Below are 57,671 nucleotides of genomic sequence, written 5' to 3' on the forward strand. Positions count from 1 at the left end.
GTACTGAACACTGCCTATGGCGGGGTAAGACAGACGGGCTGTTATGTCATGTATTGTTTTTTATTACTCCGACAGAAAGGATCCCGGACGAATACCTGGTGAGAACTGATATAAATGGGATTGCAAATAAAACCTGTATTGGTATTGAAAAAGCTAAAGCAAAAGCCCAGGTATTGTTAAACAGTTATGCACTCTGTCTTATCATTCCATAGAACTATGGTAAAAAAAATAAAAACAGTTTTTCAGAATATATACCGAAAAATGCAAAGACGTAATAAACTCGCGATAAATAAGAACTACAAAATCATTTCGTTGGGTTTGGGGCAACAATCTACAACCCTTTACCTGATGAGTTCTATTGGATTCATTGAACGAGCTGATTATGCAATATTCTCCGATACCGGTTCTGAAAGTGAAGCAACCTATGAGCATTTAAAATGGTTGAAAAAATGGTCAAAACAAAACAAAGGGATTCCCATTATTTGTACGGGAAAGAAATCGCTATACAAAGATTTAATATTCGGTACAAGCACATCAGGAAATCGTTTTGCTTCTATACCCGCCTTCACTAAAGACGAGTCAGGGAATGTCGGAATACTTAAACGACAATGCACGGAAGAATACAAAACACACGAAATTTTCAGAGCCATACGAAAGCTATATAGCTTAAAGTCCCGCAAAAGAACTCCGGCTACGGAGGTATGGCTCGGTATAACGTTAGAAGAAATCGAACGAATGAAATATCCACGTACCAATTGGATGACGTTTGTATATCCATTCTTGAATATCAAATCAAGGAAAAGCGGACATGAAAAGGTACCTTATACTACCATTTTCAGAAGGTCTGACTGTGTGGCGTGGTTGAAGACAAACAACTATCCTATACCTCCCAAAAGCGCTTGCATTTTTTGTCCTTTCCAATCTGATAGCAGGTGGCGTGACATGAAGCTCAATAAACCGAAAGAGTGGAGCAAAGTAATTAAGCTGGATGCAAAAATCCGCAACAGCACTCAAAAAGGTGTTGAAAGACCAATCTACCTGCATCGAAGCGGACAGCCACTTACAGAAGTGGATTTACAGGAAAATCAACTGGATATATTCACCTCTGAATGCAGCGGTGTATGTGGAATTTAAAACCTAATAAAATGCACGCACGATTAGAATACTCAGCAGCAGAAGGAAAGTTTAACCAGGCGCAGCCGGAAGATCAAACAGATGTTGCAAAAGGATACAGAACGCTTTGCTGTTTTGTTAATGTCGAAAGAGCAAACCGGTTTACCGGTGCAATTCATATTAAATATCCTGAATTAAGTTCCGGTACCGGCCAGTCCTTCTCCTCTTTCTCTGTAATGAAAGACGAGCTGTATCAATTCTTAGCAGAAGACATAAAGTTATTGGAACAGCACATGAATACCACATTCAAAAGAAGAATACAATTATTAAATCAATTATAAACTAAAAATCTACAAATATGAAACGTCTAAACTTTTTGCAAGGGTTACTGTTACTACCGATTATAGTAGTATCTGTTCCGCTGACCATCATTGAAGAAATAGGAAAATTTATTTTTTCACTTCCACAAAAAATAAAATTCAATTATCAATTAATGATGTTCGTAGGAAATCTCTCCAAATAGAAAACACACCACATGATTGTAATACATTACCCAACAGCTTTTAAAGCCTTAGACTGCTATATTGATACCTATAATGAATGTGCGGAGAATCGAAAAGATAAACTCCGCACAGGCGCAGTAATGACGGCCAAAGAGCTAATCAGGATTTATGGAATCTCTTTACTGAAAGCAAACGGATCCAAAGAGATAGTAGCAGAAAATCTGCCTACTCTACAAACTAACAATATGCAGCTGGCAAAATTAGTCAAGTGTAGTTCCAGGACAATTCAGCGACACGTTCTTAAACTTCAGACAGCTGGCATCATCACCAGCAAAATATTTCATGGCTCTAACTCGAATTTTGAGCTGTTGATAAACCCCCAAATATTGTTAGTAAAGCGGAAATTAAATGTTGATAACGTCAAAAAGGAGTTCCAGGAAGCGATTGAGCGATCTAAGCAAATCGACCTAAAATCAACCTTTTCCGAATTTCAAAAGACAAATTGTCCTGATACATATTCTGGTAACATAAATAAAATAAATAATAATATAATAATAGGTGTTCATAACTCTGAACAAAGGAGTTCGCTCTCGCTCACGTCTAAAATTAATTCGGGCAACGTTTCGGGCAACAGATCAGGAGACACAGGGGAAATTGTTAAAGTTTCGTTTGAAAAACAAAAAAATAGTGTAGAAAAAAAATTTCAAGAAACAGGGGAAATTGTTTCGCGGGCGGACAAATCAGGTCATAGGAATATTGCGCCTGATCCTGCCCGCGACAATTCCCTACTTCTTAATGTCAGTTTGTTTTGGATGACCGCACGAAACCTGCTTTATAAAAATGTGGATTTAACGGAACACCAGGTTGAAATCGCAAAAAAATTAATTAGAAAATTATACGAACCTGCTTCAACAGAAAACCTTGACAAGATACACCAACACTACATTCAGCGCATTTCTCTTGTTGCTAAATACATTAAAAAAGATCCTGTGAACCGCTATGTAACATTGCCCTATCTCTATTTTGACACAAACAATCTCAAAGGTTTTGTCGGTACAAAAAAATGGTATCAGGACGATCAAAAAAGAAAAAGAGAAGTTGAACGTGAGCTGACGTTGAGCCGTGTAATCAGAAAATTTCACAACAACGAAAAAAAGGAAACTACAATAAAAAAACCAGCGCTTCAACTATTCCGTGAATGCGAAAACACTATCGGAAAATTCAACGATCCATCCCTAACACAACGCTTTCATGCTGCGGTTTTACAACATGGAATTTACCGGCAACTTTCCTGAAAAAATCACAAAGAATTTACAGAACGACATTAAACCTAAATTAAAAATAAAATGAAAAAGTACACGAAAACTCATGCTAACAAAAAAGCATTTGACAATCATTTAAAAAAAATTAAAGCAAGGGAAGGCCAGTATGAAATAAATGGAAATAACATCACCTATTGGTTTGGCGATACCGGAATTTACAATACACAGCAAAAGAAAATAGATTTTGCCAGCAAAAAAGGAAATCTTCTGACGTTCAAAAAACCTATTAGCTGGAAAGGGGAATCGAAAAAGCAAATAATAAATTATGGATTAGAAAAGGATAGAAAATCGGGAGCCATTAAGATCATAGGCTTCGGATATGATTCTCCCTGGTATAAAAACATGAAGGAATTAATTGATGCTATGGATTGGGAGCAAATGGCCAAGTGGCATTCATAATAAAAATAAACGCAAAAAATATTAATCATTAAAATAAATAAAATCTATGCTTGACATTTTTAATCTCGAAAAGCAGACGAATAAAAGAGTTCAAAAGTTCCTGCTTCATAAATCAACGGAAGAAAATATTGAATCGAAAAATGCAAAACTCCTTATTGCCTGCAAGGACAAAGCGGTTTTAGTTCTTCTTCTTAATCAGAATATGATTGTTAAACCACTTCAACTGAAAGACATTGCCACCTTTTTTGGAAAAGATTTTGACGAAAGTAACGAGCGTTCAATAATGGATTATTTATTCAAGCTCTCCAAAGAAAACCAAGTGGAGCTTTCCAAACTCAACGTAGTAATATGCGAAACCAAAAACGAGCTGGGTGCACATCTCTACGATGATACCAAATACAAAAAACGCATCCCAACGCTCGATCTATTAATTCATTTTAATTCTAACAAATAATGGCTTGGAAACTTGGAAGGGATTCATTCCACAAAATGATCGTGTGGTTTGCAGATAAAAATACACGTACCCGCTATTCAATAGACTGGAGGCATTCATTATCGAAACAAAGAGATCCGCAAATTGGACTTAATAGGTACTATAAGAAAATCCATGAGTGGGGTGAAAGAGCCGAAACAATTGAAATATACGTCAATATCTATGGAACAAAAAACGGAGCATTGGTAGAAAAATATTCTAAAGGAATTAAACAACTATAATTATGAAAACACTAAAAGAAATGTATTCTCGCTTAAACACGGCAAAAGATTTTAAAGAAATGTATCCACATTACGACATGGAGGATAATAAAATTCATGTGCTGTTTCTTTCTCCCTGCATGAATGAACCAGGATATTACAGGATGATATTGCCTGCGCTGGAGCTGAACCGGACAAATACCCATGCTTCAATTATAGGCCATATTCACAAATGGGATTTCAATAAAATGTTTGATGATTACGATAGCCCGGTTGATTTTCGTTTGGTGAAATGGGCTGACTATGTTGTTATCCCAGCCATGTTCACTGATGTCAGTTATATTATCAAAAATATGCGTGAAATAAATGACGATATAGAATTTGTAATGGATCTCGACACCAATTATCACGAGCTGCCGGAGTACCATCCTGATTACAAAAAGTTAAAACCGGAATTGAAAGAAATGATAGTTCGCAATTTATCCCAGGTTGATATTCTCTCTGCTCCCAACAATCAGATATTGAATTTTTATAATGACCTGGTGCAAAAGCATGAGGAGGAATTTCTATTATATTTTGAGCGCTTTCCTAATCTGTTATCCAACTTTACCTTTGAGGAAATTCCGCAGATCAACCGCAATACAACGGACAAAGTAAGAATTGGTATTATTCTCGATGCAAGCCAGGGAAACGATCTTAAAACGATTGAAAAACCTATTATTTCCCTATTGGAGAAACACAAGCAGAGTATAGAGTTTGTACTATTCGGCTGGTCCCCAAAAATAGCTGAACAGTATAATGTTTTAAAGGAGCTTAGAATAACATACGAGAAACCAGTTCCATTCTATGATTATCATTTTAAACTAAACAGCTTGGCATTTGATATTGGACTACTTCCTTTTGTAGATAACAGCTATAATACTTCAGGCAAATCGTTTAATCGGTTACTTGATTTTTCTGCCAATATGGTTCCGGTGGTCGCTCCCAATATGCTGCCCCTGAATAAAATTATAAAGGACGGAGAAAATGGTTGTATAGCTTCTTCAGAAGAAGAATGGATAAAGAAAACCGATCAATTGATAACGAACATTCAACTACGCAAGGACATTGGAAACAATGCCTTTAAAACAGTTTGGGAGAACTTCAGTTATACACCAAAAGCAATTGACCGGCTAAGGAATATATTTATATAATTAGTGGTGCAATTCATAATAAGAACCTGCATCTTTGGGTGTCAGATGACTTTAAACATCTTTTTCAACTAATTCTGCCAAATCCCTGATTGCTTTGTTTTTCAAACCTTGTCTTTATTGTGGCGGTATTATGGCGTTATTGGCGGTATTATGGCGTTATTCAATCTTTAGACAAGATAATAGAAAGCTCCTGCTCCCTTTATTCCCGAACTTTTAAGGAGTTGTTTTTCTACTAAATCGGATAAATCTCTTGATGCTGTTCTTTCAGTAGTTTCATTTAAAGTCTGATATTCTTTGTTAGTTATCCGTCCTTTCTTCTTCACAAAAAGCACCGCTTTCAATTGCCGGTCATTAAGTCCAAGTTTAATTAATTGATCTTGGTTCAAATTGTCTTTGAAAAGAGTGACTAAAAAACCTCCATCTCTCTCAGTCATTTCGGGTTCGGGTAATTCTGCGGCTTTACAGGTGTCTATAATTTTTATAGTTCCACGTCCCCATGCATCAATTAAGCCACCTTTAAAGCATACTTCAGCAATTATCGGATTTCGGGGGATAGAGGAATGTGTTTTCTTTAAAGATGCGAGTGTTAACCCATCGGGCAAAGAGCCTTCGTTCCAAATATTTATTTTATCGCTATACACACGTATTTGTATTGGTGCTCCCATATAATTACGATGCACCAAAGCATTCAAAAGCATTTCACGAATAGCAGGGACAGGATATTCTCCCTTCTCAATACGATACATTCCTTCAAACTCAATTGACCTGGTCAAAAACTTATGGTTTAGCTGGTTTAATACAGCTGGCAATAACGAATTTATATTGCCTTCTTCTGTTTCCTGAAATTTCAAATCAACATTATCATCCCCGAAGCGACCAATTTTTACGAACGTGTTAGGATAAAACTTTCCCGGATCCTTCCCGAACAAAATTATTGCAGCTCGTTTCAATTGTCCGTTTTTAGAAAGGCGTAATTTTTCCAATAATTCTTCCGTAGAAAGTCCATCATGTTCCGGCAAGCGACCAGATTTTACAGCAGCACCCAGGTATAATTTGATACTGCTCTCGTCAATATCACTTAAGGTTGCATCTGGTTCTATGATATCATCCCAGGTCTTTCCTGATTTTTTAAGAAGAAAATCATTGAGTGCTGCTCCAGTTAGTTCCTGCTTGGTGCTTCCACTTCGATAATAATATCTGCCTCTTAACGAAATAGGAACTGAATACGGATGAGTGATAATTTCGATAAAGTATTTCTGCTTTTCTTCGTGCAGGTTTATATCAACTATTATACCCATTAAGTTTCTTATTTTGTTGGGTATTTCATCCATTAGGTATTTGTAATCATCAAGCCCAACAATCTTTCCGTCATTATCTTTACCAAGGTATATAACGCCCCCCTGAGCATTAGCAAAACCGCAAACCCATTTCAGGTAATCATCGTGCCAACTTTGTTTATATTCTATATTTTGTTGTTCGGGCATTTTTATTTTTCTTGCATTTTTGCAGGGGCAAATTTAATAAATAAATAGGGCTGTATTTGAAATCCTACTTGTTTAATAGATAATTAAGTGTGAAAAACAATTATATTCCATGAAAAACACTTATAAAAAGACGTTACTCGTGAAAATCACCTATAAATTTCTCTATACTAAAATTAAAAACGTCCATACTAAAAGTTGTAGCATTTTCCAATAACCCTCATTTTCAAAAAACCTTCCAAATCATTGATAATAATGAATTTGACAAAACTCCCCTTTAAGAGTTTTGCCAAAGTTGTAGTACACTACAATTCCCAACCCACAATTCCCTTCACATAAAAAATACTTTTATCCATTCAAAAGCCCTTAAGACCTTCGTACAAATCTCTTGAAGACAAAAATACACAGGCCGTAAAGAGAAAAATTGGAGGGCCTTATAAGAGCCGCAGACAAAAGCCCTATAAGAGTTGCGTAGAAAGTCTTTAAAGAGATTTCTTCCAAGCCCCTTAAGAGCCGGGAACACAAGTCTTAAGGAGAAAAATACAAATTCCCTTAAGGCTTGCAGACAAAAGCCCTATAAGAGCTGCGTAGAAAGTCTTTAAAGAGATTTCTTCCAAGCCTCTTAAGAGCCGGGAACAAAAGTCTTAAGGAGAAAAATACAAAGTCCCTTAAGGCCCGCAGACAAAAGTCCTATAAGAGCTGAGTAGCAAGTCCTTTAAAGAGGATTCCTTTCAGCCCCTAAGAACCTTCAACGACATTGATCTATAAGAGCTGTAAACAACAGCCCTTAAGGAATTTTTTTACGATCACTAAAAGCATTTGTCAACAGGATGAGCAAAAAAAATCAGGAAACCTCCGGTGTGCCTCAAAAGGCATCCACTCGTAAATGGGCGGATGAAGTTATTGCCATTGCGGAAAATCCCGGACAAGGTGGATTGGAGATTCGCTTTAATGCCGAACCGTCCCCACAACTTCAACCCAAGCTAAGGGTACATGGATTTCGACACAGCAGGACAATGACGATGTGGTATGGAGATAAATCAACCGAGGCAAAAGAATTTGCCGAACAGGTGAAGATCACTCTGCCCACATCACCGGATGGGCCTGACCTTTTCCTTTCCCCTTCTTTCAATGCGGTTAAAACCAACATCGAGAAAAAGGAGTTCAGCTTTATTCTCATTACCCTGAAAGATGGAAATCTAAAAAACTTCATTGTTTTTGAGCCGTCCAAACCGAGAGCAGAAGTGATCGCTATGAACTTCGCCAAGCAGGAGTTCGGAGATCAGTTTCTTGCTCTCGCTGCCAAACCAAAAACACACATTCGGGAAGCACGAATGCTTTTCGATGAAGGAAAGATCATTGGAGCAAATGAGTTTGTTCCAAGGCAAAAAACAATTCATCCCGAAAGTAAAACGCCAAGAGAAAGCCCAACACAGACCGACAAAATTCCGGTGAGAGAAATCTCCCTCACAACGAAAGAAAGTAATTCACAACCGCTTTACAAAGAAGGAAAGAAGTACAGCGCATGGAGTGGAGCCGATCTGTTCGTGAAGGGATTAATTGGAAAATTCTCTGATGTGTATTATAAAGTTATTTGGCAGAATGGTGAAACTATCGAAGGATCTGTTGATTTGGAACCGGTGGATTTTTACCAGGGCAAAGAAGAAATTTTATCCAGCCACATTAAAAATTATTTCCAAAATCTTTCAAAAATACAACCGAGCGTATTGTATTCAAAGAAAGCGATTGAAAAGGCTGCAAGGATTTTAAAAGGGTACGAATTGCAACACGTTCCGCTATATGTTCAACCACTGGCGAAGAAACAACCTGAAAAGTTTGATGCGTTTGCGGTACTTAAACAATTCCATGACTGGCTGAAAAAGGATGGTAAGGGATATGAAAAGGTTGAACACGCTACCAAAGAAGATTTTGATGCATGGCTTGAAGAAGTTAAGCCGGACATGAGTGGAGAAGATCCCGAACGAGTTTGGAACCATCATTTAGCGATGGTAAAAGCCGCAAATAAACTCCACAATAAAATACATGGAGTTCCTAAGATGCAGCCCTATTCTTCCATATACAACAAGCTATTGAAGATCATCCCCAACCTAATAGAACATTTAAAGCAAGGAAAGCAAAGTGGTAAATCAGTTGTGGATCCTTCCGGTGGACGAATGGATTTGAATTATGATTTCTTAGGCAAAGACAAAAACGGTAACTATCTCATTGCGCTTGCTCACAACTTCGTGCAAAACGGAGATGTAATGGCTGATCCTGATATGCAGATCAGGATTATTCCTGACATGGAAGCTGCCGAAGCGCTCACCTTTCAACAAAGTTATGGAGATGTTTACCAAGAAGTGTACAGTGAAAAAGACGGTAAGCAGCTGGTCAATCTAAAACTGAAAAAGGATTTAAACTCCTTCCTGAATCAATGGCTTACCAACATCATTAACCAGGGACATAAGATTGATTTGTCGAAAGCGGAAAGCGATGAAGAAGAACAGCAAGAGCCACAATCACAAACTGCTTTAACCACAGAGTTCAATTTCAGAGCAACAGGCGCAACCGGGGACATTGTTTTCAATCCCTACATCATGGCCAAGTACATTATGAAAACTGATAAGGCCATACTGTACCATCAATGGGTTGGGCGCTTTGGTGCAGAATCACTAAAGGGCAGAGCATTCAGTAAAGATGAACGGCAATATCTCCGGGAACTTTTTACTGTGAATGTGCTTAACAATGAAAACAATGAGCGCCATTACAAAGAGATTTACGATCAGACGGAAGAAAAAGAATACGAAGACAAGCCCAATGCTGAATATACAAATGAAGTGGAAGAAAAAATTGAACGTGAGCGTAACGGCTGGATTCATACCCGGTCAGAAAAAGTAAGAGCAAAAGAAAAGTTCAAAACACTTGGAATAACACAACCATTTTCAGCCAAAGAAGCATTTAAAAAAAATGTTCCGGTCATAGACCTTGTTCAGCGCTTTGATGAAGTATCGCAGGAACTCCAGGAAAAGTACGAGAAACCAATTACCAAAGAGATCCGTGAGATCAACTCAGAGCTGAATAAACTTAAAGCCAGTAAATCCAAAGAATCGGGAAAGAAAAAGAAGGAACTGAAGGACAAGCTAACCGGGCTGGAGAACAAACTTAAATGGGGAGAATATTTAATCTCAGAGGAGTACACCACCTTCCAGGATGAACTCTTTGATGAAGTCGTAGCATTTGCAAAAAGCCTGGGATTTGACATGGAGAGCGAACCCACCAGCTACAATGTAACCTACCTCGATAAGGACGGAGAAGTAATTGACACCACCGAAATTGATGAGAACAGCGAGGAACTGGCAAGAAGCCTGTACAAAGAGTTTGGGCATGATCCAAAGCAGCTGGATAAGATAGACATTGAACAGCTTTTGTCCGATATGCCTGACATTAATTCTTTCAGGGATAGTGTTATGGAAGGTTTGCTGGATAACCGGATGATGGAAAATTATTTTAAGGAGCCGGTAAAAAAAATGGCAGAGGAATTTACCCGTGAGTATTTCAAGGACAAAGACACAAGCATATCTGATACTTCAAGCCAACAGCAGGATGAACCCACCGATGAAGGATATGACGGTACAATCCAATTCAACCCGGTTGTGATGGCCAGGTTAATGTATGACGACTTGTATTTGCTGTATATGTTCAATGGAAAATTTCAGCAAGAACTATTGCAGGGCAACGAGTTTTCGCAGGAAGAAATGGATACAATCCGGGTGCTTTACACTTCCAATATCCTTGAAGACACTATCAACGAACAGAAGTACAAAGAACTTTTTGGGAAGACCACAAAGAAGCAGTACAAAGTCATTCCGCACAGCAGGTATTCATCCATTTATCTTGACATCGTTCGTGAATTGCTTGGTAAAAAAGCTAATACTTTAAAATCAAACGCAGTTACTACACTTGCTGGCTCACGCAATGAAGCAAAAAGGAATGAACAGTTTGCATTAGCGGATTCCATTCAGAAGCAAGCAAATGTTCACAACAAAGAGTTGCAACAATCCATCAACGAGGGAAAAATTCCAGCTGAACTAATCAAAGAAGCAAACAAGGAAATCACCTTACGGCCAATGGGTGTGAAAAATGAGAAGCCTGTTCTATCCAAGCCACAACCCGCTAAGATAACCTCAGAGGTAAAAGGCGGAATAAAAGATATTGTAAACAAGGAAACACTCATTGCAAACATTATGATTCCTAAAGGTGTCCGGGAACCATTCATTTCAAAGAACATTACGCAAAGGAATTTTAACTCCGATAAGTTCAAAGACCTTGAAAAGTTTACTGACGATACTTTATCCAAAGCCACTCCACAACAGTTGTATGAACTCATGCAACTCACGCATCCTTCGGATCATTCCATTGATGTTTCAAGAGGCACATTGCTGGAAGTATTTGAACAGCGAGGTGAAGAACTTTTTAAAGAATTGGGGTTGCCCACCGATAAAAACTATCCCTATGTAAACGTTTACACAGGCTATAAAAGCGTTGATGCACTCTATGAGGTATTGGGGAACAATGAAGACGACTGGTGGGCAGCAGCGGAAAATTACAGGGCTATTGGTGATCCCCAAAAAGCTATTGAAATTATTGATAAGGAAATGGGCAAGCTGAAAGAAGAAAGTAAAAAAATGCTCAATGATAAAACCGGAAAAGTAAAAGGGAAAAACAAAACCATCGCTAATAACCTGGATTGGGAAATGAAACAATACAAGCAAGGCAAAGATGTGATATTGAATTTTCTTAATAACAAGAAAGCTGTCCTGAGTGAAGCACCCAACAAAGGTTTGATCGCTTCATTGGAAACAGCCTACTGGACGAAAGAAGATGAAGAAGACGAAAGCTATCCTGATAAAGTTATTATTGATGGTACAGCTTTTCATGCTTCCACTTTGCAGGAACGTTTACTGGAAGAAATAAAAAAATTGCCTTTAGAAAGGCAAGTCGAAATTGCTGACCAGGTAGCTAAAGAATTTAATACGGTTGCGCTGAATGATTATACCACCGACAACGGCTCTACGATTCGGGACGGTGGATTGAATTTGAAAATGCAGGTTATACAGGAGTATTTTTTTGATCTCTTTAAAGAAGGCTACACTCGCAAACTGCTACCAACAAAAACACTCCTTGGTTTTTTAGTGGATATCCTCATTGACAAGCAGGAAACCTTAGTGGACAAACCTGTATCAACAAAGTCCAAGAAAAATAAAGATGCTTCACAAAGTGATCCACTCACAAACGATAGCGGAGTTTATATTGAAGAAACAGCCGGAAAAAATCTTGAACAGATTGAAATACCCTTTCCAAAAGATGTAAAATTCAGAGCCTCCATTGAAATTGCAAAGACAAGTACCGGAGAGTATAAGTTTGGAATTAGTGCAGCAAAACTCTTTGGAGATGCTCAGGGAATAAGCTGGGCAGCAAGTATTGACGGACAAAGCTATTCTACAAGGAAGGAAGCCTTTACTCATGCCTTCAAATTTATTTATCTGCGGATAGAACTATTGATAGCAACACAGGATAGCATACTCAATAACGAGGAGCAAAAGAAAAAACAACTGGAGAAATCATTGAAAGTGCTTAAAGCATTTGGAGAGGAACAGGGAATTGAAATGTCAGAGAACTGGAAATTTATTGAGAAAAAAAAGAAGTCAGCAGCTTCCAGGGAAGAAAGTACAAAACCTAAAAAACTCTCCCAGTTGGAACTCAACCAGTCCATTGAAGAATACATTGATGAAAAGGATAAGAAAAAAAGTGCTTACAGCGCAATGGATAAAATTCATATCAGCCAATATACCGGTTCCGGTGGACTGATAAAGCAAGGCGCAAGCGGAAAGGGAATACTCTACGAATACTATACCCCGGACTTAGTGATTGAAAGAATGTGGGCGCTGGCCTATGATTTTGGATTCAGCACAGGCAGGGTATTAGAACCATCCGTAGGCACAGGACATTTTTTAAAGTATGCACCAAAGGATGCAGTGATCTATGGATTTGAAACAAACCATTATTCAGCCCGCATCGCACAAATACTTTACCCCAATGCACAAATATTTGAACTGCCATTTGAAACCACTTTCTTTTCGGGAAATGTTCACCTGAAGGACGATTTCAATAAAGATCACCCCTTTGACCTGGTGATCGGTAATCCACCCTACGGAGAGTTTTCGGGTAAGTATGCCGGCATGGGCGAAAAGAAATGGACCGGTGCAACGGAGTACGATCAATACTTTCTCACACGGGGTTTAGACTTGTTAAAACCGGGAGGACTATTGGTATTCATTATTCCAAGTAATTTTTTTACCAACGATTCCAAGTACGACAAGCTCAAAGAAAAAATAGTAGCCAAAGCAGATTTACTCGATGCGTACCGGCTTCCCGGAAGAACCTTCGATACAACTGACATAGGCACAGACATAGTAGTTTTTAAAAAGAAAATATAAATGATTGCAGCAACGCAAAGAAATATGATATCAAAATACCTAATGGGAAGCGGGATACTTTACAATAAAAACAAAACCGATTACAACGAATTAAACTTACAACAAATGGCAAGAAACAGTGAACGAATTGAAGAAGTACGCAAACTCATCAACGTAGAACTTGGTGAATGCAATCATGTTCTATGGCCGAAGGTGTGCGAAATGCGAGGCACAACAGAAGGCCAAAGAAGATTGGAAGATATGATTATCCGCTTGTGCGCTGAAGAAGGTATGGGCATTGGCCCAGCCATCGCTCAAACAGAACAGGAATTGGGACATGAGATTCTTTAAGGATGGCACAAGGGTATAAGATGTTTCGCTCGATAATCAGGGACATTAACCAACGAAAAAAATCACGACAAATGGAAGCAGTAACAACAAATAAAACGGAAACGCTTGACAAATTTGCCAACTTTCTTTTAGAGCATGAAACCATTGACGGTTACATGAATGACGGACAAGTCAAAGAGCAGTTCGGGCGATTGGGAAAAAAGGCATTACAGAGTCTTGCCATTTACCTTGGATTAAAAGAGTATGATATAAACTTTAATAAGTCCGGTGATGCAGGAAGCGGTGATCTTCGGTTGATGGGAATGTTTACGCCCGACAAAGGAATATATATTTCTCTAAGCAGGGACGGAATAAATAACGTATTGTATCGCTCCATTAAAAACATGAAGGACTTTACAGGAGGCAGCAATCATTATTTCCATGAAGATGATTTTCTTTTTCCTGCCAATATCAAATCCTACGTTGATAATTTGTTGAAGCTCGACAAAAGCAATGGAGAAGAAGAAAACCTTGTGGATAGAAACACAAAGTCCATTGACCTGTTAAAAGGAGATGAATGGTTTAAACAACATCCTGATAAAATACTTGGAGAACAATATCAAACAACAGACCGTTTTGGAAAAGCTGTAACCAAGGTCAGAGGAACAATTGATAACATCAAACAGGGAATAAATGTTTCGCCTGTCAATCTTCAGGTGGAAGATTCACCTGCACTCGAAACAGACATCAAAGAGCCTTTAGAGCAGCTATTATCCGACAAGGTAAAGAGTGATAACCTGGACAAGGTAATTCACCTGACCAAGAAAGATCATGCAGATAAGGCACTAAGAAAAATATCAGGTGAGGAAGAAAAAGAAGGCGACTGCGGGACTGAAACTTTTTGCTTCGATGATATTATGAAGCAATACAACAAAGGAATCAGCGATGAAGAAATAAAAGCCTGGCTTTGGTACAAACGAAAAAACAATGGATTCAATGATGAGAAAGTTATTCTGAATACAAATAACGGCTGGTCAAAATACATTATTCCACTTGCTGAAACCGCCAAATACCTTGACAAATGGCTGAAAGAAGGAGTGCTGTGTTATTATGACGGAGGCTATATGCCAAGTGTATTGTACTATGCAGAAAATATTTATACCAGGCAGTCCATGTTACTGCGTGAGAAAGATGCAATTATTAAAAATTACGGCAAGGATCAATACGAAAGACAATGGAAAGGATTGGAGCAAATCAAGCCACGCAAATTAACACTTGCTGATCCGGTAGTACAAAACCGCCTGTTCATTAAACCGGATTCATCCTTTGCAAAAGAAATTAAGATCAGCCGGCTTGTTGATGGAACCTCATTTAAAGTTTATGAAAAAGAGTTTCTGAAATATGTGGAAGGAGAAACATCACTTGTAGAAGCATTCAAGACATGGCTTCGTGCGCTTGCTAAAAATGAATTTAAAAAGTCGAACGATTGGGACATTATTACTTTTTACCTCGAAGGAAGAAACCCCGGCAGGCACTACGACAAAGAAGAAAAATTGCGTTTAAAACAAAATGCAAAAATGGAAGGCGATACTTTTTTTGTCCGCTTTCTTGCTGAAGCGATTATGCGTGATGACCAGCTGCGGATTGAACAAGCCTGGAACAGTAGTTACAATGGTTATGTGGAGATCAACTATTTCAAAGTCCCGGTTGCTTTCACCTGCTCCAGTACATTTAAGAATAAACCCTTATTCATCCGCAATGCACAGCGGGAAGGAATTGGCTTTATCAGTGTGCATGGTTCCGGCTGTATTGCTTATGATGTTGGATTGGGTAAAACCATGACCGCCATACTTGCGCTTGCACAAGCGTTAGAAAGCGGGCAATGCAAACGTCCTTTCATCATTGTTCCCAATCAGACTTATAAAAACTGGCTTACTGAAATCCGGGGTATGGTGGACAAAGGAAAAGTATTGCTTACCGGACTTTTGCCACAGTACCAGGTGAATGATCTGTACAACTTAGGATCGGAATACATAGATCAGCTGAAGAATGAAAAAGGTGAGATCGAGAAAGTACCTGAATACAGTATTTCCGTATTGACTTACGAAGGATTTAATCGTTTGGGCTTTAATGATAAAACATGGAAAAGCATTGGTACTGAACTGTACGAGATACTCAACCAGGGAACTGAACAAAAGCGTGAACAGGAACAGCTCTTTGAAAAGATTGATGAAATGATGGGCAGGGGAATCAAAGGTGGCATGGTGAACATAGAAGACCTTGGTTTCGATTATATGGTGGTAGATGAAGCCCATGCCATGAAGAAATCTTTTACGCAAGTGAAAGGTGAGATCGAGGGAGATGATGCAGAAAGAGGAAAATCAAAATATCAGATTAAGTCCGGTTCGCCTTCCGGTACAGCGTTGAGAGGCTTTATGATTAGCCAGTACATTTTGCGGACAAACAAAATGAGAAATGTTATGCTGCTTACCGCTACTCCATTCACCAACAGTCCGCTTGAAATTTATTCGATCCTGGCGCTGATCGGATATCAGCAATTGGATAAATCCGGTATTAAGAACATCAAGCAGTTTTTTGATTTGTTTATCAAAACAAGCATGGAGCTTGTTATTAATGCCAAACTCAAACCACAGCGAAAAGAAATTGTGTTGGGCTTTAACAATTTAATTGCGCTTCAGTCCCTCATCTTTAAGTTCATTACATACAAGACTGGTGAAGATGCAAACATCCAGCGCCCAAATAAAATTGTATTGCCAATGGTAAGCATGAAAGTTGGAGGTAAGATCATATCCCTGCCACCGGAAGAACAGGTCAGTACCAGTCTTCCCATGACACAAACTCAAAAAGAGTTTATGTAGGACATAGAATCCTATGTTACCGGAAATACCAGCCTGACCAACTTTTGTGTGAACCCTCACGGTTACGAGGACGGTGAAGAAGGTGAAGAAGGTTTTGCAGAGAACCTGGATGAGAAAAATTTATCCGATGATGAAGCGGAAGGAACACGCATACTTCGTGCAATGTCCTTTGCACGTCAGCTCGCATTAAGCCCTTACCTGTATGCCTGTAATCCCGAAAAGCGGCCAACCTACGAGCAGTATGTTGAAACATCACCCAAGTTGAAATACGTGATGGATTGCATTAAATCCGTTAAGCAATACCATGAAGAACGTGACGAACCGGTTTCAGGGCAGGTTATTTATATGAATGCAGGCGTACATTATTTCCCGCTGCTAAAAGATTACCTGGTACATAAGGTTGGATATAAAGAAAGCGAAGTTGGAATCATCAAAGGCGGTATCAGTGTTTCCAAAAAAGAAGGAATCAAAGAACGCTTCCTTGCAGGTGATGTTAAAATCATCATTGGCAGCGATACCATCAAAGAAGGTATCAATTTACAGGAGCGTTCTACGGTGCTTTATAATTGCTGGCTAAATTTTAATCCCACCGATCAAAAACAGTTAGAGGGTAGAATTTTCAGGTTCGGAAACATCTACGCCAACGTGCGTATTGTTGATCCGCTGATGGAAGACAGCATAGATATATTCATGTTTCAAAAGCTGGAAGAAAAAACAAGCCGGATCAATGAGATTTGGTTCAGGTCAGGAAAAACCAATGCACTTAGCCTTGAAGAATTTAATCCGGGTGAATTGAAAATGGGATTGGTAACGGATCCTCATGCGCTGGCCGGGTTAATGATGATGGAAGAAAAGGAAAGATTGCAGGACGAATTAAACGGCCTTAGAAATCAAAAGGAAGTGCTTAAAACACTTGACGAGCAAAGAGCCATTTATAATACCAATTTCCCGCACGTTAAGAAAACAGCTGATAAGTATAGCCCTTCCAAAGAAGCAGGAAAAGCACGTACAATTGAAACCTTATTTAAAATTTACAGGGATTACCTGGAAGATGAAAATTCAGGATCCTCTTATTTGGATGAGAACACTTTTGATAAAGTGAGAAAAGCGTATGCTGCGGTACAGAGGGGTATTGAACAAGTGCTGCAACCAAGAGGGCTGGACATCAATTTCAAACTGGAATCGGTAACGAAAAATCTTGACAAGGAAATTGATGTGAAGCAAAAATACATGGATGAAACCACAGGAGATAAGGGTATCAATGCCAAGGCAGAAGAAATTATTGCAGACCGTGTTAAAAAGGGCTACAAACCCAAAACAGTTGCGGAGCGTGTGAAAGAATTTGCAAGCCTGAATCCAAAGCTGTTAAGCGAACGCATGGTGTACGACGGATCTGATGCAGCCAAAGCAAAACAAGCAGAACAGAAAAAGAAAGGCCAGGCGCTTGAAGGAACAGCCGACAGGCTCACCAAGATCATTGAATTACGTGAATCATTCAAACGCATGAAAAACCGGTTGGAAAAAGTAAGGGAATTAAGAAACGCAGCATAAAAAAAACAATATGAAAACCACAAACATTGACAGCTTTATAAATCTTCTTACTGAAGCTAAAGCGAAAGGATGCACGAAAGTAAAATTGCAGCTCTATGATAATTGGGAAGACATTGTAAAGGAGCAAAAGAACCCTACGCAAAAGCCGGAGGAATACCAGGTGGATGTTAGGTTTTACAATACCGTAGAATTTGAAACAGAGATAAAGAACATGGAGGCTACCGAGAAAATTATTACCAAGGTCGAAGGCGATACATTCATTATTCGTGTTTCACTTTCAGATCGGGACAGCTTGCTGAAGAACCTGGGTATCGAAGAATTTTATAATCACTAACAAAAATAAAACACATGGCTACCTTAAAAAATAACCCATACGACCTTTTGGATAAGGAGAAAATTTCCAAGAAACTTTTAAGCGAAAAAGTTTTAAAAGGACTTTCAATTTTTGATGAAACCCTTACAGATGTGGAAGAATATCCCAACGATAAAAAACTAAAAAAGGAGGCAGAGGAAATCGGAAAGGAAATAGTTGAAATGGTGAAGGAGGATATTGCCCGGATCAAAGAGGAAACGCAGGAAGAAATAGAAGATACTGCACAAAAGGAAACCAAAAAAATTCATTCCAAAAAGGTGATGGAGAAAGCGGAAAAGGTTTTGGGTGATTTGGATATATGCCGTAAAAAAATCAGGGAAGACCGTCAGCAGAAAATAGAAAGTGGCGAGATCAAAGCGCCAAAGAAAAAAACGCTGGTCGGAAAGCTGCGCCAGGAATTAATAAAAACAGCAACGCTTATTCCTAAAAATCTCAAAGACGATAGCGATGTTATCCAGCGTACACAAAAGGCTGTGCTTAATTTCCTGAATGAATTAAAAGCTATATGGGGTTTGAATAAAATAAAGCCCATTCAGGACGAATTAAAAGAAAAATTCAAGAAGCTGGAAGAACAAGCTGTGCATGAATAGTAGTGACAATAAAAGGAAGCGCCATGAACAAAAATACCATTATCATAACCACAGTCGGATTAGTAATAGGAACTGCTGAAGCATTGCTCTATTATAATCTTGGAAAAAGTGCAGGAGGAAAATTCGCATACAAAATGCCTCCGACCAGCGAGTTCTTTAAAACCGTTGGCGTAGTGTTAGTCACTTCCATACTAACTGCGGGAATTTCAGGATTCATCGAATCACGCTTTAATGACGAAGAAAAACAAACAGCATAAACCTATAAAATCTATAACATGAAAAAATTTCCGCACCAAGAGTTCATCACTGACAATTATGATGTTATTAAATCTTTTCCCCCATCCGATTTGCTTCAAAAGCGCATTTTAGGATTTGACGAGTTGGAAGAAGATTGGAAACATACAACCGGGGAGGATGAACAAGAGCTTTTGAGTAAGCTCGAAAGTCTTTCCCATGAGTTAATGGAAGACTTGGAAGAACAGTACGAAGATCATTTGGAGAACAATGACCAGGAGGAAGAAGAACAACCGGAAATAGCAGCCGAACCCATACAGGAGGAACCTACTCCTCAACCGGAGCCAGAAATTCAAGAACCGGAACCTGAAATTCAGGAGGACAAGTCTGAACCCGAATCTGAGGCTCCTGAACCCACCGATGAAGAAATACTGGCAGGGCTGTTTGCAGAAAACAAACACCTTGTATTGCTCTCAGAATTGAAGGAAAAGGGCTTTAAAGCCGGTTTAGACAGCAAAAGGTTGTTAGTTGGTAAGTTCTGTCTGCACAGAGGGAAATATGATACTTGTTATAAAATAGTTATTAACCAGGATTAAAAAGGGGACTGTTTTTTTACATTTGTAAATTATACTATATAAGTTAAATTATATAATATAATTATAAAAATGAACGCAATAAATGCCTATAAATACTTATAAGAAACGTGAACCAAACAGCAACCGCAAACAATTACAATCAACTGCAAGACAGTATTGATAAGGTCATTGGAAAAATTGGCCTTCGCAGAACCAAATATCTATTAGACAGCTTTATTGATAATACCACTGTCACGCAAGGCGAGCGTGAAAAGATCAAAATGGTAACTCAATACCTGGTCAGCCTGACGGCAAAAGTATTTGAGTTAAAAGAGGAGCTGTTCTTCGTCAGTACTGTCCGTGAATACCGGGATGCAAGAATGTGTTGCTTTCACCTGTTACGAAAATACACGGAGGACACTTACCCTAAAATCGGTTTGAACTTTAATTGTAGCTCACGGATTGTCATGTATGGCTGTTTCGCTGTGGAAGATCGTTTAGCCATGCCCAAAGGCAATGCAAAATTTGTAGGCAACTATACCCTGCTTGAATCAAGGTTGATAGACTTTATTGGAAAAATTAATTAATCCCATCATGGAAGATACAAAGGAACTTATTGAAACTGTTTTAAAGAAGGATCCGCAGGACATTGCGTTTGAACCAATACCGGAAGAAAATGATAGCCCATTGGCGCAACCGGTGGTTAAAAAAACTCATACATCGGAAGATGTAGGTGATTCCAAGAAGGAAGGAAAGGACAGCGCAAACATAGGCGAAAATAAAGAGGAACCAAAAGTTAAGCCTAAAGAAAAGCCAACAGATGCACCCGAACAGGAAATTGATGCCGAGCCAACCGAGGAAACAAAGAAAGATGGTGAATCCGGTAAGGAAGAAGAAGGCTTTGCTATCCCATTAGAACACGCTGGCCTGATGGCAGACAGCATCATCGGTACAATTAATAATACCGTACTGGAAGTGGGTGGCGGTTACTTCGTAACAATCCGTAAGCATAAGGACTTCTATGACTTTGAAGAAGTAATCCAGGTCATAGATGAGCAGAACGTTAAGAATGTTAAACGGATGAAGCTGGATGAAGAAGACAAAGCCTTACTTCGCCCACTACTTATTCACATACTTAGAAAAAAAGCTGCGGCACTCAGTCCTGAAAAGCAACTGCTAATGGTTGCACTATCCATCATTATCAAAAAAGCAAAAGTTGTTATGGAAATCCGTGCAGAAAATGAAATGCTTGTTGATCGCATTCGTGATATTATCAGGAAAGAAGTAAGAGCCTTCAAGGAGGAACAGGAGGAAGAAGAAGAAAATGAACAAGAGGAAACCGCCTCTGAAACCAAAGCAGAAAAAGACAAAGGAGAAGTAGCTGAAGTAATTTACGAGGAAACAATACAAAACCCAAAAGCAACCAACCGTACCGGAGTGCCTGATTCTGCATTGGAGACGTTTGAATAATTATTGACCTGAAAATGAATGTCTGCAATCGTAGAAAAACCAAAACTCTTTCAGGGAATAGTCCTCGTTAATAAGCAGGACGAGCGACAACCAATGTTAATGTTGGTTTGTGGCGAAACAGGTGTTGGTAAAACATTCCGAAACATTTTAGAAATTGAAAACTACTTGCGGGATCATCCTGGAGTATATAGAAAGGGACGTAAGGTTTTAATCTTCGATGTGAACGATGATGATTACGAATGCTACACTACTGTCAGTCCCGATTTTATACGTGATTTAAGGAGTATTCGCGCCCGCAGAATACGTCCGCTTACCAAGTATGGTGAAACCATGTCCATTGAAGAAAAAAGGGATATGGTTGAACGCATGGTAAAGCAGTTCACAGACGGTCTGCTGGTATTGGAAGACTTGGACAAATACATGACAGGAGCCAAGGGCCAAACTATTGTAGGACTTCTTACCACAAACCGGCATCATGGTTTGGATATTATGATCTCCCATCAATCCATTGCTAAAATTACCACTACTGAATTTCAGAACTGTACTTGGTTACGCCTGCATAAACAAGTGGATGATGTAACCCGGTATCGTAACCGGATCCCCAATTATTTCCTGGTCCGTATTGCAACGATCATAGTCGAGGAACAATATCTCATTGGAAACATCCGCTTTTTCGTTTATGTGAATATGAGAAAATTAAAGGTGCGGGGATGTAGCGTACCGGCCTTTATCCGAGCATGTAAAAAATATCTCGATACAGAGGAAAACGGAATGATAAGACGAATGATGATGGAGCGAGATTTTTATAGCAAGCTAATTTATAAAAACCGGAATGAAGTAGTTGTTAAACTGATTGCTGAATTACTCCGCTACCACGAAGTGAATTTTCAAAGTCCTATTGCAACTGAAAAAATTGCTGAAGCAAAAGCAGCATAAGTAACCTATGTATATACCAGCCAGTATCAACGAACTTTTAGAGGAACGAATTAAATTTTGTGAAACTGTATTAAGCAGGCAAGCTGAAATACCCGATTGCAGAAACAAAAAAAATATGATTGATGAGTTTGATTCTGAATTGAAAAACTTTAAGGAAATAAAAAGACTATCAGATGCAATTCCCCTATGCACAGATTATTCAGAGGAATATAAAACCCGCAATCGTTTTTTCAAGTCAGCTTCCAAAATGATTTATAAAATGATTAACCATTGCAGGCAGCAAATGGAGGGGGTAAGCGATTTACTCACCATTCATCAAACACTTGATTTAATTGAGGGCTTGGAGAAAATCAATCTGCAAGTAAGTGATGTGTGAAGCCTCTGTTGAAACAAGAAGGCAAAGGGTTACTTCACCAGCTGATGCAATTAGAATGCGTTAGCAGGAGTATTCTTCTTTATTGTTATTTGCCTGTGTACACCATCCCAAAGGTCAATGCGTTTTTGCAGAGCCTCTATGGTAGCCCGCTCTGCTTCATTCCAAAATTGTTCGTCTGAACCGCAAAGGTTTGATATCATTTGTAATGCAAGATGACTATGATGATCTCCGTCAACCTCAATGTGCCTTTCAAGATAATATTTGAAAATTGAAATGCTGTCGGGAAAGTTTTTATGTATATCATTTACTATTGAAAGAAACATTCCGGGAATTAGGTCTTCTCGCCCAAAAGTGAAAATGGCTGATTGCAAATAATCCTTATTACTTACAATAATTTTGAAGGTAAAGTCAACAAAGTCACGAGCCTCTTTAGGTGTATTGGAAGATGTGAATGCTGTATTAAAGTCCCCGGTTTTTTTTAATTCTGCTATAAACTTTTTTATTTGGGAAGTGTCCGCCCCACATTGGTGCATAGCATCCAGGTATAATTCAAAATGGCTCTTTCTATTGCCGAAGCTGTCAAGATCAGATTCTTCGCCAACAACTATTTCATTAATAAGATGTCTTGTGTCTGCCGTACCTTTTGGAAACCAGGGAACCGAAGTGCAGGTCAGATTATTTTGCAGGGCTTTTAATAAAGACATGAAGTCCCAAACTGCAAAAACATGATATTGCATAAAAACTTTAAGATCGTCTATATCATGGATTGCTGAATAAACTTTATGATTAATAATTTGTTGCCTCAAAGGTTCAATAGTTCTTTTAATTTTCTCTATATGTTCGTTCATATTGTTGGCTGTCCTTTTTACAATCATTGTTAATCTTATTTCTTTGGATTAGTTGTTATTCCCAAAGCCTTATTAAATAATCCCTTTCCAAAATCGTCATTCACTTTACTAATGTTTTTAAATTTATAATTCATTAAATCTTCTGAAATACCAATAGGAACTAATATTTCTTTTTGTTCTTCCGGTGAAAAGCCATCAGACTTTCCATTCTCAAATATTATCGAAGCTCCTTCTCCGCCTCCCTTTCCTCGGTTATATACCTCATAGCATACTCCCTTAGTGTCTTTAGGATTGAATAGACATTCCATTTTCAGTTTTACAATTGTACCTACTAACATGGGGATTATTTGAAATAATTTACCTAATTGAATGCCAAAAGTAGAGTTTTTTTTAAGGAATACTGACTCAATAAGAGCAATTTTCTTTATGAGGTTGGCATCAGTTTTGAGAATTTTACCCTTGTAAGGAGCCAATTTATTAGAGTTCAGGCTTTAAACAGGTAATATGTGAATAAAATCAAAAAGAGATTATAACTTTGCCTATTCGATTACGTATATTTACCCCATAAGTTGATAAGAATGTCCCAGTTTGATCTCATAAAAGATATTGCAAAATTTGGTCTGGAAAATGACAAGGAGAGGCTATTGGAGGTACTTAATGAATTAATTGAATATTCAAAAAAGACAAAAAAATTAAATTTTGCTCTACAACTACAATCAATTCTCAAAGAGGCTATTCGCACTCAGCAAACCAGTGGATTAACCAAGGTGGGATCTCCTCAACATTTTATGAGGGAAGAAGACAGAGAAATAGGTGAGTTTATTCTTGAAAAAGTTACTTCCGATTACCGTTTTGAAAATTTGGTCTGCTCCGATGAAGTGGAAGAAACTTTAAAACTTTTTATTAAAGAGTATAAATCTGCGGATCTATTAAGACAATACGATTTACCTGTATCAAATAAAGTTTTGTTTCATGGCCCTTCCGGTTGTGGTAAAACTCTTGCTTCTTATGTTCTTGCAGGAGAGTTGAGTAAAATGATGATCGTAATTAATCTCGGAGCTATTGTTTCTTCTAAACTTGGTGAAACAAGTAAAAACTTAGCAAAGATTTTCAGACGAGCTTCTGCGGAAGGATGTATCATTTTTATAGACGAATTTGATACGCTTGGAAAAGTAAGAGATTATAGCCAGGATCATGGTGAAATGAAAAGAGTTGTAAATACGATTTTACAGCTGTTTGATTATTTACCACAGGATAGCATGGTGATAGCTGCGACTAATCATGCAGAAATGATTGATAATGCTTTGCTCAGAAGGTTTGATCTTAAGGTTCATTTAGATTTACCCGACAATAAACATATTCAGGAACTCATAAATAAAACGTTAAAATCCGATTTGTTTGAATTTGATAAACCTAAAGCACTTCCTCAAATAATCAAATCGTGTAAGGGACTTTCCTATTATTCAATTCAAAAAACACTTGTGACTACAATCAAAAGGAGCATTTTTGAAATGGATAAAACAACCATTGGCGTAAAAGCCAAGATTAATACTACTCTGTGGTTGCAACTTCTTAAAAAAGAAATTCAGGACGACTCTTTAAGTAAATAAGCTGGCTATTCTCCTATCTCAACATCAATATCAGGTTCAATAATGCCGATCACTTCTATTGTGTTAATGGCTGAAAGTTCATTGTAAAGACGGTTAGTATTCGTTTTCTCGTGAGGCAACTCTGTAAATGTTAATGCAAGTGAAAACTCATGTGAGTTTTTTGCAAGAATATCCGCAACGGCATTATCAATCTCATCCTTATTGGTGCAGCGTATAGCAATACTTATTTCATTGCTGACATTACCTATATCTTCAGGCTGTAAATTATAATCAATCTTCTGAACATTACTCAGAAGTCTGTTTTCAATTCCAAAAAAGTCTTCAGACCATCGTATAGCTGTCTTGATTTGATATTCCTTTCCATCCTTCATAGCCATACCGGGAATATCCGGTTTAAAAACTCCAAAGCTGATATGCAATGGGCAATAAGAAAGATGATTGTCCTTTACAGGAAGAAATTTGTAACATAAAGTTGCCGTTACATTCAACTTATGATTGGTTTTATGTTTTGTTGGATTCAGGTATTCAGGTAGTTTGATCTTAATGAGTTTAAATTCCTCTACTGTAATAGTGTCTTCTATCACAAACGTAATGCTGTTTTCATTTGAAAACAGAACACTTTCACGATTTGGAGTGCCATTACCAATAAGTTTTTTCAACAATCCTTTTTCAGTAAAATCAGGTGGGTTATTCCCACAAACAGAATCAGAGGCATTAATTAATAAGGCTTTTACAGTTTGTACTTTTAATTTTGGATATGCCGTTAAAATTTCCGCAGCGAGTGATGATACCAATGGGGTAGAAAAACTACTTCCGGCATTCCTTGTATAAAACTCTCCGGCATTAACTGAAAATACTTCCATACCAGCATTTTCATCCAACAAGTCCCCTCCGGCAAAAACCATATCCGGCTTAACAAGATTTTTGTTTTTCTGATTTCTTGAAAAATTGGTTCCGTTAATTTGCTGGTTATAATCAAAATGAAATTTCCTTGCATAAGAAGCAGGATAAATCTTTGCGGGAGTTATTCCTGATGTATCTTCTTGTGTAAAATTTTCTGCTAATGCGCCAACAGTAATATTATTAAGTGATTCAGAAGGAGTGCAAATATTCGTTGTTTCACACCTGTGGAAAGGACTGTCTGTATCAAGGCAATAGAAATAATTTGGGTAAGTATGTGAATTGTGTGCATTCTCATAAAGCTCTTTCACTCTGTCATAATCAATATTACCGCTTGAAATAAAAATTAGCAGATCATTCCTGTAACTCAACAGGTCAAGCAAATAAGCGTAGTTTGAAAATGCAGAATTATATCTTTTTGGTGAATGATTTACAGAGAGATTAAACAAACGAACTCCCTTGCTATATGCGGCTTCAATAGTGCCGATAAGATCATTATGACTAAAATTTCCTTCGGAATCTGTTAATACTTTAATAGGTACAATAAATGCCTTGCCCTGGTATTTCTCCTTTACTTCAGTAAAATATTCCACTCCAAGCGCTACCAATCCTGCCACCATTGTTCCATGCCCATGACTATCCCAATTTGCTGCGGTTCCTGTTAAGTCATAACTAAAACCAGCCATAACACCTTTTAGTGGATCAATGTTTTGAACTCCTGTATCAATGATCCCAACGAAAGGTGCATTTTTATTTGGAGTAATTTCAATTCCAAAACTTCGTATCACAGTTCCTAATCTGCCTGGTCGAACTTTACCAGCTCTCGTGCTTTGAACTGACTGTACGATATCAAAGTTGTCAGTTATTAAATCTATCTGTTCTTTTTGCAACTCATAAATTTCAAAAGCATTTCCATCTTTTTGATATGAAAATTTTAATTTATTTTCTTCTAAGTAAGCGTTTAATGCTTTAAATATTTTATCTGTTTTCAGGCTGTACGGAGGAATAAGGTTGAACGAGGAAATCCGTTCATCATAAGCATTGATTATTTTACGTGAGTTGATAAACTCAAAATGAGAAATTAATACTATAAGATTATATTCTTGTCCTTGAAAAGGCTGGTCATCCGAACTATTATAATATAATTCCAAATGCTTTTGAAAAACTTTAAATAACTCCTCGTTGTCAATTGCAAATAATACAGTTTTATTGAAATCAAAAAAGGATAATACTTGCAATCCATATTTTTTAATAAACTCCTTTTGTAAGCTGTGATTGAAAACCTTAAAAAAATGTATTCTAACCTGGTCAATATGCTCCGATACAGCAATAGTCCTCTTGTTATGCCTATTTCTTTTTTCAATATTGAAAATTCTACTATCCTCTTTTAATTTGTCCTTCTGAGGCGTGTAATTTTTTTCTTCTTCTTCCTCTGGTGGCTTTGTTTCAAAGCCACGATTCTTTTTAAACTTCTCAGAAGATGTTGCCTGATTTTTTAAAAACAGATGAGGTAATTTTTTGTTTTCCGGCATTATAAATTGATTAAGGTAATTCCTTTGGCAAAAATAGGCGTTTTTTTATTTAAAAACTTGTAGTCTTTTTCATTACTCCATCCCTTTGTTTTCACCTGTCCCGCTATTGTCCACCCTGTAATTCGTAGTCCACAGCATTTCCGCTCCTATAATCCATCATGCATTACGCTGAATTTTGACCTCGCAAGGTTTAAATACCAATTCACGCAAAAGCAATCGATTAAAATCAAAAAACCATTAAAAAATAATTCACATGGAAAACACAGCATTATCCAAGGTATCAAACACCAACTGGAAAGAAATCGGAATCACAGCAGGAATTGTCCTTGTAGTTGGCTTTGTTGCCACACTTGGAGCTATCTACGCCTCAAAAGGTATAGATAAAGTACTTGCTAAAAAGGCTTCTTCAAAGGAGAGTGATTCTACAAAGAAGGCTTAAGTGTACATAGGGCCTTGCAACGATCACAACGAAAACAAAAATCAATTATTAACAACTAACAACAAAAAGCCATGAATAAATATAACGAAGAAATTCGCAGGTATGAAAAAGAGGCCGAAGACAAGTACGATGATTTTGATGACGACAATTATGATGACGATAATTTCGACACCGGACTTGAAGGCCAGGATTCGTATGATGAAGATTCATACGAAGAAGTAGAATACATCGGAGAAGACAGCTACGATGATGATTCATACGACAGCTATGAGCAGGCTTCCATCGGAAAAATCAATCCGAATGACAGAACTCTTACCATTTCCATCACTAATACCAGCGGAGCAGATGCGGAAGCAATCGTATTCGGTGGTAACGAAGGCGCAGCCCAACCAGCAGGCGTACTTGTCGTGGTTCAGGAAAGCTCACACAACGAGGTAAGAGAAGAAAGCAAAGCCAATCCGTTCAAGATCCAAGGTATGAAAATGTCTGTGTCTGATCCGTTGCAGTTTGATAGCGTATGGAAAATCCTACGTAAATCAGCAGCCGGTTCCTTCAACTCGCATCCATACCAACCTCGTAACGCAACATCGCCTCAAAATACTAACCCTAATTTGATTGACGATAGCGCATTTGAGATGGATGTTACCGGACAGGACAGCATCCGCTTCTTCCAAAAAGCAGGTGTAAAAACCACGCTGACCTTCACCATCAAAGCTCGTGTTGATATGGGTAATGTATTGTCGGGACAAAACGTTGCGGAAATTTCCACAGCACCACGCCCAACAGGTTTACCTCAAATCGACTTGGCTAAACAAGCCCCAAAACCAGTGTTCGGTGTGAAACCAAGAATGAAAAAAATGGTTCGCAAAATCGTTCGCAGGCCAATAGGCGGTGGAAAACAAAGACCAGGTGGACCAAAAAGGCTGTTAAGAAAACGCAGATAAGCTGTATTCAGCTAAGGGTTAAACAGAAAAAGCCAAAGCGGGAAACCCTCTCAGCTTTGGCTTTTTTCACAAAAAGTAAAAACCACAAACCCATTAATTAAAAAACCATGTGCAAAGGAAAAGCGCAAAACAGGATAGACTACATCGTATTGCAAAAGCCGTTTGATGCAGCCAAGATTGTTGAGAAATATGGATATGAAGCTCCAAAAAAAGTTGAGGACTTGGTTAAATCCGTTAAGCTCCTTGTGAAGAAAAAAGGAGAACCGGTTATCAAAGAGTTGATCAGCATACACCCGGAGAAAAAACTCATACTGGAAGTATCAGGACATAAAAGCGATGAGAGTAACTATTGCGGTTGCCATAGCTCTTATTCGGGAGAAACAAAAGACCTGCTCGACAAACTTTCAGAGTTATCGGTTGACGATCTGACCAAGCTCTATGACGATACGAAGATGCAATCCAAAGATAACCCGGAGGACAAAACCATGATGGCCCAGGTAGAAACCATTTGGGATGAACTGAAACGCAGAAAAAAGCAAACACAAAAAATTGAAGGCAAACAGGAAAACAGTGTTTGGCTGAAAATATCTATTGGAGTTATTGCGGGAATAATCATTGGAAAATCTCTTAGCTAATGGTAAGGATCACAGGCAGGGACAAACCAAAGGAGCAGGAAGTAAAACTTACCGAGAAATCTAAAGCCATGCTTCAGATCATCGGGATCCTTATTGCTGATAAACCTAAAGCTGTTCGTGAGCTTTTGGAAAATTACAGCATTGAGCTGACGGAAAAACCTGATGACAAGGAACTGACTGAAAAACTATTATCCGCAGTTGGTGAATGCAACAAAGAGTTTAACAATGAGCTGGGAAGTATTATCCTGGACTGCACACTTGAAAGTGAATATGACAGCTTTGATTTTAAATCTCTTTTCAATAAGGGAGGCGATGCAGAAGCAGAAGAAGGTAGAGGATCTTCCGGTGGTGGTGGAATATTGGGAGGAATTACCAATGCGATTGGCGGGATTGCCGGATCAATCGGTGCAGGGAAAAGAGCAAGAGAAGAAGCTACCTCAAAAACACTTCAGGGAATATATGCTTACAAGGCACAACTGGCAGCAAACGAACAAAGCAAAGGCAAAAACAAAATGTATATGCTCATCGCTCTTTTTGTTTTGCTTGGATTAGCACTCGCAGCAATGGCCTTTTACGCAAAGAAACAATCGGAAGAACAACCATTACCATTAAAAGTCTAAAACCATGATACTACAAAAAAACAATTTCGGTCTTACTGGTCTTTCAAATTACGCAGGCTATGATGATGATTACGATAATCTATTTGCCAGGTTAAAAGAAAGGAGAGCCGAAAAAAAAGAAGCAAGGCAGGAAAAAAAAGCCGATAGGAAACAGCGCAAAGATGAAAGAAAAAGTGAAAGGCAGGAAAAGCGTGAACTCAACAGCGAAAAGAAAAGGCTGAAAAACGAACTGAAGCAAACACAAATTGATGAAAAGAAATCTCAACTCTCCATGCTCAATCAGGCAGGCGCAGCACCCTCACCGGGATTACCTCCTCCAGCCGGAGGAGATAACTCCATGATGATGGTTGCAGCGGTTGTGGGAGTAATATTCATTGCAGGCATCGGCTGGGTAATGATGAAAAAGAAACCATCTCCGGCAGCTGCTCCGGTTGTATATGCAAAAGCAGCTTAATCACTAACAATTAAAAATAAAAAACCATGATTATCGGAGAAACAATCAACAGCGGATACGATGGATACGAAGAAGAAAATTACGACTATCTGTTCAAACGCAAAAGCAAAGAGGAACGCCAGCAAAAGAAAACGGTGCGACAAGAAAAACGTGCCGAAAAAAAACAAGTCAAACAGGTAAAACGCCAGGAAAAAAAGGCGACCAAAGCAGCTACACCAAAAAAGCATCCCATTCTTGGAAACTTCGGATTGTTCAATAAGAACAAGAAAAAGGAAGCGGCAGCAGCAAAAACTGCGGGTTCATCCGGTGCGTCAGGTTCTTCCGGGAAGAATGAAGCGGACAGCGATTCCGGTTCTACATCAGGTGGTGAGGGAAATCAATCAGGAAGTGGATTAACAGCTTTAGCAGCCGGAGCAGCTGGCTTACTGGATAAATCCAAAGGAGGCAATGATCCCGCAAGTGAATCAGCAGGAGAAGGAAACGAAGGAGCAAAATCGGAAAGCAAAGAACTTGATGCAAATGGTAATCCTAAAAAGCAAGCAGGTATGGGAGCTATGTTCGGTTTTGTTTGCCTGGGTGTTGTTATCCTGGTTGTAGGAGTGGCGATCTACAAAGCGGACAAGAAACCTATTTCAGAACTACAACCACTAAGAGCCGCAGCATAAGTTAAACTCCGTCTTTGACGGTAAAAAATAATTGACATGGACATATTAGCAGATCCGCATGAACAGGAAGTAACGATTGATGGAGCAACCCCGCAGGGAGCATTGTTTGTTTCTGTGAAAAACACAGGAGCCAACATCGCAACTTTTAATGGAGTATCGCTACCTCCGGGAGAAGCAAAGAGCTACTCCTTTGTTGGAAAGGGCTATAAGGCATTGCCTTATGTTGTCAATGGTTCAACGCTCAAAATACTTTACATCCTATAAAACTTAAAGCAATGATTAGAGCCGAAAAAGCAAATCGCATCATGCAGCTTTATGAAAGTGATTACGACAACTTTCTTGATAAGCTAAAGGCGAAACGCAAAGCAAAAAAAGAAGCGGCAGCGAAAACAAAAGTTGAAGCAGACACCGCTGATAAAACAGTAAACGAAGCCGAGGCACATAAAAAAGTGCATCTCGGACAAAAGGCAAAAAACCTATTGGACAAGGTCGGAGGTTTTGAAGGCGCTTCAGGTACTATTCAGAACGTGATGAAATACTTTAAGAGTAGCGAGCCTTCCGACTATGAAATGAGCATGGGTGGAGAAAGTGAAGATCCCAAAGGTGAAAAAAAGATTATGGGGCTTCCACCGATAGCAGTTTATGTGGGCGGTGCTGTACTTGCGCTGGCTGTATTATACGGCTTATCCCGGATGATGAAAAAAAGTAAAGATATACCGGCACAAGTGAAAGCACCGGTACAAGCACCTGCACCTGTTCCAGTTCCTTCACCAGTGGTAGAAGTTCCAATAGCAGCACCAGTAGAAGAAGTTTTAAAAGCAGCAGCGTAAACAACATGGTTATTCCTATTCCATCACAACAGCAACAGTTTAAAGTCAAGGTAGGCGTTCGTGCCTATGAGCCTTGTGCTTTGGGCGTGAAATGCTATGATGCAACGAAGCCCAATACGGATTATATCCGCAGGCGTGTTCCCTTTACCCAGGAATTATTCAAAGGGAGGAATCCGGGGTATAAAGAATTTACACTTCCTTTTCCACTTTCACCGGATCAGCTCATGGTGGAGATGTATGATAAAGCGTATGGTGACGATCAGAATTTTCGCATTGAAAAATTTGAATTGGAAAAGATTTTACCGAGAAGTGTTTGGGCAGAACCGGAGGTACATCGTTTTATAGGTTTCGCACAGGATTTTGCTACAAAAGCAGGTTACCTGCCTACCGGAGTATATGACAGCAAAGACGGTGATTTTTTGATTCAATACCTGCCGGTAATTGCAGACGAAGAAGGAAATCCATTAGTAACACCTGCACGGACCAACCGCAAATCAGGAAGGATACAAGTAGCGCAATCAGCTTTTGCAAAATTCACCATCCCGGTAAGGATGGTGGTCTTGTTCCATGAACGCTACCATTATCAGATACCAACACGTTTGGAAAAACCTGCCGACCTACACGGTTTACGCTTATACCTGGACTTGGGATTTCCAAGAACAGAAGCGGTTTACGCTACCACTAAAATATTCAATTCCCATCCCGAATCAGTCGGACAAGGACATAGAAACAGGGTGAAAGACATTGTGAATTTCATTGATAATTATTCAGGGAGAGAAAATTTAAAAATGAACAGAGCTTAATGAAACGTACTGGCAACATAGGTATTAACGGATTGGCGCAAAGCCTCAAAAAGATTTTTGCTGAAAAGAAAAAATCTAAGGAGGACAACTTTGTTGAAAAAACCTATGAGGGAACTGACGATAATTTTTTTGAAGCAACCAATACAAATCTTCGTAAAGCACTTAATCTGGATAAGAAAAGTGAGAGCTATGAAAAGGATTTAAAAAGGTTTGGTACACGCATTAAATTAATTGATGTTGCGGATGATGCTATTCCAAACAGAAGAAATAAAGAAATTCTGCCTCTTAGAAAACCCTCTAAGGCTAAATGTTTTAAAGAGAAGTATAAAAAAGATGTAGAACGTTTCGGTACACGCCAGGGAATTATCAATGTGTCGAACGATGAATATGTAAAGAAGAAAAAGCCAGTTCCTTTTCCTACTGATTTCAGTAAGGCCGTTTACAAATCCATGATGAGCAAATGGAAAAAACGTGAGGTAACTCCCTTTTCTGTTAATCCCTATTCAGATATATTCCGTGAATTTCCTAAAGCACAGATTACCATTCAAAACAAATCCACAGAGGAAAAAGAAGTTGTATTGTGGGGAGGAAATCAAAATATCAGTACAAGCCCGCCTGCTCCCGGTGATGTTCAGGATCATACAGTAATTGCTCAAATCAGTATTCCTTCAGGAGTACATCCGCAAGGCATTGTAGTTAATCCTGCAAACCAGCTTGTTTATATTGCAAATCAACTAAGCGGTACTATCACGGTATTGGATTCCAACAACCAGGTAGTAAAAGTTATTCAGCTTGAACCAACTTTTCCCGGTTTCACATCACCGGTTGCATTGACTGTTAATACAAAAAGTACAAGCGCAAAATACGGTTTTGTGTACGTGGTTTGTTCAGTTGCAAATACACTTGCAGTTATTGATTTATCCTTGAATGTAGTCGCAACCATCCCTGTGGGTTCACGCCCGATAGCCATTGCTTTTAATCCGGTAAACACTAAAGTCTATGTAGCCAACCTTGTGAGCGATAACATGAGTGTCATTGATGCGGATGCATTAACAGAAATTGCAGGCTCTCCATTGCCAACCGGCCAGGATCCTATTGGAGTTGGAATTAATCCTGTAACAGGAGATATCTATACTGCTAATTCACTTGGTAACAGCATTACTGTTTATGACAGCAACAATATACTTGTAACGACTATTCCGGCAGTTGGTCTATATCCCGTTTCCATTACCTACAATCCGGCTAACAACAGTATGTATGCGGTTGCTACCAATAACAATTTTGTTTATCAGATTGAAACGCTTACCCATACCATCGTTGGAATAATTGAAGCAGGAAGTAAGCCATATAACAGCTTCTTTGATTCTTACAATGGATACCTATATGTTCAGAACCGCCAAGACAATACGTTTACTATTATCCGTCCGGACAACAGTAAAATTGACGGATTAAGTTTCGGTGAACAAAACATCGGTGGAGCATTCAACAGCTTTAACAATTCAATATACGTTTCCGATACCAGCAATAACACGATCAATGTTATTGGCTATTTACAGGTAAGCAGCACAATTTCCATTAACTCCGATTACCCGGAAATGCGAGAGGATTTTCAAAGCAATCCTGCTGTGATACAACACGCAAAATTTGTTGTAACAGGGCTGGAACGCTTAAACAGTTTTCGCATCAACAAGTTTACGCCAACAGGCACAGTCAAAAGCAAACCACTCTCATTTGAATTATATGCAAGTCCTCAAAGCGCATTGAATGTTGCTGAAGTAACAGAACTGGCCGGAACTGTCATAGATGGAAAAATGAACTGGAGGTTTAAGCTACCGGGACTACATACAGTGAGTGTCCTGGTATGGTATCGGCAATTTGAGGTCAGAGATCTTTTACAAAATAATTACAAATAACAATTAACCAATAAAATCAATAGCCATGAACAACAAATTAAATTACTTAGTGCTTCATTGCACAGCAACGCCTGAAGGCAGACCAGTTAGCAAAGACGATATTATTCGCTGGCATACAAACCCTGTTCAGCTTGGCGGACGTGGCTGGAACCGTCCCGGCTATTCTGACATTGTAGAACTGGATGGAGATTTAGTAAGCATCATCCCTTTCAATACAGACGACTTTGTAGATCAGTGGGAAATCAGCAATGGTGTTGTAGGACTGAACGGAAACGCCCGTCATATCGTGTACGCTGGTGGCATTGACAAAGAGAACAAATCACCTAAAGACACTCGCACCAAAGAACAGTTGGCAACTCTTGAAGTGTATGTAAAATACACCATTAAGCGCCATCCTAAAATTTTGGTATTGGGACATAACGAAGCTCCCAACGCACATGGTAAAGCCTGCCCAAGTTTTAACGTGGGGGAATGGTTACGCTCCATTGGAGTTTTGGAGGCGAACATTTACCACAAACCGGTAGAAGAAGAAAGGAAAGAAGTGGTAGCATCCGCAGCGGTAGAAACAAACTCTACTGAAGCGGAAGCATGAGGACAGTACTCATTCTCGCAGCGGGAGTTTGGATGGGCAGGGAAATCTACATGACACTTGCCAAAAATCAGGCAAGGCAGCGTGAAGTGAATATCCGAAAGCAACTGGAAAGATTCATAAAAGAAAAACTACCCAACCTTCAAGCTGAAGAAATGAAGAAAGAAGTGGAAGATATTTTAGGTAAAAAATTCTCATAGTAAAAGCAGATGGCAACTATTATACAAGACATAATCGTACCGGAAAAAAGCTCCGAATGCTCGGAGTGGATCAGCTATTTCAAGAAGCTGGAGGGAAAGTTTGGTGCTGAAAATGCCAAAACAATTTGGTTGAAGACTTGGCAGGTGAACGGTTCAACTGCTTCCTGTACTTCACGCCCTGATTTTAATGCTTTTTTCAAAAAACACGACATAGATGTTACCAACCTGGCTACGGCAGCCGTTGCATCGGCTGCTGACCTGGGAGGAAGTATCATGGGCCTTGGCAAAGGCATTACCAAAGTGCTGACCTACGGAGTTCCCATTGTAATTACTGTGGGGCTTGCAGCCGTCCTATATGCCATTGTAAAAGTTGCACAGAACACGTCTGCATCTGATGTTGCAGCATTAACCCCACAAGGGAGGGTGGCAGGATTACTAAGATGAAAGCCGCAGCTATAAAACTCGCACAGAACAATACAAAAGTCCTTCTGACAGTAGGCATTGTATCTATTGCCGGAGTGTGGATTGGGGTTGCTGTATTCAACAGTAAGAGAAAAAAGCGTGACCAGTTGGCCATTGCATTTTTCAGCGAACTGCAAAGGGATATTGCTCCTGATTCTGTGGGCCTTGTTGAAAGCAATGCTTTTGACATACACTATTGGGAAGAAATCGGAAAAAAGGTAAAGAAGCCAATGTATATGCTTACGGTGGCCAGTGCAAAAGCATACGCAAAAGACATACGTGATTCATGGGGTGTGTTTGATGATGATGAAGCTAAAATCAATAGTGTATTCCGTGCATTGAAAGACCAGGTACAGGTGTCGCAAATTGCTTTTCAATATTATCAGGCATCCACCGAAAAGATAAACCTGATTGATGATCTCAAAAGCCGGTTAAGTAAAGAAGAAGTCGGAGAAATATTAGAGATCGTGAAAAAACTTAAACAATACCGATTGGCCGAACCACCAAAAAAGAAATAAGCAATGGCAGATACAACACAGGATAAGGAACAAAAAAAAGGACTGTTAAAAAAGTACCTCGATAATACTTTCGGAGATGAAGGTTTACGAACGGATGTGAAGATTACGCTCACCAATGATACCATTTTCAAGTTCGTTGCTGCCGTGGTGGGAGCCACAACATTAAGCACAGTCGCTTACTATATGATTAAATCAATGTTCACCAGTAAATCATAGTACAATGAAGAAAGCATTGATAGCAGTTTTTTCAATTTCTCTTACAGCCGGAACGCTCTACCTGACGTACTCGCAGTTCAAAGACTATTTGATTAAAAAGTTGGTGAAGTCATGGGTAGAGGCAGCAGAAAAACAAAAAAAGGAATTAATCGAAGATCAGATAAAAAAACTCAAAGAAGAACTGGACAAGCTCTACTTGTGGGAAGTAAAACTGCTTGCAAATTATTCAGAGAAGGCAATCGAACGTGTAAGCGAAAAGGAGCTTGCACCTATGATCACCAAGCTCAAAGAAAAAAAGATACTGGAGAGAGCCGATTTAAAACCAGTAGATGTAATTCTTTTCGGCACTTAATTATTAATCAAAATATCTATGGAAACATTAACAGACATTATCGCACAAATCAAAAATTACATGACTGCACTTGACTGGCAGTACATTATCACGTTCATCATTATCTGTTATGGCATCAACCACTACAAGGTAAAAGAAGGTTTACAGAAGGCAACCGGAACACAAACCCGGACACGTTACCGAGTTATCATTATCGGGATCATTTATGGAACCGGATTGTATTTCTTGCGAGGGTACAAATTGCAGCAAATCGAAAACCTTTTTCAGTCATTCATTTTTGCTTTGGTCTTTCACAAGTTCATTGTAGAAGCACTCTTGTATTGGCTGGCTAAACACGCATTACCGGAATCTATTTCAAAACATTTATTGGACGAAGAACAAATTAAAAAGCTGAACGGTAATGAAGGGAAATAACATCATAATCTCAATTCTTTTATTCATTTGCTTTGGGCTGTATGTAGCATTAGAGTTGAAAGTCCCTTGCAAGGACGGAGAGAAAGAATGCGGAGAAAACACAAAACGACTGGAAGCGAAAAATGATTCATTCCATAAAAAGAACCTGGTACTGGATGAAAAATATAACGCACTCCAATTGAAAACAGATAGCCTTCAGGAAAAACTTTCCAGTACCCAAAAAACCATAGTTCAATTAAAAAACAAACAACATGAAAAAGTTAATGCCATTGATGCTCTCACTAATGATGAGCTTTTCGGTTTCTTCTCAAAGTTTAACACCGAAAGTAGTAGTCCAAAATAAGGATACGCTTTTCTGTTTTACGATACCGCAGAGCAAAGTCATAGCAAAAAATTTGGAAGGCAATCGGTATTGCGATTCAGTTTTAACGCAAACTGAAAATGAAGTCGAATTATTAAATCAGTTGCAGGCCGTCAATGATAGTTCAATACTGATACTTAAAATGAAAACGGAAAACCAGCAAAGTATTATCATCAATCAGGATGCAGTTATCGGAAATCTTGATAACGATTTGAAACAATCCGAAAAAAAAATTCGCAGGGAACGATGGCAGAAAAGATTATTTGCTGCCGGCACATTCATATTCGCAGTATTAACCATTATAAAATAAAACACTATGCCATTAGTAATAGAACCAATAGACGAAGGTGGTGAAGGGGGAGGAATAACTCCACAACCACCCACGCTGGAAGAAATAATGAACCAGTCCGGCCAGTTAACTAACCCGAATTTACCCGGAATTAACCATATAAAGCGAACTAACATCAGCAATTATGTAGCAGGAATTATCCAAGCCCAAAGCCTCAATGCTTCCAAGGTACAAATGCTGATGAAAGATATTGGAACAGACATATCGGTTACGATTTATAATGACGGAGCAATTCATTCACAGATTAATTATTCACAAATACCCTAATTACCATGAGCTTTATCGGAGGATACCAAAGTGATGTAAATCTCAACGACATAAATTTTGTCGGAGATTTTCCTATTGACCATTCCATAGGAGGCTTCGGTATAACTACCGGAGTTGATGATTACCTGCTTGTTTTAACACCTGCCATTTTACAATACCGTCAGGGCTTACCATTGGAGGTAAGATTTTCTCAACCGAACACCGGAGCAGTAACAATCAATGTTAATGGAAGGGGTATAATTGCAATTAAGAAAATTGTTGCTGGAGTATTGGTTAACCTGGAAGCGGGAGATCTGACTAACGACAAAGTTTATATTTTAATTTATGACGGAACTGTCTTTCAGATTGCCAATAGCAGTCATTTATTGTTGGATGCAACAGAGACACGCATGGGCATTTCACAAATAGCCACTTCTCAAGAAGTAGTTGACGGTGTGGATAATAGTAAAATCGTTACCCCTGCTAAATTGGCTTCTTATATTGCAGATAAAGTAACAGGGCTTTGGGAAGACCAAGGTCTTATTGATTGCTCAACTAATCCACTTTATCCGGCTGGTCAAACAGGAAATGCTTACACAGTAAGTACAGCAGGAAAAATTGGCGGACTATTTGGACCAAATGTAGGGGTAAGAGATATTATTTATTGTAACATAGATAATGAAGGTGGAGACGATGAAAATGTTGGACACAATTGGACGATTATTCAAGCAAATTTAGAGCAAGCCTCCGAAGTAATTGCAGGATTTGCTAAAATCGCAACGCAAGCAGAGATTACTTCTGGAATTAATGATACCAAATTCATCACTCCATTAAAACTAATTACATGGTTTGCTTCGCAACTGGCAACCGAGCTTCAGCCGGGAATTTCAGAAAGAGCTACACAGGCAGAAGTAAATGCAGAACTTGACGATCAAAGACACATTACTCCTCTTAAACTTATTAACTGGTTTATAACAAAAACCGCAACGGAAGCAATAGCTGGTATCGCTGAAATTGCAACGCAAGCAGAAGTTACTGCTGGAGTTGATGATACCAGGTTCGTCACTCCACAAAAGCTGGCAGCGTATGTAGCAGGTAAGATAACTGGCTTATGGGAAGATAAAGGAACAATTAATTGCGCTGGAAATCCAAATTATCCTGCCGGGCTAAAAGGAGATGCTTATACAGTCAATGTTGCCGGTAAAATTGGTGGGCCAGCAGGAATAAATGTAGAAGTAAAAGACGTTATCTACTGTAATAATGATAATCCGGGTGGAACACAATTAGCGGTTGGAGCAAACTGGACTATTATTCAAGCTAACCTTGAACAGGCTACTGAATTGTTAGCTGGCTACTCTGAATTAGCTACGGTAGCTGAAGTAAATACAGGTATTGATGACCAACGTATAATTACCCCTTTTAAATTAAGGGTTTTGTTAGATAACCGTCTTGCAACGGAAATTTTATCAGGCTTGATCGAACTTGCAACTCAGGCAGAAGTAAATGCTGGTTTAGATGATATCCGGGCAGTAACCTCCCTGAAGCTGATGACACTCCTCAATGCACTTTTAAAATATCAGGCAGGCGCAGGTGTAAATTCCATTATACCAAAATTAGGAGTGAACAATACTGCTCCTGGCTCTCATGCTGCTGTATTAAATGGAAACAATAACCGAGCTAATAGCACCTTTAGTGTAGCTATTGGAAGTTATGCAGATGCGTGGCAGTTCAATGAATATAGCAAAGCTCCGGGAGCTTTTTTTGCTACCCAGGGAAGTGTTCAACATAGTGTTTTAACTATTTGGAACATTGTGCCGTCTGGTGGAGGAATATACCCAATCAACTTGGATGGCGGTGGAGCAAGTGCTTCTAACCGTTGGAGGATTCCCAATAATTCAATCATACAGTTTATGTTGCAGTTTAGCATTGTGCAAAATTCCGGTTCAGCGGGAACAATTGGTGATACCTGGACAGCCATTTATGAAGGCGTGGCAAAAAATGTGGGCAATGTTATTTCATGGGTAGGTGGAGCGCCTACTGCAAGAGAAATTCGTCAGGATGCAGGTCTTTCTCCCTCAGTTTCTTTCGGGACTTCAGGAAACGAACTTATTCCTATTGTAATTGCTATTGCTAACAAGAATCTTCATGTAAACATTACAGGATATATCACGCAAACCAAATTTAGTCTTTGAAGGGTGATCCCGGTGGAACCGGTGATTGAAATTCCCTAACAAATAATTTACTATGGATTATTTAAAACTGATAGCCGTATTATTTAGCGCAACCGGCTTTTGGAAACTGGTGGAGCTGGTGATCCGTTTCCGGTCTGATAATCGGAAACAGGCTGCCGAAATCAGGAATCTGAACGCACAGGCTGAAAAGCTGACCTCCGAAAACTGGATTGAGTGGTCAAAAACCCTCGAAAAAAGGGTAAAGGAACTGGAAGCCGTAGCAGAGGAAAACAAAGAACTCAAAAGACAAATCGAGAGCCAGCGTAACCGGATCTGCGAACTGGAGAATAAAGTTGACAAAGTGGAAAAGGAAAACGAGCAGCTGCGGAACCAGCTTCAGGAAATTTCAAAAACGCACGAACATGAGTGAGCAAAGCAAATTAATGAAAGCGCTATACACCGTATTCCTCATTGCGGTTACTGTTCGCACTTGTGTTTCCCTGTACGACAGGTTTACAGAGGTCGAAAAAAAGGAATTTGATTGCAAAAACAAATTGAAGTAAGATGAAAATTACACGCAAGCAGGTATTTTGGGGACTTGGAATAACAGCCGGGTTAATTACCATTGGTGTATTGGTTCATAAGCACCGCAAGAAAATTAAGGAGATTGCGGAAGAAGCCGCAGAAAAAGCCCAAAGCTGGCTCCGTCCGGTGGTCGCTAAAATAACCAGCAAGTTCGGATATCGCACAGATCCCAAAACCGGAAAGCAAAATGCCTTTCATAACGGTATTGATTTAGCTGTTCCCGTTGGAACACCGATTAAAAGCCCTATGCCGGGCATTGTGGATGCTCTTACTTCGGGAGGGGATGGAGGCAGCCAGGTTATCATTAAACACGATAACGGCTATAAAACCGGATATGCTCATTTATCCAAGCAGCTGGTGAAGAAAGGCGATAAGATAAAGCAGGGTGATGTTATTGCACTCTCTGGGAACACGGGAAAAAGCACTGGCCCACATTTGCACTTAACATTAACGGATCCCTCCGGCGCTAAGGTTGATCCGCAAAAAATGCTTTATTCTGGTGTAGTGTAAGGGAGGTATTGCTTAATTTTTTTTCATTTAATTACAAATTATTTTTTCTCATTCGCACTGTCTTGCAGCTCTTTTTGTTTCTCCCGTAAATATTTAAGAATGGTTCTTAAACTTTCAATTCCATTCCCGTTCCTTCCATCTTTCATAGTGTTCTGCAATTTCCCTTCGGTTTCCTTTATCAACGCAGTAAGGGCTTCTAAATATGATGTTGTATCAGGCATTACATCTTCTCATTTAGGGATATTTTCTCCAGTAAATAGTTTAAAATAATTTTCCCAATCGTGAAATTCTTCATTCACGTTTGGCTTGGCAAGCAGCTTGTAGTAATAATAATCCCTGCGTTTTTTAAAACTACGTATTCGATTCAGGCAAACTAAGTAGATAATAAGCCCGCCACTAATAAGCCCTGAAATAAACATACAAATATCCTCTATCATTGGCATAAAATTTATCTATTTATATCAAAGTTTTTAGTATCTCCATTGCTCTCTTTACATTATTCCATTCCTTTTCGTTGACCTTGCTTTTTTCAATACGAGTTAATGCAAGCTCTAATTTTTCGATAAACCTCTTGATGATATGGCTGTTTATCCCGTTCTCAATCATTTTATCTCTCGCAGCCCGGATAATGTACTCAACAGAATAAACATCAGCTGATTGAATTATCCTTTTCATCGTTCTGTCCCTGAACTCTTTCATTTTCTCTCTATTTTTTCATAAACCTGGATTTAATCATTGCTAAAATTTCGGGCAAGGCAATAACATCTTAAATTTTGTTTTTCTCTTTTTACAGATTTTGTAGTAACAGGTAATTTCATGCGCTCCCCCGCTGGCCATTGTCAAACGTGATAATGTAATATCATAGCTGTACCCAAAATGAAATTTGGGAGTTTCAACTGCTACAAGAACTGCAATACCATCATTGCTTGAATATCCCTTTTGCGAGTAATTGGTAAAAGGAATACCCCTGTACCACAGCCCGAAATTCAACGGACTTTTTATGTAGTACAGTCCCCAGCTGACCTGGCTGAATTTATTTTGATTTTGATAATTTATGGCAGGGACAATATATTCGGTCTCATTCTTTTTCTCAGGACTATTTACCTTTATCTTTATACCTCCATGAACAGATGTCTTAATAGGCAAATTAGAATTACCATAGCCAAGAAGAGACTGGTTGGGACGGTTCAGATGGCTTGTAGAAACTCCGAGCCAGTATTTTTCACTGTATAAAAGTGTACCTGCTCCCAAATCCAAAAATGTACAGTTAATGGCCGGATCTTCTATCGTGCTGACGTTCCCTCCCCGTACCACTTGGTCTCCAAACAGAAGGTTACCATAGCCAAGACTTATCTGCTGCCCTCCAGCCTGTGCGCCAAAGCGGATCGCTACTTTTCTTGTAAGCAGTGCACTGTAAGAATAGTTTAAGTTGAAAATCGTTGTCTTAAGCCCTCCGCTCCCTGCAACATCGGTAGCGAACATTATACCAAGTCCGCTATTGTATTTTGGAATAGGGCCATCGTATGAAACAAGGTAGGTGCTATATCCTTTGTGAATACCCGTCCACTGATTCCTGGCCGTCAAGCTGAATTTGGAACATCTGTCCGCACCGGCAAAAGCAGGATTTAGATACATGGAAGTAGAATAAAATTGAGTGAAATGAATATCCTGAGCCTTCGCAGCACTCACTGCAAATAATAGAATAGTTAATATGAAGCCTCTGCATTTCAACATGGCTATTTTTTCAGGATAAATTTTTTATTCAATGTTTCATCAACTTTGTAAGTGTAATTTTCCTGCACCGCTATATAATCTGCCGCATAGATGGATATTTTATATTGCTTATCAGGCTTTACAATTAATATGAACTTTCCGGTATGCGGATTAGAGGTATATGTGCTGATTATTTTATCAGCATCTTCAGACAATGTTATTTTCCCTCCCGAAATAGCATTTCCATTTTCATCGGTCAGCTGACAAGATATAACTGTATATTTATTTTGCAAGTCAAGGAAATCAATTTTATAAATGTCTGATAAGCCGAAACCATCCTTTCTTTCAGAAGAAAAATAACCTGTCGTTCCATTTGTATTCAGTACAAAGAAAATATCATCGTTGGAGGTATTGATTGGATATCCGATGTTTTCCGGCTTGGCAAAGCTGGCTGAATCCCTGTTGAAGCTGCATTTAAATACATCGTACCCTCCCATATTGTTTGATTGCCCTTGTGAACTGAAAAACAATACATTTTCTATTGGATGGACAAAAGGCGCATCTTCATCATAAGGTGTATTTACATTCGCTCCGAGATTATAAGGTTTGCCCCATGCTCCGTTTGGAAGTTTTTTTATCATGTATAAATCTTTGCCTCCATAACCTCCCGGCATATCACTGGAAAAGAAAACCGTCTCCCCATCAGGGGCATAGCAAGCGCTTGTTTCTATATAATCTTTTGAGTTGATTTCTGATTCCAATAGTTGAGGAACCGTCCAGTCAGTTCCATTGTGAACTGAAGTATAAAAATTTCCCGTTAGCAACGTATCATTGGAATTATAAATAATTATTTTTTGTCCGTCAGCAGAAAGCCCCGTACAGGCATTGTTTCCGGGGGTATTAATGTTTGGGCTTATGCCGGAAGCATTTGTCCAATAATTATTCTTTCTCTTTGAAATTAAAATATCCTCGTAATATTCCCCGAACACATCCTTCTTTCCTGACCGTTTGGAAGTGAAAACCAGCACACTTTCATCGGCAGGAATAAGCGGGGCATATTCATCAAAAGGTGTATTAATGGAATCACCTAAATTTTCAATAACAATATCTGATAAAGGATGCGTTTCTGCATACTTCGCATACAGGCATTTTGCAATCTGGTCGTTTATTTCCCTGAAAGAATGCTCTTTCTCATAGTTCGCTTTCTGATACGACTGAAAATATTCAAGGGCCTTATTGTAATCGCCTCTCATCTGATAATTGGCCGCAAGGTAATACTTCAATTCATCGTTATCATATCCCTTTGCCTGCTCAAAATACCTTAATGATTTGCTTTTATACCTCTTGATATGAAAATAGCAAACACCCATTCTATAATTGATTTCTTTATCTATGGTATCGAGATCATACAAAACCTTATACAGCTCCAAAGCGTTCAGGTAATCGCCTTTGTCGCTTTTTTCGTTGGCCAATTGATATACTTTTAGCTTGTTCACTTTCTTGGATTGTCCGATCACCGGTGCAATTCCCAAAAGCAAATACATCAACAGAACAAAAAATATTTTAGCGTATGAGTGTAACATCTCCTGTTTTTCTATAAACTTTTCCGTTAATAAATTTCACATAGCCTTTATAAACATATACATCCTGCTGGCAGATTTTTTCCTTAAAGTACCCGTTCCAGCCTTGCTTAATATCGTGTGTTTCAAAAATTAATTCACCCCATCGGTCAAAAATCAGCAGCTCGAATTCGACAACATCTGCCGTGTAAGGGAAGAAAATATTGTTATCCAAACTGTTTGGATCATAATAGCCGTTTGAATTGCTATTGGGATCAGGAGTAAAGGCCGATGGAAAAGTGATAGTAGGCGTTACGGTAACATCCAGGTACATCGTATCTGCACAACCGAAAGCACTGGTAGCAATTAACTGGATAACATAATTGCCTGAAGTGTTATACTTATGTTCAGGATCGGTTTGGTTGGAAGTAGCACCATCTCCAAAACTCCAATAATAAATGGTTGCTCCGGTAGATTGATTGTTACACTTTAACAGATCCACCGGTATAAGTAAATTGGTTGAGTTAACAGAGAACAAAGCATTAGGAATCGGGTGTGCTATAATCAATACAGGATTTGCGGAATTGCTATTGGTACATCCCTGCAAAGTAGTAACCTGCAAAACGACACTGTATGTGCCTGCATTATTATAGGTGTGTGATGGATTTTGCAGAGTGGATGTAGAACCATCCCCAAAGCTCCAAAACCATGAGGTGATAGGATCGCTGTTGTTTCCCGTCAGAGATTGATCTGAAAAATAAATCGTAACTGGAGTACATCCCTCCAATGTGTCGGGTGAAAATAATACAGTGGGTGGCGGATTAAAATTCACCTTAATCGAATCTTTGATAACCGTACCGCAGGAATTAGTAATTGTTACTACGTAGGTCGTTGGCTGGCTCGGTGTAACCGTATAAGGCCCTGTACCATTACCAAGTCCGTTGTTCCAGGAATATGTTAAAGAGCCGGTATTGCCAGTAACCATAACAGATACCTGCGAGCTTTGTCCCGGACAAATAGGCGTAGTAGCAGACATGGTAATACTTCCCGGAGTTAAACTAAAAACATTTATGGCGATTGTATCGCTCTGATAAAAACAATTATTCTGGTCATAGGCTGTTACTGTATAAGTTGTAGATACAGTAGGTGAAACAGTCTGTGTGCTGCCATTACCTGTTATTGAAGGACTCCAGGAATAGGTATAATTTCCTGTTCCACCCGATGTGCTTGCGCTGATGGTTGCCGATTGTCCCAAACAAATGGTATCGCCCATCCCTGCCGTAGTGATAACCGGTGTAGGTTGTGTTATAGTGATCTGTAAAGAATCCTTGCAATTATTCGTATCGGTTACATATGCCGTATAACTGCCCTGCGAAAGATTAGTGGCCGTTATACCCGTCTGAACGGGAACAGTTGACCATGCGTACTGATAAGGAGTAGTTCCCCCGCTTACAGAAATGCTTGCAGAGCCATTGTTGCCGGCATAACAAGTAGGCGGAGAAATGGAAATGGTTGTAGTAACCAATGCAGCAGGTTGTGTGATATTGAAAGACAGGGAATCTTTACAGCCGTTTTGATCGAGCACAAGCACCTGGTAATTTCCAATGGCCAGGTTACTTACGCTGGAGGAACTGCCCACATTGGGAGACCAGGAATACGTATATGCAGGAGTACCACCATTTCCTGTAACCGCTATCAAGCCGTCCCCAGCACCGAAACAGCTTATGTCTTTTTTGTTGTTTGTGATGATAGAAACCGGATTGGGTTCGATAATAATTACGCTGGCTGAATTTGTACATCCGTTATTGTCGGTTACTGTAACCGAGTAGCTGCCCGCTGTCAGATTACTGATGGCAGAAGTTGTAGCACCTGTATTCCAGCTATATGAATAGGGGCTTACACCTCCATTTACAGCAGCAATAGCGCTGCCATTATTGTTTCCAAAACAGGATATATGAGTAGGAGTGATCGTTGCACTGAGCAGAGCCGGTTGGGTGATGTAAAAAGCGGTTGAAGAAATACATCCGGTGCTATCTGTTACAGTTACCGTGTAAGTCCCTGCACACAGGTTATTTATCGAAGTTGTAGTTGCACCGTTCACCCAAAGGTAAGTATAGGGCGGAACACCGCCTGTTCCTCCAACCGTTGCAGAACCGTTGCAGCTTCCATTACAGGTAACACTCGCAGAAGTAACAGGAATGGCGGTTACCCCCGGATTGTTATATACCTGAACACTTCCCGTTTGGGTACAGCCGTTGGCATCGGTTACCGTTACAAAATAATTAGCTGATGGTATATTGCTGGCTGTTGCAGTGGTTTGTCCGTTGCTCCATAAATAAGAATAAGCACCTGTGCCTCCCGATGCTGTTACCGTAGCGGAACCATCGCTCTGGTTACAGGTCGAAGGAGCAAAAGAGAAAGAAAGCGCTATTGCAATAGGTTCATTTACAGTTACGCTTCCTGTGACCGCACAGGAATTTGAATCGCTTATGGTAACTGTATAAGTACCTACTGTTAAATTGCTGGCTGTTGCACCGGTTGCTCCCGTATTCCACAAATAAGTATAAGGAGATGTGCCACCGCTGACCGCAGCAGTAGCGGATCCATTCGTACCTCCATTACAGCTTACCGATACGGGAACAGTATTCACCGCCAATACGCTTGGCTGAGTGATTGTGAAAGAGCTGCTGGCCGTACAACCGTTATTATCCGTTACGGTAACAGAATAGCTGCCCGGAGCAAGACCTGTCAGCGATGAAGCTATTTGTCCGGTATTCCACAGATAGTTATAACCAGGTGTACCGCCTGAAGCCGAGACCGAGGCAGAGCCATTACCAGCTCCAAAACAAGAAACATTATTGTACAAAACAGTGGCAGTAAGCGCAGCAGCAGGCTGGATAATGGTAAGAGAAGCCACTGAGGTACATCCATTGGCATCGGTAGTGGTTACTGAATACGTACCCGCCTGCAAACCGCTGGCAGTTGAAGTAGTTTGTCCATTGCTCCACAAATACGTATATCCGGGCGTACCACCTGATGCGGAAACAGAAGCCGTACCATTGCTGCCACCAAAACAGGAAACATTCCCCTGTGAAGTCCCCGAAGCTAAAGCAGTAGAAGGTTGTGTGATGGTAACGGAAGATATTGCCGTACACCCGTTAGCATCGGTAATTGTAACAGAATAATTTCCGGCAGAGAAACCGCTTGCAGTGGAAGTTGTTTGTCCACTGCTCCATAGGTAAGAGAAAGGACTGGTTCCTCCTGATGGAATTACGGTTGCCGAACCATTGTTTCCTCCAAGGCAGGACACATTCGTTTGCGTGGCAGAAGAAGATATGGAAGGGAACAATGAGATGATTACGGTGGCCAGTGTTGTACACCCTTTGTCATCAGTGGTGGTAACCGAATAACTGCCTGCTGATAATCCGCTAACAGAGGAAGTTGTTTGTCCGTTGCTCCACAGATACGTATAGGGAGACGTTCCGCCCGAAGCGGTAACCGCTGCTGTACCATTGCTTGCGCCACTGCATACATTCGTTTGCATGGCAGCAGAAGAAAGAACAGAGGGCTGAGTAATGGTAACCGTTACGGTTGCTATACAACCATTGACATCGGTAACGGTTACGGAATAATTACCGGCAGACAGTCCGCTTGCAGAAGTAGTAGTTTGTCCGCTGTTCCATAAGTAAGCATATCCAGGAGTACCACCCGAAGCAGTGACAAAAGCAGAACCATTAGTTCCTCCAAAGCAGGAAACATTATTTTGTGATGTGGTAGAAACAAGCGCAGTTAAAGGTTGTCCAATGGTAGTTGATGAAGTGGCCGCACAGCCATTGGTATCTGTTACTGTTACAGAATAATTACCGGCTGTAAGTCCATTCGCAGAGGAGGCTGTTTGTCCGCTGCTCCACAGGTAGGTATAACCAGGCGTACCTCCTGAAGCGGAAACCGAAGCCGTACCATTACTTCCGCCAAAACAGGAAACGTTACTATTTGAGGCGGTAGCTGTAAGTGCAGAAGGTTGAGTGATGGAAACAGATGAAGTTGCCGTACAGCCATTGGCATCGGTGGTAGTTACGGAATAATTGCTCGCTGCAAGATTTGTTATTGAAGTAGTTGTTTGTCCATTGTTCCACTGATACGAAAAAGGAGTTGTTCCGCCCGATGGAATAACGGTTGCAGATCCGTTGCTTCCTCCAAAGCAGGAAACGTTTGTTTGCGAAGCGGAAGAAGATATAGAGGGAAATAACGAAATAGTAACTGTTGATGTTGATGTACAACCATTGAAATCAGTGGTTGTAACAGAATAACTTCCCGCTGAAAGACCGGTTGCAGAGGAGGTGGTTTGCCCATTGCTCCAAAGGTAAGTATAGGGCGATGTGCCACCTGAAATAGAAACAGCTGCTAAACCATTGCTCGCTCCACTGCATACATTCGTTTGCATTGCAGTAGAGGAAAGAACTGTTGGTTGCGTAACAGGGGCCGTTGCAACTGCTGTACAACCCTTCGTATCGGTAGTGGTTACAGTATAGGTTCCTGCTGATAGTCCGCTAATGGATGAAGTGGTTTGTCCACCGTTCCACAAATAAGTATAAGGCGAAGTGCCGCCTGAAGCCGATACGGAAGCTGTACCGTTACTACCTCCGAAACAGGAAACATTTGTTTGCGAAGTAGTGGATGTAAGGGCAGCCGATGGCTGTGTGATGGTGAAGGATGAAGTTGCAGTACAATTCTTCGTATCTGTAATGGTTACTGAATAATTCCCTACCAATAATCCGCTGACTGAAGAAGTGGTTTGTCCACCGCTCCACAAATAAGTATAAGGCGATGTACCGCCTGAAGCCGAGACCGAAGCCATACCATTGCTGCCTCCAAAGCAGGAAACATTGCTTTGTGAAGCGGTGGATGTAAGTGCAGCAGCTGGTTCAGTAATGGAAAAAGATGCTGTTGTTGTACAACCTTTTGTATCGGTGACGGTAACAGAATAACTTCCTGTCTGTAAATTGTTGGCAGTGGAAGCAGTTTGGCCGTCACTCCATAAGTATATATAAGCCGGTGTGCCGCCTGTAGGAGAAACAGTTGCCGAACCATTGCTTCCTCCGAAACAGGAAACATTGTTTTGTGTACCGCTTGCAGTGGGTGTGGGATTTACCGTTACAGAAGTTGTTCCGGATGGCCCCGGACATCCCCCCACTGTTGCAATGACCGAATAGGTTGCGGTATTGGCAGTGGTCGCATTAATAATAACGGGATTCTGTAAAGAAGAAGAAAAACCATTAGGGCCTGACCAGGAATAAGTGGCTCCTGCGATGGTATCTGCAAAAAGGTTTATAGTGCTTCCTGTACAAACAGAATTATTGCTGCTTGCTATGGGTGCAGCGGGTAAAGGATTAACTGTTATAGTCACAGTCCCGGCTCCCCTGCAACCCCCATTGTCTGCAATTATAACATAGGTAGTGGTTACCGTTGGTGTGGCAACGGGGTTCTGGCAGGTGATGCAGGATAGTCCTGTTGAAGGGGACCAGTTATAGGTGGTTCCAGCGGGTCCGCTTGCGCTTAATGTTGTTTGCTGTCCCTGGCAGATAGTGGTGCTTGGTCCCATTGTAAGTGCAAAAGCCGTTGGCCTTGCAGCAGGTATCAAAGTAGCATTCAGATATAGCCTGGCAGCATTGATGTCCAGCAGGGCTGTATAGGGAGCATAATCATGTCCTCCGAGATAAAACACATTGCCTCCGGCTGTGTCAAGCGGAAGCGTTAATTTTGCACCGGAAAACACGATGGTATCTTTCGCATTTGCAGTGCTGACAGCATGATAAAACCCGCTTTTCCAGGACGAGCCTGCTTTTAATCTCCAGTTTTTTCCTGAACCACCTTCATTGTGCTGCATCAATCCATGAAATTGCATTACCGCTAAATCAACATTGTAATAAGTATTACCAGTGGTATTTATGCCAATCTCATCAAGCCCGGTAGTGGTCTGAAAGAAGTGATTGTTTTCGTATCCATGAGGATTATTCGTATGAACTGCATGACACTGCGCTAAAAAATTTCCTCCGCTGAATACAAAATCTCTTACCTTGCCAGTGATAGCTGTATCCGCAATTGTTGCCTGCCAGTGCGCTTCGGAACAAAAAGTATAACACTCTGCCAGCCCGGTGAAGACACCGGCATTAATTATATTATAGTTTGTAACGCCTCCGCCAGTAAGTATTGCAACGTGGATTGCCTGATTACCCCCATTGTTAAATACCGCAATTTTCGGACGGAAATCTAAATCGTAGCGCACATCCACCGTTACATTTTGTGAGAGCCGGAATACGGCAACATTATTTCCGTAGGAAGTAATCACCTGCGTTGCTGTTTGTCCAGTGAAAGGTGAAGGTTTATTTATCCAAACACTGTCAATGATGAAGGCACTGGCAATGAAATTAATGTTTGCAGAAGCAACAAATGAAGGGTAGAGTCGTTCGGCAGTTGCGGAGAAGTCAATGCCATCTTTTACTTTACCGGATTTTATTACCCACTTCACAGGAATATCATTCAGCAAAAGCGAGTGAACCAATCCGTATGCTTTTAAATTAAATGGCGAACCGATGTTCTGGTTATTATTGTCCATTGGAATCACCAGTGAACCTTGCGGGATATTCTGTAAGTCTATGGGAGGGTTAGGTAAATCTTTATACTGTGCAAATGCTTTCACAGCGACCAAACACATGAACGATATAAATAACAGTATTTTGTAGATTTTTATCATTCATTGATTTAGTTTATTTATATAATTTATACGAATAGTTGGCCCTAAAGTTTGGTAAAGTTTTGCACATTTTTCCGTTTAATTTCGAGTTTTTTTTTGGGGGGGGGCGGAAAAAGGTTTTTAACAGGCTATTTTACGCCGTCGGCCTTATAAGTACTTCAGAATTTGCGAATGTGGAGTTTGCTTTGAAAGGAATCGCTTAAAATATTTTTTCCCAATCGTGAAATCCTTCATTGGGACAACCGAATTTTGTGGGAATATCGTTGGAATGAATAAGGGTTAAACAACCTTTGCAATAAAACCCTTTTTCTCCTTCGTGACCCAGATCACGCCAGGAATGAAAATTACCCCCTTTTAAGCAGCCGAAATTGTTGGGAGTGGATTTTGACTTAACCAATGTCCCACATTTACTGCATAAAAAATTTTTAACCGGCATGGTCTTCATTTTCTTATTTGTAAAACTCTATCATTTTTAAATATTGGTTTCCGGTGCAGGTGTAAATAGTATGACGCAGATCGCGATGTTCGGAAATAAATTTTTGAATTTGCTTTTGCAGTGTATCTACTGCAAAAATTTCCTCGCCCTTTTTTGGAGATATCAGCAGTTTATAAAACATACTGCCATTAATTTCAAAAAAATCAATGTTCATCGCTATCATTCCCATTTTTTTTAAAGATTTGCGAATACGCATAAGGACATCTATGAAACGATACGATGGAATGCAGGGTTGCGTGAAAAATGAATTAAAGTGTAAGTAAATAAGAACAAATGAGAAACAAAAATCATACAACTTACGTATCACTGCTTATAAATCCCGCCCGCCTATGTCAGACAGTTACTCCAGGATAACAATTATTGACAAGGACAAAATTGGAGAGCTGCGCTTTCCAAACACAGAGGTTATTTTATCAAGAGAAGGAATTGCCCAGCGAAATTCGGATATGAACAGGGCCATGCTGCTTGGCAATAATTACAAAGGAAAAGTAAAGATCATTTTTGAAGATGATGAAAATGTTAAGCAGGTTGAAACGACTGTTTGGAGTTATACCGATAAACGCATCATTCTGAAAAAAGGACTTGTAATTCCGATACATCGTATCCATGAAATAAAAGTTTGAGCCTGTCTTATTTGATGATGTTATAACAAATCAAAAAAGCCAACGAAGACTTATAAGGAAGGAGGATTTTTACGGTTCCTTGTTTCAGGATTAAAAATACGATTATGATTTTCAACTATCAATGGGTGATTAAAAAGTGCTCTCCAGCCGTTACAGGTTTTATCATTGCAATCACAGGGAAGTACCACAAAATGTTTATCGAAATATTCCCGGTCGGGACAATTAGGCTTGTTTGACATATCCTGAAGCCAATTTGTTATAAATTCTTCTTTGGTCATTTCCAGCAGGTGCAAAAATTAATCAATAAGAATTAATATTCCCATCAATACAGTAAGAACAAATGCAATAATCATTAGGATAAATCCCAAACTACGAAATTCCGACTTTTCCTCCGGTTTATTTTTTTCATCTTCCATTAATGCGGAATGGTTATAGCTGGCTTTTCCAAAATCAGATACGTGTTTTTTATAAATTACTTAAGCTAACAAAATTGTAATTAAATTCAAAGTCAAGGATTCTTTTCATGTTTAATAATTCCTTTTCATTCGCAATATTGAAAAAAACATTTTTCTGAGTGGGTTTATCAATCTCAAATTTTTCAGGATTTTCCAATGATAATCCCTTCAATAAATCTTGTCTTGCTTCTGAAAACTGGTTCAAAAAAAAGTAACAATATGCCCTTAAATAATAGAAGTCCCATTGACGAGGAGATTGAAGAATAAGAAAACTAAAATCCTCTACTGCTTTTTCATATTCTCCTATTTTTCCGTACAATAATCCTCGGTAACAGACAAGAGGTAACTGATCGGGAGCTGCTCCAATTTTTTTGTTGGTTTTTTCAATTAACAGTTTAAATGTTTCCAAATCCAGGTTGTTTATTTTCATTCTTTCTCTTATTTCAACAAAGAGGGCATGGAATATCGGAAGCAATTCATTAATCGAATAACTTTCCAGTTGCTCTTTAGTATAAAGATCACTGTATTGAGAAATTTTTTCTATTAAATTTTCTCTATTATATTCTTCACCATATTTGATTAAAGTCTTTTTCATAATTCAATAAGGGTTAATTAATTCTCCTTATTGAAAATATGTACTTCACCACCATCATTTTTTACATCTCCATATAATATACCATGAAGAAATACTACTGCACCTGTTTTTAAAATAAGTAACTCTTGAATATTACCGTATAGCCTTGCTATTACGTCTCTTTCTACAATGACACTTTCAGCATCAATATTATTGAATTGAGTATTTTCTTTTACAATAACTCTTCCAGTGATCTTTTGGGTAACAGTTTTAAATTTATCCATTGTATATAAAAATCAGGCGTGAGACTTATAGCTACTCAGTCTCAGGAACCACCAAGTCCCCACCTCCGAATAGCAAGCTCACGCCCTTTTCTGGACGCTTAACTTGCTTCAACGGAGGTGTTCTAAATTGGTGGTTTTGAGACAACCGAATCAGCTAAACGTTATATTATGCGATATTTAATTAAGTTATTTTATGTCATTTCTATTTATTATTTATAGGCAAATTTACTTCATTTTTTGGCGTATTAGGTAATGTATGTTGAAAAGTTTGTAGCAAGAGAAAATTTACACGGTTTATTGGATTCGCCATCAACAATGATAACAATTGGTTTTCATCAAGTGTAGTCAATTTCCACGGAAGGAATTTGATGAACCTTAAATTCTATCAAAAGTTTTTAGAGGAGTTGAAGTGGCTGAAATCTTTTAATTATTTAATCTGCATTTTCATTGTATCACGAAAATTGATTTAAATCAAACGACCTAAAAAGTATTAAGTTGCATAAATTAGCACACAAAAAATGAATAAATGGATATTTTACGACAACTAAATATTTTATTTATCGTACAAGGATTCGGTATTCTCTGTTCTCAATCAAAAAGCTATCCTGACTAAGATCAACAAGGGTGCAATAGCTATTTTAACAGGTGTTTTATGCTGGACAGCATATATTCTTTTTCAGAAATCCGGCAATGATATTCACCCTGTAATTGAAAATCTAAGTCATCATTTGGGTGAAATTTTCGGGTATCTTATTTTTCCTGATGGAAGCCATTACCATTGTTGAACTTATTGATGCTCACGATGGATTTGAAGTGATAACAAAACGGATTCAGACAAGTAACAAGAAAATACTATATAGGTTTTATATCGTAATTTTTTGTATTATTGCGAATGTAAAAAGGCACACATACAGCCATGAGAATACCCTTAAAGCACAATACAATGAGTTCTGTTGCAACATCTGCAACAAAACCTCTGTTTACCCCCCCCCCCCTACTGTCTATACCTATTCTTTTAAAGGTATGCCAGCAATGCCCCGAAAAAACTTTTATAGAAATTTTTTTAGCAGTGTTATAATCATTTCAGGATTTCTGATTATTCCTTTCTTTTCTTTCTCACAAGTTTCCACATTCACCAGCGTAGATGCAGGAGGCAATTGGGAAACTCCTGCTACTTGGACAGCCGTGGGTACTGATGTTGATGGCATACCCGATGCTGATGATATTGTGATTGTAACGGATAATGGTGGTGGCGGTCCTGCCGTTGTAACCATCAATTCTGCCGCTGCTTGCAGCGATCTGACTATAGGAAACTCTGGCAATGATGCAACTTTAACTATTGTCGGCACAAATTCTCTGGCAGTGGGAGACGACCTGGATTTTAATTCAGGTAACAATGGCGGAGTTTATACTTTGAATGTAAACGGGGGTACGCTCACTGTTGCCGATCTTGTAACTAATAATTTAGGAACAGGAACGGGTGCTGGAACAAAAGATATCAATATCACTACCGGATTAGCTTCTTTTACCAAAGCTGTAGGATGGACCTGGGCAAGGGATGTAGATGTAGATGTTACAGGCGTAGGAGGGCAGGTTACAGTTACAGCTCCCCTTACTATGAACACAGCGAACGCAACTAATTTTGATTTGCTGGCGAATGGAACTCTTACATTTAACGGATTAGTTACGCAAACCAATGGTAATATCACTAATACCGGAACAGCAGGCACCATAAATTTCAATGGGGGATATAGTTTAGACAATACTAATTCTGTTTTTACTACAATGGCCGGTACAACTGTTAATTTTGGTGGCTCATTTACTGTACTTGGAGGAGCTGAAATATTTAACGCCACGAGCACCGCAGTATTTTACTTAAACACGCCCTCTACTGTTACTCCAACCTCAGCCATCACCTTCGGTCATTTCCAGATAAATTCAGGTATCAACGTTACCTTTGCAGCCGGCACCATTAATGTGGCAGGCAACTGGACTAACCTTGGCGGCACCTTCACCTCCGGAACAAATACTGTAACATTTAACGGAACAGGAATACAAACAATTACTAAAACCACCGGTGAAACCTTTTACAATCTCACATCCAATACAACTGGTCCATTAACACTCGCATCCACCACAGATGTTACTGTAACGAATATTCTTACCATGACTGCGGGAAATTATAACCTCAATGGAAGAACCTTACAATTGGGTAATGCTGCCGCATCCACACTTACATACACAGCAGGTATCATGTACGGAGGCACTTTCAAACGCTGGTGGCCCATTGCCGCAATTAGTAGCACCGTAGCTCCTCGTTATGGATTATTCCCTATGGGAACTTCTGCCTCTTACCGACCCGTTGCAATTAATTTAACCGCTGGTGCTATTACTACGGGAGATTATGTTTCTGCTACCCATACAAGTGTACTATCGGTAACTGATGTAACTCCATTTGCTGACCCGGTAACTACCATTACAAGAAAACACGATGCCCAATTTGTATTATCCTCCGGTGCATTGGCGGGAGGGACTTACAGTATAGATGTTTCCATGACTAATTTAGGATCTACAGGTGCTTTAGGTGATATTCGCCTGGCGGTGTCTAACGGAGCAAGCACTGTGACCACTGTTGGAACCCATGCAGCAGCAACAGGAACTGTTCCCGCACCCACCGCAAAACGCACAGGGCTTAGTGCGGCTGATTTAACAGGCGACTTCAGAATATCTACAACTAATCTGGTAGCTACCCCTTTAACTACAATGTATTATGGAAGAGATGCCGGTTCCGGCTTATGGAGTGATCCAACCGCATGGTCAACAAGCGCACCGAGTGGTGCATCCTGCGGATGCATACCCGGTGCGGGCGATAATGTGATCATAAATAGTGAAAATAATCCTATTACCATGACGGTTGATGGCGCCTACTCCATTACAAATGTAACCATTGGCGATGGCAGCGGTACTGACTTAGACAATGCAATCCTTACAGTAAGCGGAACAAACTCACTTACAATTACCGGTACATTGCAATTGAATGTAGGAAATAAAGCTTTCAACTACACATTAGATGCTGCCACAGGAACCATATCTGTTGCAGGCGCTGTTACTATGTCAACAGTAAACGCTTCTCAACAAAGTCTCAGAGTATCTACCGGAACGCTTACATTTTCCTTGCTTCTTAACTTGGCAAACGATGTGGATCAGGATATCACTTTCACTGGAGCAGGTACCGTCAACTTTAATGGCGGACTTACAGATAATGGAGCAGGCGTTATCACTACCATAGCCGGTTGCACAGCAAACTTTGGCGGCTCTTATACAAATGTTACCACTGCCATGACATGGAATGCTACGAGCAATGCGGTGTTCACAGGAAGCGGAACCATCACTCCAACCGCAGCCATTACCTTTGGTCATGTTCAGATCAATTCAGGCATTACAGTTACTCAGGCAGGCAGTTTTGAAGTAGCAGGAAACTGGACAAACAATGGCGGAACATTGGCTCAATCAGTAGCAGGCTGGACCGTTACTTTTACAGGTACAGCAACAA

At 39.6% G+C, this 57,671-nt stretch carries 61 protein-coding genes (2 of these 61 cut by a window edge); 46 read left to right on the forward strand and 15 right to left on the reverse strand.

Annotated elements, in window-relative coordinates:
- The 8 genes from HYU69_11855 to HYU69_11890 all read left to right on the forward strand — a co-directional run.
- Positions 1 to 212 carry the 3' portion of a hypothetical protein gene (locus HYU69_11855; GenBank protein MBI2271029.1) on the forward strand. 34 nt of this gene lie to the left of the window's left edge, so 212 of the gene's 246 nt are visible here — the last part of the coding sequence; its start codon lies beyond the left edge, outside the window; it ends in the stop codon at positions 210 to 212.
- 49 nt (positions 213 to 261) lie between these two features.
- On the forward strand, positions 262 to 1,134 hold the full coding sequence (locus HYU69_11860; protein ID MBI2271030.1) for a hypothetical protein: 873 nt from the start codon (positions 262 to 264) through the stop codon (positions 1,132 to 1,134).
- A gap of 11 nt (positions 1,135 to 1,145) precedes the next feature.
- A complete protein-coding gene (locus tag HYU69_11865) occupies positions 1,146 to 1,454 on the forward strand; it encodes a hypothetical protein (GenBank protein ID MBI2271031.1) in 309 nt (102 codons plus the stop codon).
- 194 nt (positions 1,455 to 1,648) lie between these two features.
- Entirely contained in the window at positions 1,649 to 2,911 is a 1,263-nt protein-coding gene (locus HYU69_11870) for a hypothetical protein (GenBank protein ID MBI2271032.1), read from the forward strand.
- Positions 2,912 to 2,962: 51 nt separating this feature from the next.
- On the forward strand, positions 2,963 to 3,337 hold the full coding sequence (locus tag HYU69_11875) for a hypothetical protein (protein MBI2271033.1): 375 nt from the start codon (positions 2,963 to 2,965) through the stop codon (positions 3,335 to 3,337).
- Between the two features lie 46 nt (positions 3,338 to 3,383).
- On the forward strand, positions 3,384 to 3,791 hold the full coding sequence (locus HYU69_11880; protein ID MBI2271034.1) for a hypothetical protein: 408 nt from the start codon (positions 3,384 to 3,386) through the stop codon (positions 3,789 to 3,791).
- Positions 3,791 to 4,051, forward strand: coding sequence for a hypothetical protein (locus HYU69_11885; protein ID MBI2271035.1), 261 nt, complete (start codon positions 3,791 to 3,793; stop codon positions 4,049 to 4,051). Before HYU69_11880 ends, HYU69_11885 begins: the two co-directional genes overlap by 1 nt.
- Positions 4,052 to 4,053: 2 nt before the next feature.
- Positions 4,054 to 5,223, forward strand: a complete 1,170-nt coding sequence (locus HYU69_11890) for a glycosyltransferase (GenBank protein MBI2271036.1) — start codon at positions 4,054 to 4,056, stop codon at positions 5,221 to 5,223.
- Positions 5,224 to 5,390: 167 nt separating this feature from the next.
- Here HYU69_11890 and HYU69_11895 read toward each other — a convergent pair whose 3' ends face one another.
- Complete coding sequence (locus tag HYU69_11895; protein ID MBI2271037.1) at positions 5,391 to 6,707, reverse strand: putative DNA binding domain-containing protein; 1,317 nt, start codon at positions 6,705 to 6,707, stop codon at positions 5,391 to 5,393.
- Positions 6,708 to 7,534: 827 nt separating this feature from the next.
- Here HYU69_11895 and HYU69_11900 point away from each other — a divergent pair.
- The 12 genes from HYU69_11900 (at position 7,535) to HYU69_11955 (ending at position 22,494) form a co-directional block, all read left to right on the forward strand.
- Positions 7,535 to 13,201: a DUF1249 domain-containing protein gene (locus HYU69_11900; protein MBI2271038.1), complete on the forward strand. Its 5,667-nt coding sequence runs from the start codon at positions 7,535 to 7,537 to the stop codon at positions 13,199 to 13,201.
- On the forward strand, positions 13,202 to 13,531 hold the full coding sequence (locus tag HYU69_11905; protein ID MBI2271039.1) for a hypothetical protein: 330 nt from the start codon (positions 13,202 to 13,204) through the stop codon (positions 13,529 to 13,531). It begins immediately after the preceding gene.
- A 71-nt stretch (positions 13,532 to 13,602) separates the two neighbouring features.
- On the forward strand, positions 13,603 to 16,389 hold the full coding sequence (locus HYU69_11910) for a DEAD/DEAH box helicase family protein (protein MBI2271040.1): 2,787 nt from the start codon (positions 13,603 to 13,605) through the stop codon (positions 16,387 to 16,389).
- A gap of 48 nt (positions 16,390 to 16,437) precedes the next feature.
- Positions 16,438 to 17,940: a hypothetical protein gene (locus tag HYU69_11915; GenBank protein ID MBI2271041.1), complete on the forward strand. Its 1,503-nt coding sequence runs from the start codon at positions 16,438 to 16,440 to the stop codon at positions 17,938 to 17,940.
- Positions 17,941 to 17,950: 10 nt separating this feature from the next.
- Positions 17,951 to 18,274 carry a hypothetical protein gene (locus HYU69_11920; protein ID MBI2271042.1) on the forward strand — a complete coding sequence of 108 codons (324 nt, stop codon included), beginning with the start codon at positions 17,951 to 17,953 and terminating at the stop codon, positions 18,272 to 18,274.
- 14 nt (positions 18,275 to 18,288) lie between these two features.
- Positions 18,289 to 18,903: a hypothetical protein gene (locus tag HYU69_11925; protein MBI2271043.1), complete on the forward strand. Its 615-nt coding sequence runs from the start codon at positions 18,289 to 18,291 to the stop codon at positions 18,901 to 18,903.
- A 23-nt stretch (positions 18,904 to 18,926) separates the two neighbouring features.
- Complete coding sequence (locus tag HYU69_11930; GenBank protein MBI2271044.1) at positions 18,927 to 19,160, forward strand: hypothetical protein; 234 nt, start codon at positions 18,927 to 18,929, stop codon at positions 19,158 to 19,160.
- 18 nt (positions 19,161 to 19,178) lie between these two features.
- On the forward strand, positions 19,179 to 19,733 hold the full coding sequence (locus HYU69_11935; protein MBI2271045.1) for a hypothetical protein: 555 nt from the start codon (positions 19,179 to 19,181) through the stop codon (positions 19,731 to 19,733).
- 107 nt (positions 19,734 to 19,840) lie between these two features.
- Positions 19,841 to 20,299, forward strand: a complete 459-nt coding sequence (locus HYU69_11940; protein ID MBI2271046.1) for a hypothetical protein — start codon at positions 19,841 to 19,843, stop codon at positions 20,297 to 20,299.
- A gap of 7 nt (positions 20,300 to 20,306) precedes the next feature.
- Positions 20,307 to 21,182: a hypothetical protein gene (locus HYU69_11945; protein ID MBI2271047.1), complete on the forward strand. Its 876-nt coding sequence runs from the start codon at positions 20,307 to 20,309 to the stop codon at positions 21,180 to 21,182.
- Positions 21,183 to 21,281: 99 nt separating this feature from the next.
- Positions 21,282 to 22,118, forward strand: a complete 837-nt coding sequence (locus HYU69_11950; protein ID MBI2271048.1) for a hypothetical protein — start codon at positions 21,282 to 21,284, stop codon at positions 22,116 to 22,118.
- A 7-nt stretch (positions 22,119 to 22,125) separates the two neighbouring features.
- A complete protein-coding gene (locus HYU69_11955; protein MBI2271049.1) occupies positions 22,126 to 22,494 on the forward strand; it encodes a hypothetical protein in 369 nt (122 codons plus the stop codon).
- Positions 22,495 to 22,544: 50 nt separating this feature from the next.
- Here the strand turns inward: HYU69_11955 and HYU69_11960 are convergent, their stop codons facing one another.
- Entirely contained in the window at positions 22,545 to 23,342 is a 798-nt protein-coding gene (locus HYU69_11960; protein MBI2271050.1) for a DUF3050 domain-containing protein, read from the reverse strand.
- Positions 23,343 to 23,377: 35 nt separating this feature from the next.
- The gene (locus HYU69_11965; protein MBI2271051.1) at positions 23,378 to 23,815 is read right to left on the reverse strand and encodes a hypothetical protein; all 438 of its coding nucleotides are present in this window, start codon (positions 23,813 to 23,815) and stop codon (positions 23,378 to 23,380) included.
- Between the two features lie 105 nt (positions 23,816 to 23,920).
- Between HYU69_11965 and HYU69_11970 the strand changes: the two genes are divergently transcribed.
- Positions 23,921 to 24,952: an AAA family ATPase gene (locus HYU69_11970; GenBank protein ID MBI2271052.1), complete on the forward strand. Its 1,032-nt coding sequence runs from the start codon at positions 23,921 to 23,923 to the stop codon at positions 24,950 to 24,952.
- A gap of 5 nt (positions 24,953 to 24,957) precedes the next feature.
- Here the strand turns inward: HYU69_11970 and HYU69_11975 are convergent, their stop codons facing one another.
- On the reverse strand, positions 24,958 to 27,384 hold the full coding sequence (locus HYU69_11975) for a S8 family serine peptidase (protein MBI2271053.1): 2,427 nt from the start codon (positions 27,382 to 27,384) through the stop codon (positions 24,958 to 24,960).
- 253 nt (positions 27,385 to 27,637) lie between these two features.
- Here HYU69_11975 and HYU69_11980 point away from each other — a divergent pair, with 253 nt between their 5' ends.
- The 23 genes from HYU69_11980 to HYU69_12090 all read left to right on the forward strand — a co-directional run bounded on the left by HYU69_11980 (position 27,638) and on the right by HYU69_12090 (position 41,660).
- Positions 27,638 to 27,823 (forward strand): hypothetical protein, encoded by a 186-nt coding sequence (locus tag HYU69_11980; GenBank protein MBI2271054.1) that lies wholly within the window; start codon positions 27,638 to 27,640, stop codon positions 27,821 to 27,823.
- 71 nt (positions 27,824 to 27,894) lie between these two features.
- The gene (locus HYU69_11985) at positions 27,895 to 28,767 is read left to right on the forward strand and encodes a hypothetical protein (GenBank protein ID MBI2271055.1); all 873 of its coding nucleotides are present in this window, start codon (positions 27,895 to 27,897) and stop codon (positions 28,765 to 28,767) included.
- A gap of 107 nt (positions 28,768 to 28,874) precedes the next feature.
- Positions 28,875 to 29,402, forward strand: coding sequence for a hypothetical protein (locus tag HYU69_11990; protein ID MBI2271056.1), 528 nt, complete (start codon positions 28,875 to 28,877; stop codon positions 29,400 to 29,402).
- The gene (locus tag HYU69_11995) at positions 29,402 to 30,022 is read left to right on the forward strand and encodes a hypothetical protein (protein MBI2271057.1); all 621 of its coding nucleotides are present in this window, start codon (positions 29,402 to 29,404) and stop codon (positions 30,020 to 30,022) included. The genes HYU69_11990 and HYU69_11995 overlap by 1 nt, the downstream gene beginning before the upstream one ends.
- Before the next feature lie 4 nt (positions 30,023 to 30,026).
- Positions 30,027 to 30,476 carry a hypothetical protein gene (locus HYU69_12000; GenBank protein ID MBI2271058.1) on the forward strand — a complete coding sequence of 150 codons (450 nt, stop codon included), beginning with the start codon at positions 30,027 to 30,029 and terminating at the stop codon, positions 30,474 to 30,476.
- Between the two features lie 26 nt (positions 30,477 to 30,502).
- A complete protein-coding gene (locus tag HYU69_12005; protein ID MBI2271059.1) occupies positions 30,503 to 31,141 on the forward strand; it encodes a hypothetical protein in 639 nt (212 codons plus the stop codon).
- A gap of 36 nt (positions 31,142 to 31,177) precedes the next feature.
- Complete coding sequence (locus tag HYU69_12010; GenBank protein MBI2271060.1) at positions 31,178 to 31,405, forward strand: hypothetical protein; 228 nt, start codon at positions 31,178 to 31,180, stop codon at positions 31,403 to 31,405.
- A gap of 11 nt (positions 31,406 to 31,416) precedes the next feature.
- Positions 31,417 to 31,971 carry a hypothetical protein gene (locus tag HYU69_12015; GenBank protein MBI2271061.1) on the forward strand — a complete coding sequence of 185 codons (555 nt, stop codon included), beginning with the start codon at positions 31,417 to 31,419 and terminating at the stop codon, positions 31,969 to 31,971.
- Positions 31,972 to 31,976: 5 nt separating this feature from the next.
- Positions 31,977 to 32,774: a hypothetical protein gene (locus HYU69_12020; protein ID MBI2271062.1), complete on the forward strand. Its 798-nt coding sequence runs from the start codon at positions 31,977 to 31,979 to the stop codon at positions 32,772 to 32,774.
- The gene (locus HYU69_12025) at positions 32,774 to 34,687 is read left to right on the forward strand and encodes a YncE family protein (GenBank protein ID MBI2271063.1); all 1,914 of its coding nucleotides are present in this window, start codon (positions 32,774 to 32,776) and stop codon (positions 34,685 to 34,687) included. Before HYU69_12020 ends, HYU69_12025 begins: the two co-directional genes overlap by 1 nt.
- 25 nt (positions 34,688 to 34,712) lie before the next feature.
- Entirely contained in the window at positions 34,713 to 35,279 is a 567-nt protein-coding gene (locus tag HYU69_12030) for an N-acetylmuramoyl-L-alanine amidase (protein MBI2271064.1), read from the forward strand.
- Positions 35,276 to 35,476: a hypothetical protein gene (locus HYU69_12035; GenBank protein ID MBI2271065.1), complete on the forward strand. Its 201-nt coding sequence runs from the start codon at positions 35,276 to 35,278 to the stop codon at positions 35,474 to 35,476. The genes HYU69_12030 and HYU69_12035 overlap by 4 nt, the downstream gene beginning before the upstream one ends.
- A 9-nt stretch (positions 35,477 to 35,485) precedes the next feature.
- Complete coding sequence (locus HYU69_12040) at positions 35,486 to 35,920, forward strand: hypothetical protein (GenBank protein ID MBI2271066.1); 435 nt, start codon at positions 35,486 to 35,488, stop codon at positions 35,918 to 35,920.
- Positions 35,917 to 36,456 carry a hypothetical protein gene (locus HYU69_12045; GenBank protein MBI2271067.1) on the forward strand — a complete coding sequence of 180 codons (540 nt, stop codon included), beginning with the start codon at positions 35,917 to 35,919 and terminating at the stop codon, positions 36,454 to 36,456. Before HYU69_12040 ends, HYU69_12045 begins: the two co-directional genes overlap by 4 nt.
- A 3-nt stretch (positions 36,457 to 36,459) precedes the next feature.
- Entirely contained in the window at positions 36,460 to 36,672 is a 213-nt protein-coding gene (locus tag HYU69_12050; protein ID MBI2271068.1) for a hypothetical protein, read from the forward strand.
- A 4-nt stretch (positions 36,673 to 36,676) separates the two neighbouring features.
- On the forward strand, positions 36,677 to 37,024 hold the full coding sequence (locus HYU69_12055) for a hypothetical protein (GenBank protein ID MBI2271069.1): 348 nt from the start codon (positions 36,677 to 36,679) through the stop codon (positions 37,022 to 37,024).
- An 18-nt stretch (positions 37,025 to 37,042) separates the two neighbouring features.
- The gene (locus tag HYU69_12060; protein MBI2271070.1) at positions 37,043 to 37,438 is read left to right on the forward strand and encodes a hypothetical protein; all 396 of its coding nucleotides are present in this window, start codon (positions 37,043 to 37,045) and stop codon (positions 37,436 to 37,438) included.
- Positions 37,425 to 37,781 (forward strand): hypothetical protein, encoded by a 357-nt coding sequence (locus HYU69_12065; protein MBI2271071.1) that lies wholly within the window; start codon positions 37,425 to 37,427, stop codon positions 37,779 to 37,781. The genes HYU69_12060 and HYU69_12065 overlap by 14 nt, the downstream gene beginning before the upstream one ends.
- The gene (locus HYU69_12070) at positions 37,690 to 38,109 is read left to right on the forward strand and encodes a hypothetical protein (protein MBI2271072.1); all 420 of its coding nucleotides are present in this window, start codon (positions 37,690 to 37,692) and stop codon (positions 38,107 to 38,109) included. Before HYU69_12065 ends, HYU69_12070 begins: the two co-directional genes overlap by 92 nt.
- 6 nt (positions 38,110 to 38,115) lie before the next feature.
- Entirely contained in the window at positions 38,116 to 38,415 is a 300-nt protein-coding gene (locus HYU69_12075) for a hypothetical protein (GenBank protein ID MBI2271073.1), read from the forward strand.
- A gap of 5 nt (positions 38,416 to 38,420) precedes the next feature.
- Positions 38,421 to 40,586, forward strand: a complete 2,166-nt coding sequence (locus tag HYU69_12080; protein MBI2271074.1) for a hypothetical protein — start codon at positions 38,421 to 38,423, stop codon at positions 40,584 to 40,586.
- A gap of 52 nt (positions 40,587 to 40,638) precedes the next feature.
- On the forward strand, positions 40,639 to 40,995 hold the full coding sequence (locus HYU69_12085; GenBank protein ID MBI2271075.1) for a hypothetical protein: 357 nt from the start codon (positions 40,639 to 40,641) through the stop codon (positions 40,993 to 40,995).
- Between the two features lie 134 nt (positions 40,996 to 41,129).
- Entirely contained in the window at positions 41,130 to 41,660 is a 531-nt protein-coding gene (locus HYU69_12090; GenBank protein ID MBI2271076.1) for a M23 family metallopeptidase, read from the forward strand.
- Between the two features lie 38 nt (positions 41,661 to 41,698).
- Here HYU69_12090 and HYU69_12095 read toward each other — a convergent pair whose 3' ends face one another.
- From HYU69_12095 to HYU69_12130, 8 genes are all read right to left on the reverse strand, one after another.
- A complete protein-coding gene (locus tag HYU69_12095) occupies positions 41,699 to 41,881 on the reverse strand; it encodes a hypothetical protein (protein MBI2271077.1) in 183 nt (60 codons plus the stop codon).
- 9 nt (positions 41,882 to 41,890) lie between these two features.
- Positions 41,891 to 42,097 carry a hypothetical protein gene (locus HYU69_12100; protein MBI2271078.1) on the reverse strand — a complete coding sequence of 69 codons (207 nt, stop codon included), beginning with the start codon at positions 42,095 to 42,097 and terminating at the stop codon, positions 41,891 to 41,893.
- Between the two features lie 19 nt (positions 42,098 to 42,116).
- The gene (locus tag HYU69_12105) at positions 42,117 to 42,359 is read right to left on the reverse strand and encodes a hypothetical protein (GenBank protein MBI2271079.1); all 243 of its coding nucleotides are present in this window, start codon (positions 42,357 to 42,359) and stop codon (positions 42,117 to 42,119) included.
- A gap of 39 nt (positions 42,360 to 42,398) precedes the next feature.
- Positions 42,399 to 43,394, reverse strand: coding sequence for a type IX secretion system membrane protein PorP/SprF (locus tag HYU69_12110; GenBank protein MBI2271080.1), 996 nt, complete (start codon positions 43,392 to 43,394; stop codon positions 42,399 to 42,401).
- A gap of 2 nt (positions 43,395 to 43,396) precedes the next feature.
- Positions 43,397 to 44,956: a PD40 domain-containing protein gene (locus HYU69_12115; protein MBI2271081.1), complete on the reverse strand. Its 1,560-nt coding sequence runs from the start codon at positions 44,954 to 44,956 to the stop codon at positions 43,397 to 43,399.
- Entirely contained in the window at positions 44,937 to 51,686 is a 6,750-nt protein-coding gene (locus tag HYU69_12120; GenBank protein ID MBI2271082.1) for a PKD domain-containing protein, read from the reverse strand. Before HYU69_12120 ends, HYU69_12115 begins: the two co-directional genes overlap by 20 nt.
- Positions 51,687 to 51,885: 199 nt before the next feature.
- On the reverse strand, positions 51,886 to 52,131 hold the full coding sequence (locus HYU69_12125) for a hypothetical protein (protein ID MBI2271083.1): 246 nt from the start codon (positions 52,129 to 52,131) through the stop codon (positions 51,886 to 51,888).
- Between the two features lie 4 nt (positions 52,132 to 52,135).
- Positions 52,136 to 52,345 carry a hypothetical protein gene (locus tag HYU69_12130; protein ID MBI2271084.1) on the reverse strand — a complete coding sequence of 70 codons (210 nt, stop codon included), beginning with the start codon at positions 52,343 to 52,345 and terminating at the stop codon, positions 52,136 to 52,138.
- A gap of 166 nt (positions 52,346 to 52,511) precedes the next feature.
- Between HYU69_12130 and HYU69_12135 the strand changes: the two genes are divergently transcribed.
- The gene (locus tag HYU69_12135) at positions 52,512 to 52,805 is read left to right on the forward strand and encodes a hypothetical protein (protein MBI2271085.1); all 294 of its coding nucleotides are present in this window, start codon (positions 52,512 to 52,514) and stop codon (positions 52,803 to 52,805) included.
- A gap of 50 nt (positions 52,806 to 52,855) precedes the next feature.
- On the opposite strand, the gene HYU69_12140 is transcribed toward HYU69_12135, so the two are convergent.
- The 3 genes from HYU69_12140 to HYU69_12150 form a co-directional block, all read right to left on the reverse strand.
- Positions 52,856 to 53,083 carry a hypothetical protein gene (locus tag HYU69_12140; protein MBI2271086.1) on the reverse strand — a complete coding sequence of 76 codons (228 nt, stop codon included), beginning with the start codon at positions 53,081 to 53,083 and terminating at the stop codon, positions 52,856 to 52,858.
- Positions 53,084 to 53,270: 187 nt separating this feature from the next.
- Positions 53,271 to 53,855, reverse strand: coding sequence for a hypothetical protein (locus HYU69_12145; GenBank protein ID MBI2271087.1), 585 nt, complete (start codon positions 53,853 to 53,855; stop codon positions 53,271 to 53,273).
- Positions 53,856 to 53,872: 17 nt separating this feature from the next.
- Positions 53,873 to 54,118, reverse strand: coding sequence for a hypothetical protein (locus HYU69_12150; GenBank protein MBI2271088.1), 246 nt, complete (start codon positions 54,116 to 54,118; stop codon positions 53,873 to 53,875).
- Between the two features lie 732 nt (positions 54,119 to 54,850).
- On the opposite strand from HYU69_12150, the gene HYU69_12155 reads away from it, so the two are divergent.
- Positions 54,851 to 57,671, forward strand: the beginning of a protein-coding gene (locus HYU69_12155; protein ID MBI2271089.1) for a hypothetical protein. Its footprint extends 4,244 nt past the window's final position; only the first 2,821 of its 7,065 coding nucleotides appear in the window; the start codon lies at positions 54,851 to 54,853; its stop codon lies off the right edge, out of view.

It is taken from the genome of Bacteroidota bacterium, assembly GCA_016183775.1.
In the GTDB taxonomy this organism is placed as follows: Bacteria; Bacteroidota; Bacteroidia; order JABDFU01; family JABDFU01; genus JABDFU01.

Excerpts from the sequence above, each read along its gene's own strand:
- HYU69_12120 (MBI2271082.1), bottom strand. The coding sequence starts at position 51,686 with ATGATAAAAATCTACAAAATACTGTTATTTATATCGTTCATGTGTTTG.
- HYU69_12035 (MBI2271065.1), top strand. The coding sequence starts at position 35,276 with ATGAGGACAGTACTCATTCTCGCAGCGGGAGTTTGGATGGGCAGGGAA.
- HYU69_11900 (MBI2271038.1), top strand. The coding sequence starts at position 7,535 with ATGAGCAAAAAAAATCAGGAAACCTCCGGTGTGCCTCAAAAGGCATCC.
- HYU69_12110 (MBI2271080.1), bottom strand. The coding sequence starts at position 43,394 with ATGTTGAAATGCAGAGGCTTCATATTAACTATTCTATTATTTGCAGTG.
- HYU69_12055 (MBI2271069.1), top strand. The coding sequence starts at position 36,677 with ATGAAGAAAGCATTGATAGCAGTTTTTTCAATTTCTCTTACAGCCGGA.
- HYU69_12050 (MBI2271068.1), top strand. The coding sequence starts at position 36,460 with ATGGCAGATACAACACAGGATAAGGAACAAAAAAAAGGACTGTTAAAA.
- HYU69_12025 (MBI2271063.1), top strand. The coding sequence starts at position 32,774 with ATGAAACGTACTGGCAACATAGGTATTAACGGATTGGCGCAAAGCCTC.
- HYU69_11865 (MBI2271031.1), top strand. The coding sequence starts at position 1,146 with ATGCACGCACGATTAGAATACTCAGCAGCAGAAGGAAAGTTTAACCAG.
- HYU69_12060 (MBI2271070.1), top strand. The coding sequence starts at position 37,043 with ATGGAAACATTAACAGACATTATCGCACAAATCAAAAATTACATGACT.
- HYU69_11980 (MBI2271054.1), top strand. The coding sequence starts at position 27,638 with ATGGAAAACACAGCATTATCCAAGGTATCAAACACCAACTGGAAAGAA.
- HYU69_12140 (MBI2271086.1), bottom strand. The coding sequence starts at position 53,083 with ATGACCAAAGAAGAATTTATAACAAATTGGCTTCAGGATATGTCAAAC.
- HYU69_12040 (MBI2271066.1), top strand. The coding sequence starts at position 35,486 with ATGGCAACTATTATACAAGACATAATCGTACCGGAAAAAAGCTCCGAA.
- HYU69_12065 (MBI2271071.1), top strand. The coding sequence starts at position 37,425 with ATGAAGGGAAATAACATCATAATCTCAATTCTTTTATTCATTTGCTTT.
- HYU69_12135 (MBI2271085.1), top strand. The coding sequence starts at position 52,512 with ATGTCAGACAGTTACTCCAGGATAACAATTATTGACAAGGACAAAATT.
- HYU69_11880 (MBI2271034.1), top strand. The coding sequence starts at position 3,384 with ATGCTTGACATTTTTAATCTCGAAAAGCAGACGAATAAAAGAGTTCAA.
- HYU69_11995 (MBI2271057.1), top strand. The coding sequence starts at position 29,402 with ATGGTAAGGATCACAGGCAGGGACAAACCAAAGGAGCAGGAAGTAAAA.
- HYU69_12130 (MBI2271084.1), bottom strand. The coding sequence starts at position 52,345 with ATGATAGCGATGAACATTGATTTTTTTGAAATTAATGGCAGTATGTTT.
- HYU69_12105 (MBI2271079.1), bottom strand. The coding sequence starts at position 42,359 with ATGAAAGAGTTCAGGGACAGAACGATGAAAAGGATAATTCAATCAGCT.
- HYU69_11895 (MBI2271037.1), bottom strand. The coding sequence starts at position 6,707 with ATGCCCGAACAACAAAATATAGAATATAAACAAAGTTGGCACGATGAT.
- HYU69_11955 (MBI2271049.1), top strand. The coding sequence starts at position 22,126 with ATGTATATACCAGCCAGTATCAACGAACTTTTAGAGGAACGAATTAAA.
- HYU69_12015 (MBI2271061.1), top strand. The coding sequence starts at position 31,417 with ATGATTAGAGCCGAAAAAGCAAATCGCATCATGCAGCTTTATGAAAGT.
- HYU69_12070 (MBI2271072.1), top strand. The coding sequence starts at position 37,690 with ATGAAAAAGTTAATGCCATTGATGCTCTCACTAATGATGAGCTTTTCG.
- HYU69_12115 (MBI2271081.1), bottom strand. The coding sequence starts at position 44,956 with ATGTTACACTCATACGCTAAAATATTTTTTGTTCTGTTGATGTATTTG.
- HYU69_11910 (MBI2271040.1), top strand. The coding sequence starts at position 13,603 with ATGGAAGCAGTAACAACAAATAAAACGGAAACGCTTGACAAATTTGCC.
- HYU69_11905 (MBI2271039.1), top strand. The coding sequence starts at position 13,202 with ATGATTGCAGCAACGCAAAGAAATATGATATCAAAATACCTAATGGGA.
- HYU69_11890 (MBI2271036.1), top strand. The coding sequence starts at position 4,054 with ATGAAAACACTAAAAGAAATGTATTCTCGCTTAAACACGGCAAAAGAT.
- HYU69_12010 (MBI2271060.1), top strand. The coding sequence starts at position 31,178 with ATGGACATATTAGCAGATCCGCATGAACAGGAAGTAACGATTGATGGA.
- HYU69_11990 (MBI2271056.1), top strand. The coding sequence starts at position 28,875 with ATGTGCAAAGGAAAAGCGCAAAACAGGATAGACTACATCGTATTGCAA.
- HYU69_12145 (MBI2271087.1), bottom strand. The coding sequence starts at position 53,855 with ATGAAAAAGACTTTAATCAAATATGGTGAAGAATATAATAGAGAAAAT.
- HYU69_12085 (MBI2271075.1), top strand. The coding sequence starts at position 40,639 with ATGGATTATTTAAAACTGATAGCCGTATTATTTAGCGCAACCGGCTTT.
- HYU69_11945 (MBI2271047.1), top strand. The coding sequence starts at position 20,307 with ATGGAAGATACAAAGGAACTTATTGAAACTGTTTTAAAGAAGGATCCG.
- HYU69_11930 (MBI2271044.1), top strand. The coding sequence starts at position 18,927 with ATGAACAAAAATACCATTATCATAACCACAGTCGGATTAGTAATAGGA.
- HYU69_11870 (MBI2271032.1), top strand. The coding sequence starts at position 1,649 with ATGATTGTAATACATTACCCAACAGCTTTTAAAGCCTTAGACTGCTAT.
- HYU69_12090 (MBI2271076.1), top strand. The coding sequence starts at position 41,130 with ATGAAAATTACACGCAAGCAGGTATTTTGGGGACTTGGAATAACAGCC.
- HYU69_12075 (MBI2271073.1), top strand. The coding sequence starts at position 38,116 with ATGCCATTAGTAATAGAACCAATAGACGAAGGTGGTGAAGGGGGAGGA.
- HYU69_11885 (MBI2271035.1), top strand. The coding sequence starts at position 3,791 with ATGGCTTGGAAACTTGGAAGGGATTCATTCCACAAAATGATCGTGTGG.
- HYU69_12100 (MBI2271078.1), bottom strand. The coding sequence starts at position 42,097 with ATGATAGAGGATATTTGTATGTTTATTTCAGGGCTTATTAGTGGCGGG.
- HYU69_12080 (MBI2271074.1), top strand. The coding sequence starts at position 38,421 with ATGAGCTTTATCGGAGGATACCAAAGTGATGTAAATCTCAACGACATA.
- HYU69_12125 (MBI2271083.1), bottom strand. The coding sequence starts at position 52,131 with ATGAAGACCATGCCGGTTAAAAATTTTTTATGCAGTAAATGTGGGACA.
- HYU69_11970 (MBI2271052.1), top strand. The coding sequence starts at position 23,921 with ATGTCCCAGTTTGATCTCATAAAAGATATTGCAAAATTTGGTCTGGAA.
- HYU69_11950 (MBI2271048.1), top strand. The coding sequence starts at position 21,282 with ATGTTGGTTTGTGGCGAAACAGGTGTTGGTAAAACATTCCGAAACATT.
- HYU69_12045 (MBI2271067.1), top strand. The coding sequence starts at position 35,917 with ATGAAAGCCGCAGCTATAAAACTCGCACAGAACAATACAAAAGTCCTT.
- HYU69_11935 (MBI2271045.1), top strand. The coding sequence starts at position 19,179 with ATGAAAAAATTTCCGCACCAAGAGTTCATCACTGACAATTATGATGTT.
- HYU69_12095 (MBI2271077.1), bottom strand. The coding sequence starts at position 41,881 with ATGCCTGATACAACATCATATTTAGAAGCCCTTACTGCGTTGATAAAG.
- HYU69_12150 (MBI2271088.1), bottom strand. The coding sequence starts at position 54,118 with ATGGATAAATTTAAAACTGTTACCCAAAAGATCACTGGAAGAGTTATT.
- HYU69_12005 (MBI2271059.1), top strand. The coding sequence starts at position 30,503 with ATGATTATCGGAGAAACAATCAACAGCGGATACGATGGATACGAAGAA.
- HYU69_11975 (MBI2271053.1), bottom strand. The coding sequence starts at position 27,384 with ATGCCGGAAAACAAAAAATTACCTCATCTGTTTTTAAAAAATCAGGCA.
- HYU69_11985 (MBI2271055.1), top strand. The coding sequence starts at position 27,895 with ATGAATAAATATAACGAAGAAATTCGCAGGTATGAAAAAGAGGCCGAA.
- HYU69_11925 (MBI2271043.1), top strand. The coding sequence starts at position 18,289 with ATGGCTACCTTAAAAAATAACCCATACGACCTTTTGGATAAGGAGAAA.
- HYU69_12000 (MBI2271058.1), top strand. The coding sequence starts at position 30,027 with ATGATACTACAAAAAAACAATTTCGGTCTTACTGGTCTTTCAAATTAC.
- HYU69_11875 (MBI2271033.1), top strand. The coding sequence starts at position 2,963 with ATGAAAAAGTACACGAAAACTCATGCTAACAAAAAAGCATTTGACAAT.
- HYU69_12020 (MBI2271062.1), top strand. The coding sequence starts at position 31,977 with ATGGTTATTCCTATTCCATCACAACAGCAACAGTTTAAAGTCAAGGTA.
- HYU69_12030 (MBI2271064.1), top strand. The coding sequence starts at position 34,713 with ATGAACAACAAATTAAATTACTTAGTGCTTCATTGCACAGCAACGCCT.
- HYU69_11920 (MBI2271042.1), top strand. The coding sequence starts at position 17,951 with ATGAAAACCACAAACATTGACAGCTTTATAAATCTTCTTACTGAAGCT.
- HYU69_11960 (MBI2271050.1), bottom strand. The coding sequence starts at position 23,342 with ATGAACGAACATATAGAGAAAATTAAAAGAACTATTGAACCTTTGAGG.
- HYU69_11860 (MBI2271030.1), top strand. The coding sequence starts at position 262 with ATGCAAAGACGTAATAAACTCGCGATAAATAAGAACTACAAAATCATT.